This is a genomic window from Streptosporangium fragile (genome assembly GCF_039534445.1).
GTDB lineage: Bacteria > Actinomycetota > Actinomycetes > Streptosporangiales > Streptosporangiaceae > Streptosporangium > Streptosporangium fragile.
This window is the reverse complement of sequence record NZ_BAAAVI010000022.1, coordinates 57,672-101,993: the sequence shown is the minus strand read 5'-3', so window position 1 is coordinate 101,993 and position 44,322 is coordinate 57,672. Positions and strand designations below refer to the sequence as shown.

Sequence of the window (44,322 nt, the reverse complement as noted above, 5' to 3'; positions counted from 1 at the left end):
CGGTGTCGGACGCGCCCGGGTCCGGCGCGGTGTCGGACGCGCCCGGGTCCGGCGCGGTGTCGGACGCGCCCGGGTCCGGCGCGATGTCCACGCCCGACATGCGGGTCTGCGCGGTGAACGGTACCCACGCCGCGTGCGCCAGTTCACCCGGCGGGCGCTCGCGGAGGCCGTACGCCGTCTTGGCGTGGACCACGATCGAGCGGCCCTCGGGGGTCTCGTCGGCGAGGCTGGACAGCTGCGCCGCCTCGGCGAGCTCCGCCTCGGTGACGCCCGCCACCGGGACGAACTCCGAGGCCTGCCGGTTGCCCAGGGTGATGGTGCCGGTCTTGTCCAGCAGCAGGGTGCTGACGTCACCCGCCGCCTCGACCGCGCGGCCGCTCATCGCCAGCACGTTGCGCTGGACCAGGCGGTCCATGCCGGCGATACCGATCGCCGACAGCAGCGCGCCGATCGTGGTGGGGACAAGGCAGACGATCAGGGAGACCAGGACGACGCCGGTGACGCCGTCGGCATCCAGGGCGACGGAGTCGGGGATGCCGGGGTTGGTGGCCTTGGCGTAGATCGCCATCGGCTGCATGGTCACGGTCGCGACCAGGAAGACGATCGTCAGCGCGGCCAGCAGGATGTTCAGCGCGATCTCGTTGGGGGTCTTCTGCCGGTTCGCGCCCTCGACCAGGGCGATCATCCGGTCGACGAAACTCTCCCCGGGCCGCTGGGTGATCCGCACGATGATCCGGTCCGACAGCACCCTGGTACCGCCGGTCACCGCGGACCGGTCGCCACCGGACTCGCGGATCACCGGGGCGGATTCGCCGGTGATGGCCGACTCGTCCACGCTGGCGATGCCCTCGACCACGTCACCGTCGCCGGGGATGATCTCCCCGGCGGCGACGACGACGAGGTCTCCCGGCCGGAGTTCGGCGGCGCCGACGACCTCCCACCGGGTGGGATCACCGGGACCGGTGAGCCGGTGGGCCGTGGTGTCGCGCTTGGCGGCGCGCAGCGTGGCGGCCTGGGCCTTGCCGCGGCCCTCGGCGACGGCCTCGGCCAGGTTCGCGAAGATCACGGTCAGCCAGAGCCAGAGCACGATGGCCCCGGCGAAGAACGACGGATCGAGGACGGCGAGCACGGTGGTGAACACCGCGCCGATCTCCACCAGGAACATCACCGGGTTGCGCCACATGTGCGCCGGATTCAGCTTGCGCAGCGCCTCCGGCAACGATCCGACCATCTGCCCGGGATCGAGCAGCCCGCCACCTGATTTCCCGTTCCTCTCCCGGGGGACGGGGCCCCGGCCCGGTGCGTGAAGTGTCTGGGGGGACATGTCTAACGGATTCCTTCCGCGAGGGGCCCCAGCGCCAGGGCGGGGAGGAAGGTCAGCGCGACGAGGACCACCGCCACGCCGGCGACCATGCCGACGAACTGCGGCCGGTGTGTGGGCAGCGTGCCCGCCGAGGCGGGCACCGGCGCCTGCCGGGCCAGCGAGCCGGCCAGGGCCAGCACCAGGACGATCGGCAGAAACCGGCCGAAGGCCATGCACAGGCCGAGCGTGGTGTTGTGGAACGGGGTGTTCACACCGGCCCCGGCGAACGCCGAGCCGTTGTTGTTCGACGCCGAGGTGTAGGCGTACAGGATCTCGGAGAAGCCGTGCGGCCCGGAGTTCAGCATGGCCGACCGGCCGGTCTCGGTGGCCATGGCGACGGCCGTGCCCACGAGCACGAGGACCGGGGTGACGAGGAAGTACAGCGAGGCCAGCTTGATCTCCCGGGCACCGATCTTCTTGCCCAGGTACTCCGGGGTGCGGCCGACCATCAGCCCGGCCACGAACACGGTGATCACCGCGAGGACGAGCATGCCGTACAGGCCGGCGCCCGCACCGCCGGGCGCCACCTCGCCGAGCAGCATGTTGAAGATCAGCATGCCGCCGCCCAGCGCGGTGTAGGAGTCGTGGAAGGAGTTCACCGAGCCGGTGCTGGTGAGCGTGGTGGCGGAGGCGAACATCGCGGAGTTGGACACGCCGAAGCGGGTCTCGCGGCCCTCCATCGAGGCGCCGATCGCCTGCGGGACGGTGCCGCCGGCGCTGAGCTCGGCCCAGTTGGTCAGCGCCACGCTGAGGACGAAGACGCCCGCCATCACCGCGACGATCGCGAACCCCTGCCGGTTGTCGCCCACCATGCGGCCGAAGGCGCGGGGCAGGGAGAAGGCGACGACCAGCAGCAGGAAGATCTCGAACCAGTTGGTCCACGCGGCCGGGTTCTCGAACGGGTGGGCCGAGTTGACGTTGAAGACGCCGCCGCCGTTGGTCCCCAGGTCCTTGATGGCCTCCTGGGACGCCGCGGCCGCCGGGGTGAAGGTCTGCTCACCGCCGGTCAGCGTGGTCCACGCCGAGTGGCCGGCGAACGTCTGGATCACGCCCCCGGCGACCAGCACCAGGGCCGCGACGAACGCGATCGGCAGCAGGATACGGACCGTGCCGCGGACGAGATCGACCCAGAAGTTGCCCAGCGTGCCGCTCTGCCCGCGGGCGAGACCACGTACCAGGGCGATCGCCACCGCCATGCCGGTCGCCGCGGAGACGAAGTTCTGCACGGCCAGGCCGCCGGTCTGCACCAGGTGGCCCATCGTGGACTCGCCCGAGTACGCCTGCCAGTTGGTGTTGGTGACGAAGCTGACCGCGGTGTTCCAGGCCGGCGCCGGCTCGACCGGTTCCATGCCCAGGCTCAACGGCAGGTGGTTCTGCAGGCGCTGCAGGCCGTACAGCGTCAGGACCGAGGCCGCGGAGAAGGCGAGCACGCTGCGCGCGTAGGTGCCCCACCGTTGCTCGCCGTCGGCGTCGACCCCGATCAGCCGGTAGGCGATCCGCTCCACGGCCAGGTGCCGGGTACCGGTGTAGGCCCGGTACATGTAGTCGCCCAGCGGCCGGTAGCAGGCGGCCACGGCCAGGACGAGGGACGCGATGAATACGATCCCGGCCGCCGTGGAGGTCATCGGAAACGCTCCGGGAACAGCAGGGCGGCGACCATGAGGATCACCAGGCCGGCGGCCACCGCCAGGCCGGCGGCGTTGACGGCGCTCACAGCCGCTCCACCGCCTTCACGGCGAGTCCTGAGAGCGCGAACACTGCGATCGTCAGGGCGACGAAGACGACGTCGGCCATCCCTGCTCCTCCGGGTTCCGGGTATGGGATGAACCGCCCGAACCGGCGGCTCAATGGCCAGGAAACACCCGGAATTGCGACATATTTCGGTTCTTGACGGGTTTCCTACGCCCGGCAGACGAACGTTGACGCCTTTCCTACGCGGGGAGCGGGGAGCGGGGAGCCGCGGCGCCCCGTGTGAACGTCCGGGGCGGGGCGCGGCCCGGCGGCCGTCCCCGAGCTCGCGCCCTCCGCGCGAACCCCGGGACGCCGGGCTCGGCGCGTCTCCGCCGGGCCCGGCGCGGGGACTACTCGATCACCAGGTTGACCGGGATGTTCCCGCGGGTGGCGTTGGAGTAGGGGCAGATCTGGTGGGCCGCCTCCACGATGGCGGTGCCGCTCTCGCCGTGCAGCTCGTCCGGCAGCTCGACGCGCAGCGTCACCTCCAGGCCGAAGGCGCCGTCCTTCGAGGCCAGGCCCACCTCCGCGGTCACCGAGGCGTCCGAGACGTCGGCCTTGGCACGCTTGCCGGCCAGCTGGAGCGCGCTGGCGAAGCAGGCGGCGTAGCCGGCCGCGAAGAGCTGCTCGGGGTTGGTGCCCTCACCGGAGCCGCCGAGCTCCTTCGGCGGGGCGAGCGTCACGTCGAGGCGGTTGTCGGAGGTGACGGCCCGCCCCTCGCGACCGGACGCGGTGGCGATGGCCGTGTAGATCGTGCTCATGGCTCTCCCATTTCGATTGCAAGCAACTGAATTGTGCACAACTTAGTTGTGTAAGGTCAAGAGCGTATACTCCCGGGCATGGAGATGACGCTGGATCGGCTGGTCTGCTTCGACGTGCACGCCGCGTCGCGGGCCCTGGACGCCGTCTACCGCAGGGTGCTGGCCGAGCTGGGCCTGACCTACCCGCAGTATCTGGTGATGACGGTCCTGTGGGAGCGCGCGCCGGTGACGGTCAAGGAGCTCGGCGCCGCGCTCAGGCTCGACTCGGGCACCCTGTCGCCGCTGCTGAAGAGGCTGGAGGCGGCCGGCCTGGTGCGCCGCGAGCGCAGCGCCGCCGACGAGCGCTCGGTGCTGGTGTACCTGACGCCCGAAGGGCTCACGATGCGGCAGCGGGCGTGCGACGTCCCCGCCCGGATCTTCACGGCGGCCGGTCTCGGCGTCGAGGAGGCCCTCGACCTGCAGCGCGTCCTGCGCCGCGTCATCGCCTCCCTCGACGAGGCCTCCTGATGGTCACGGCGGACGACGTGCGCCGCGTCGCCGTGACGCTGCCCCGAACCGAGGAGCGGATCGTCAGGGACCGGGTGACGTTCCGCGTCGGCAGGATCGTCTACGTCGCGATCTCGCCGGACGAGACCTCGATGGGTTTCGCCTTCCCGAAGGAGGAGCGGGCCGCTCTGGTCGCGTCCGAGCCGGAGAGGTTCCATCTGCCCCGCCCCTCAGACGAGCGTTACAACTGGGTGCGGGTGTGGCTCGGCGCGATCGGCGCGGACGAGATGCGCGAGCTCATGGAGGACGCCTGGCGGATGGTCGTGCCCGGGAGGGTCGCCGCGGCCCACTTCGGTGAGGCGCCGATCAGGAGGTCCCGCTGAGATAGACCTCCCGGGCCAGCCTCGTCATCTGCGCGGTGGAGCGCTGCCAGCTCGTCCCGGCGGGGTACGCGGTCAGCAGGACCATGATCCGGCGCTCCCCGGGGCCGACGAGCCCGGTGGTGTGCAGCACCGGACGTCCCAGGTCGGGCACCGGCCCCGCCCCGGCCGACACGGGCGCGGCGCCTGCGGCGGTGGGGGACGTGGTCCGGCCGCCGGCCGCGGCGGCCTCGGAGCCGTCCGGCCGCGCGGCTCCCACGGCTCCCGCGGCCGCCGCGGCTTTCCCGGCTCCCGTGGCGGGGGCCGCGCCGGGGGAGGAGGCCGCCGTCCCCCGGGGATCGGGCGCCGCCGCGGCCGGGGAGGCCGCCGGACGGCAGCGGACCGGAGGTGTGGAGCCGTAGCCGGACCAGCCCTGCTTGACCGCCCACGGCCCGCGCACCGCGCGGGGGATGCCGAAGTACTGGTCGAAGCCGTCGGAGCCGCACTGCCCGGCCTTGCGCAGGTGACCCAGGACGAGGGTGGCGACCCGGGGCTCGGCGCGGTCGAGCAGGTAGCGGTAGGTCTTGACGACGTCCAGCGCGCTGAGCGAGGTGTAGCCCCAGAAGCCCGGCTTGTCGGCGGGTGGGGGAGCGGTGTCGGTCAGCTGCAGCCTGCGCGCCATCCGCTGGATGATCCTGCCCTGGCCGCCCCGGTTCCAGAAGGAGGTCGCCGCGTCGTCGTCGCTGACCCGCAGCATGACCTTGAGCAGCGCGAGGTCGCTCTCGGGGACGGCGCGGTGCGACTCCAGGTGGTCGATCGCGATGAGGATCTTCACCACGGACGCCGAGCGGAACCTCCGGCGCGCGTCGTGATGCGCGGTGACCTTCCCCGTCTGGCGGTCGAAGACCACGTACCCGGCGGTTACCCCGGCCGGGACGCGCGGCCCGGCCGGGGCGGCGGCGGAGGCCGGCGCGGGCACCGCCAGCAGGGAGAGGACCGTCCCGAGGACTGTCAGCAAACGCGTCACGAGACACATGGGTATCAGATCTCGGCGCTTCCGGCAGGGAGTCAGGCGGGTATCGGTGCCCCGGGCCGGCCGGCCGCCGCGGCGCCGGACCGGCGGCGGACCGGATCGGCGACGGATGGATCGACGACGGGCGGACCGGCCGTCCGGCCGGTCGCCGACCAGAATAACCAACTAAACATGTAGAAATTTTGGGTTTTAACGTATCGTCGGTCCATGTCGGCTGTTCCTCTCCACCTCGCCGTCGCGCTCGACGGCGCCGGATGGCATCCCGCGGCCTGGCGCGACCCCGCCGCCTCCCCGAAAGACCTGTTCACCGCCGCCTACTGGGCCGGCCTCGCGGCCGAGGCCGAGCGCGGCCTGCTCGACTTCGTCACCATCGAGGACTCCTTCGCCCTGCAGACCACGAGACTGGACGGCCACGACGGCCGCACCGACCAGGTCCGCGGGCGGTTCGACGCGGTCCTGACCGCCTCCAGGATCGCCCCGCTGACCAGCCGGATCGGGCTGGTGCCCACGGCCACGACGACCCACACCGAGCCCTTCCACGTCGCCGCCTCCATCGCCACCCTCGACTACGTCAGCACCGGCCGGGCCGGCTGGCGCCCCCAGGTCTCCGGCCGCCGCACCGAGGCCGGCCACTTCGGCCGCCGGGAGGTCCCCGAGCTCTCGCCCGAGGTCGCCGCCGCCCTCGACGACAACCCCCACGTCCAGGACCTGTTCGGCGAGGCAGGCGACGCCATCGAGGCCGTGCGCCGCCTCTGGGACAGCTGGGAGGACGACGCGATCATCCGCGACGTGGCCACCGGCCGCTTCGTCGACCGCGGCAAACTCCACTACATCGACTTCGAGGGGAAGCACTTCAGCGTCCGGGGCCCCTCCATCGTGCCCCGCCCGCCCCAGGGACAGCCGCCGGTCACCGCGCTGGCCCACTCCCGGGTGCCGTACGAGCTCGCCGCACGCGGCGCCGACATCGCGTACGTCACCCCGCACGACGACGACCAGGCCGAGGCCGTCGCGCGGCAGGTCCGCGAGATCGCGGCCGAGGCGCGCGCCCCCGAGGCCGGCCCGCTGAAGATCTTCGCCGACCTCGTCGTCTTCCTCGGCGAGACCGGCGAGGAGGCGCGCGGGCGGAAGGCGCGGCTCGACGAGATCGACGGGGCCGCCTACGCCCCGGACGCCGTGATCTTCACCGGCACCCCCGGCGAGCTCGCCGGGAAGCTGCTGCGCTGGCGCGGGCTCGGCCTGGAAGGCTTCCGGCTCCGCCCCGGCGTGCTCCCGGCCGACCTGGTCGCGATCACCCGGGGGCTGGTGCCGGAACTGCAGGCGCGCGACGCCTTCCGCCGCGAGTACACGGCGACCACGCTCCGGGGCCACCTCGGACTGTCCCGGCCCGCCAGCCGCTACGCAGGGAGCAGCCGATGAAGCAGGTCATCCTCGCCGCCCACTTCCCGGGCGTCAACAACCACACGGTCTGGAGCGATCCCGCCTCGGGCAGCCAGATCGACTTCTCCTCCTTCGTCCACCTGGCGCGGACCGCCGAGCGCGGCAGGTTCGACTTCTTCTTCCTCGCCGACGGGCAGCGCCTGCGCGAGCAGCGCGGGAAGATCCACGACCTGGACGTGGTCGGCCGCCCCGACTCCCTCACCGTCCTGTCCGGCCTCGCCGCCGTCACCGACCACCTCGGGCTGGCCGCGACGATCAACGCCACCTTCAACGAGCCGTACGAGATCGCCCGCAAGCTCGCCACCCTCGACCACCTGTCCGGTGGCCGGGCCGCGTGGAACGTCGTCACCTCCTCCGACGCGTTCACCGGGGAGAACTTCCGGCGCGGCGGCTTCCTGGACCACTCCCGGCGCTACGGGCGCGCCGAGGAGTTCGTGCGGACCGTCCGCGAGCTGTGGGACTCCTGGGCCGAGGACGACCTCGTCGCCGACCCCGCCACCGGCACCTTCGCCGCGCCGCGCGCCGGGGAGTTCGCCCACCGGGGCACCCACTTCGACATCGCCGGTCACTTCACCGTGCCGCGCAGCCCGCAGCGCCACCCGGTGACCATCCAGGCCGGCGACTCCGACCAGGGCCGGGCGTTCGCCGCGGGCACCGCAGACGCCATCTTCTCCCGGCACAGCCGGCTCCGGGAGGGGCAGGCCTTCTACCGCGACATCACGTCCAGGCTCGTCGCGAACGGCCGCTCGCCCGGCTCGCTGAAGATCCTGCCCGGGGCCACGTTCGCGCTCGGCGACACCGACGCCGAGGCCCAGGAGCGCGCCGACCACATCCGCCGCCAGCAGGTCAGCCCGCAGACCGCGATCCTGCTGCTGGAACAGGTCTGGAACCGTGACCTGTCGGCGTACGACCCCGACGGCCCGCTGCCGGAGATCGATCCGGACGTCTCCGAGGACTCGATCGCCAAGGGCCGCACCCGGCTGACCAGGGATCCGTCGGCGACGGCGGCCGAGTGGCGGGCCCTGGCCGAGGCCAAGCGGCTCAGCATCCGCGAGCTCGCCATCGAGGTGACCGGCAGGCAGTCCTTCATCGGCTCGCCCTCGCGGGTCGCGGCGGAGATCAACGAGTTCGTGCAGAGCGACGCCGCGGACGGCTTCATCCTGGTGCCGCACCTCACCCCCACCGGCCTGGACGAGTTCGTGGACAAGGTCGTCCCGCTGCTGCAGGAGCGCGGCGTCCTGCGCGCCGAGTACGAGACGACCACGCTCCGCGGCCACCTGGGCCTGGAGAGCCCCCGATGAGGTTCCTGGCCATCACCCTGATCGTCCACGGTCCCCATCCGATCACCGGCGAGCTGAAGCCGACCGGCGCCCGGCTGCGCGAGGTCGTCGAGAACGCGATCCTGGCCGAGGAGATCGGCTTCGACGGGTTCGGCGTCGGCGAGCGGCACGAGCGCCCGTTCATCTCCTCCTCCCCGCCGGTCGTGCTGAGCCACATCGCCGCGCGAACCTCCACGATCAGGCTGTTCACCGCGGTCACCACGCTGAGCCTGCTCGACCCGGTCCGGGCCTTCGAGGACTACTCCACCCTCGACCACCTCTCCGGCGGCCGGCTGGAGCTGATCATCGGCAAGGGGAACGGCGCCGCCCAGGCGCAGCTCTTCCACGTCACCGCCGAGGACCAGTGGGATCGCAACCGGGAGGGCTACGAGCTGTTCCGCCGCCTGTGGCGGGAGGACAGGGTCACCTGGTCCGGCCGGTTCCGGCCGCCCCTCACCGACGCCGAGGTCCTGCCGCGCCCGCTGCGGGGGCCGGTCCGGATCTGGCACGGCAGCGCCACGAGCAAGGAGTCGGTGGACCTCGCCGCGCGGTACGGGGACCCGCTCTTCTCCGCCAACGTCACCAACCCGGTCGAGCCGTACGCCGAGCTCGTCCGCCACTACCGTGAGCGCTGGGAGCACTACGGCCACGACCCCGCCGGCGCCCTGGTCGGCGCGGGCAGCGCCGGGTTCTACGCGGCGAAGAACTCCCAGGACGCGGTCGAGACCTACCGCCCGATCTTCGACGCCCGGCTGGCGCTGTTCGAGAAGGCGGGGGTGAAGCCGGTCTTCCCCACCCTGGAGGACGCGATCGAGCGCGGCTCGATCCTGGTCGGCAGCCCGCAGCAGATCATCGACAAGGTCCACCGGTACCACGAGCGGCTCGGGCACGAGGTCATGCACGTGCAGGCCGACGCGGACGGTCTGACCGACGGGCAGCACCGGGCCTCCCTGGAACTCCTCCAGAGCGACATCGCCCCCGTGCTGCGCCGGGAGATCCCCAGCAGGCCGTTCCCCCGGTACGAGAACCCGGACGAGAACCCGGCGCGGGACCCGCGCCGTGCGGGTTCGCACCGTGAGGGGGCGCGCGGTGACGGCCCGCGCCCCGAGGACCCACGTGCCGAGGGCACGCGGCATGAAAGGCAGTCATGACCACCCCCCTGTCGATCCTCGACCTGTCTCCCATCCCCTCCGGCGGCACCGCGGGCGACGCGCTGCGCAACACCCTGGACCTGGCCAGGCGGGCCGAGGAGTTCGGCTACCACCGCTACTGGCTGGCCGAGCACCACCTGGCGCCCGGCGTCGCCGGCGCGGCGCCCGCCGTGCTCATCGCCCTGGTGGCCGCCGCGACCAGCACGATCAGGGTCGGTTCGGGCGCCGTGCAGGTCGGCCACCAGACCGCGCTGTCCGTGGTCGAGCAGTTCGGCCTCATCGACGCGCTGTACCCGGGCCGCATCGACCTCGGCCTCGGCCGGTCCGGCCAGCGCAGGGCCGAGCTCGCGGAGTCGGCCAGGAAGGCCCCGCCGCCGCCCAGGCCCGCCCGGATCGTCGACGGGCTGCTCATCCCGGAGGAGTTCTCCTTCGCCTCGATCGCCTCCTCGCCGCTCTTCGCGCTGTACGGCGCGCTGCTGCAGCAGCCCGGCGCGGAGAGCCCCGACTTCGCCGACCAGGTCGACGACATCGCGGCGCTGCTCGCCGGCACCTACCGGTCACCGGAGGGGCTGGCCGCGCACGCGACACCGGGGGAGGGCGCGGACGTGGAGCTGTGGATCCTGGGCAGCAGCGGCGGGCAGAGCGCCCAGGTGGCGGGGGAGCGCGGGCTGCCGTTCGCGGCGAACTACCACGTGAGCCCGTCCAACGTGCTGGAGGCGGCGGAGGCCTACCGGGCGGCGTTCAAGCCCTCCGGCGCCCTGGCCGAGCCCCGCCTGATCGTCTCCGCCGACGTGGTCGTGGCCGAGGACGACGAGACCGCCCGTCGGCGCGCCTCCCCGTACGGGCTCTGGGTGCGCAGCATCCGCTCCGGGGCCGGCGCGATGCCGTTCCCGACGCCGGAGGAGGCCGCCGCCCACGAGTGGACCGAGGAGGACCGCGCCCTGGTCGCCGACCGGCTGGTCACCCAGTTCGTCGGCTCCCCGCGGACCGTCGCGGAGAGGCTGCGCGTCCTGCGCGACGTCACCGGCGCCGACGAACTGCTCGTCACCACCATCACCCACGACCACGCCGACCGCGTCCGCTCCTACGAACTGCTCGCGGCCGAGTGGGCGGAGTCCGCCGCGCGGCCCTGACCGGGATCCCGCCGCCCGGCGGAGCGGTCCGCGGCGGCGTCCAGGACGGCGCGTACGGCGGCGCGCACCGCCGGTGTCCGGGCCGCCTCGCGGTGGTGGGTCACCTGGATCGTCCTGGGCCGCAGGCCGGGCACGTCGCGGACCGCGACGCGGGGGTCGCGGAAGGCGTCGAGCGCGAGCCGGGGCAGCAGGCCGACGCCGAGCCCGTGGGCGATCAGCGACTGGACGACCACGTAGTCGTCGCTGCCGTGCCGGACGTCCGGCGCGAACCCCGCGGTCCCGCAGACCTCCTCCAGGTACGCGGTGCACCGCGCGCAGCCGGCGATCCACCTCTCGGCGGCCAGGCTCCGCAGGTCCACGTCGCCGGCCCGCGCCCCGGCGTGCCCACGGGGCAGGACCAGGCGCACCGGGTCCGTCCCGACCGGGACGCTCACCAGCCCGGAGGGTTCGGCGGGGCGCTGCCCGGCGTGGGCGAAGGTGACGGCGAGGTCCGCCTCGCCGGCCACGACCAGTTCCAGCGCCTCGGGCGGCTCGGCCTGCAGCAGCCGCACGTCCAGCGCCGGGTGACGCGTCGCCAGCAGGCTCATCGCCGCGGGGACGAGGGTGGCGCCGGCCGAGGGGAAGGTGGCCAGCCTGACGGTGCCCCCTTCCAGTTGGGCCAGCGCGCTCATCTCGTCGGCGGCGGCCTGCAGGCGCGCCGCGACGGCGTCGGCGTGCCGCAGCAGCGCCTGACCGGCCTCGGTCAGGCGTACCCCCCGGGGACGCCGCAGCACGAGCGGCAGCCCGGCCTGCCGCTCCAGGAGGCGCAGGTGCTGGCTGACGGCCGGCTGGGTCCAGCCCAGCGCGCGGGCGGCACCCGCGATCGACCCGGTGCGCGCGATCTGGCGGAAGACGAGCAGGCGGTGCGAGTCCACGCCCCCAGTATTCCGCGAGCCATAAGCGTTTCTTGGGTCCGGGCGAAGAAGTTCACGTCTACCTATGGGCGGGGGCGTGCGTGAGGCTGGTGCCCATGACACGAACCATAGGTCTCATCGGCGGGATGAGCTGGGAGTCCTCCGCCGAGTACTACCGTCTGCTGAACGAGGAGACCCGTCGCCGCCTCGGCGGTCACCACTGCGCCCGGAGCCTCCTGCTGACCGTCGACTTCGCCGAGATCGAGGCCATGCAACGGGCCGGTGACTGGACCGGGGCCGGCCGGGCGCTCGCGGAGGCGGCCCGCACCCTGGAGCGGGCCGGCGCCGACATGGTGCTGCTGTGCACCAACACCATGCACCGGGTGGCCGACGTCGTCGAGGCGGAGATCGGCGTGCCGTTCGTCCACATCATCGACGCCACGGCGGACCGGATCGTCGCCGCCGGGATCACCACCGTGGGGCTGCTGGCCACCCGCTACACCATGGAGATGGACTTCTACCGGGAACGCATGCGCGCCCGCGGCGTGGAGGTGATCGTCCCCGGGGCCGACGACCGGACGCTGGTCCACGACATCATCTACCGGGAACTCACCCTGAACCGGATCGAGGACGTCTCACGCAGGACCTACCGGCGGATCATCTCCGACCTGGCCGACCGGGGCGCCCAGGCGGTGATCCTCGGCTGCACCGAGATCACGCTGCTCGTCGGCCCCGGTGACAGCCCGGTCCCCGTCTTCGACTCCACGAGGATCCACGTCGAGCACGCGGTGGACCTGGCCCTGTCGCCCGCCTCGGCCGCCCGGCCGGTGCCGGGCGGCCCCGCGTCGTGACCCGCCCGGCGGCGGGTCAGGCGCGCTTGGCGATGGCGGTGATGAAGGGCTGGACGAGCCGCGCGGCCAGGGGACCGAACGCGGCGAGGATGAGCACGTAGGCGGCGGCCAGCGGGCCCAGGTCCGGGTGGGCGCCGGCGGCGACCGCGAGCCCGGCGATCACGATGTTGAACTCGCCGCGGGGGATGAGCGCGATTCCCGCCCGCGCCTGCCCGGCCTTGGCGATGCCCGCCCTGCGGGCGGCGTAGGCACCGGTGAGCAGTTTGGTGATCATGCTGACCAGGGCGAGCAGCGCGGCCAGCCCGGCCACCGGAACGATCTTGGCGGGGTCGGTCTGCAGACCGAAGAAGACGAAGAACACCGCGGCGAACAGGTCGCGGATCGGGGTGAGCAGCGCCTGGGCGTCCTCGGCCAGCTCGCCGGAGAGCGCGATGCCGACCAGGAAGGCGCCGACCGCGGCCGAGACCTGCAGCTGCTGGGCCACCCCGGCGACCAGCAGCGCAAGCCCGACGACCTTCAGCAGCAGCACCTCGGAGTTGGGGCTGGAGACGAAGGCCTCGATGAACCTGCCGTAGCGGAGCGCGACCAGCAGCACGACGCTGACCGTGGCCAGCGCGATCGCCACGGTGACCGCGCCACCGGCGAAGCTCACCCCGGCCAGCACCGCCGTCAGGATCGGCAGGTAGACCGCCATGGTCAGGTCCTCGAAGACCAGCAGCGACAGCACCACCGGGGTCTCGCGGTTGCCGATCCACCCCAGGTCGGACAGGACCTTGGCGGTGATGCCGGAGGAGGTCGCGTAGGTGACCCCGGCCATGGCGACGGCCGCGACCGGACCCCAGCCCAGCAGCAGCGCCGCGACGGCGCCCGGCGCCGCGTTGAGCACCAGGTCGACGACGCCCGCGCGGGCGTTGCCCTTCAGGCTCGTCACGAGTTCGTCGGCGTTGTACTCCAGGCCGAGGGTGAGCAGCAGCAGGATGACGCCCAGCTCGGCGCCGACCGAGATGAACTCCTCGCTGGTGGCCAGGGGAAGGATGCCGCCGGTGCCGAACGCCAGCCCGGCGATGAGATAGAGGGGGATGGGGGAGATGCCGACCCGGAGGGCGAGCGCGCCCAGGATGCCGAGGCCGAGAAGGACCGCGCCGAACTCCAGGAACAGAATTGCCGTGTGGTGCACCCGCGGCCCTACCCGTGGGCCAGGATGTCGGTGACCGCCGAGGTGCTCTCCGGGCTGCCCACCACGACCACCACGTCACCGGCGTTGAGCACGAAGTCGGGGGCGGGGCTGGCGAACACCTGCCCGTCGCGGACCACCGCGACGATGGAGGCCCCGGTGCGGGTGCGGACCCGCGCGTCGCCCATCGGCCGCCCGGCGTAGGGCGTGCCGGGCGCGATCGGCAGCTGCAGGCTGACCAGGCCCTCGACCTCCCGGTGCAGGTCGTTCAGGCGCTGGACGATGCGCGGGGCGCCGAGGAGCTCGGCGAGCGCGTCGGCCTCCTCGTCGTTCAGCTTGACGGTCTCGCACGCGCGGTCGGGATCGTCCGGGTCGTAGATCACCAGGTCGCGCCGGCCCGTGCGGTGTGAGACGACCCCTATCCGCCTGCCCGACCGGGTGGTGAACTCGTGCCTGAGCCCTATCCCCGGCAGTGCCGTCTGCTCGACCTCCACGGTGCCGATCCTCCATGCCCGCATACTTGTGCTTTCTCCCAAGAACCTACCAATCAATCGCTTCCGCGGGCCCGCCACCGATGATCGGCATCGCTGGTCAGCCCCGTGGGGCGTCCGACCGACGCGGGACGGGCCCGGTCCCCGCCCGTGGGCGGGGCCCTTCACACTCCCGCTCCCGCCGTCGACGCCGGGGTGCCGCCCCGGGCCGTGGGCGTCGCCGCCGGGGTGATCGGAATCACCCCGCATCACCCCGCATCACCCCGCCGGGGAGCCCCGGCTGCGCCGTGCCCGGCCGTGGCGGCTTGCGCACGGCGCCGCGAGGGGGGAGTCTCGGCCCATGCCTCACAACCGTGACGACCGTCCGTACGACATCGTGCTGTTCGGGGCCACCGGCTTCACCGGCGGGCTGACCGCGGAGTATCTCGCGCGCGCCGCCGGCCCGGACCTGCGCTGGGCCCTGGCCAGCCGCAACCGCGCCAAGCTGGAGGCGGTCAGGGACCGGATCGGCCTGCCCGGCCTGCCGCTGCTCCACGCCGACGCCGCCGACCCCGCCTCCCTGGCCGGAATCGCCCGGCAGGCCAGGGTCGTCGCGACCACCGTGGGTCCCTTCGTCTCCCACGGCGAGCCGCTCGTGGCCGCCTGCGCCGACGCCGGCACGCACTACGCCGACATCACCGGCGAGCCGGAGTTCGTCGACCGCATGTTCGTCAAGTACCACGACCGGGCGAGGCGGACCGGGGCCAAGCTCGTGCACTCCTGCGGGTTCGACTCCGTCCCGCACGACCTGGGGGCCTACTTCACCGTCAAGCACCTGCCCGAGGGGGTGCCCCTGGAGGTGAGCGGGTTCGTCCGGGGGTCCGGTGCCCCTTCCGGCGGCACCGTGCACTCCGCCGTCCTGGCCGTCTCGCGGTTCCGCCAGACGGCCGAGGCCGCGCGGGTCCGGCGTGGCATCGAGGGGCGGCCCAAGGGCAGGAGGGTGCGCGGGGTGCCCGGGTCGGTCCGCTACGTCGGCGGCTGGGCCCTGCCGCTGCCCACGCTCGACCCCCAGGTCGTCGCCCGCTCGGCCCGTGCCCTGGAGCGCTACGGCCCCGACTTCACCTACCGCCACCATGTGGCGGTCAGGCATCTGCCGACGGCGCTGGGGCTGGCCGCCGGCGCGGGCGCGCTCGCCGTGCTCGCCCGGATCCCCCCGGCCCGCTCCCTGCTGCTGCGCCGCTTCGCGCCGGGTGAGGGGCCCGGCGTCGAACAGCGGGCCAGGAGCTGGTTCAAGGTCACCTTCCTCGGCGTGGGCGGCGGGGAACGTGTCGTCACCGAGGTCGCCGGGGGCGACCCGGGCTACGGGGAGACGGCCACGATGCTCGGCGAGTCGGCGCTCAGCCTGGCCCTCGACGACCTGCCCGACGTCTCGGGCCAGGTCACCACGGCCGTGGCGATGGGCGACGCGCTCATCGAGCGCCTCCGGCGCGCGGGCATCACCTTCACCGTGCTGAGCGGCTCCCGGGCGTAGGCTCCCGGGCGTAGGCGCCCGCGCCGGTCGTCCACGCGCCGGTGACGCGCGGACGACCGGCCGGTGGACGGTCCGGCGGCCCGGCGTGCGGGCGGGCGGCCGGGACGGTCCGGCGGGCGGGGCGATCGGCCCTCGGGTCAGCGGCGGGTGCCGGTCCGGCGGGCGGTACGACGGGAGGCCCGGCGGGCGGCGGTCACGTCGGCGAGGGCCACGGTCAGCGCGGCCAGCACGAAGGCGATCGTGACCAGGAGCGCGTGGCGGAAGGCGGCCGCGTGGTCGCCGTGCGAGGAGGCGACCCCGGCGAAGAACACCGCGCCGATCACCGCGATGCCGAGGGCGGCGCCCATCCGCTGCCCCGTCTGAAGCACGCCGCCGGCGCTGCCCGCCCTGGCCACCGGGACCTCCGACAGGGTCAGCGTCTGGTTCGGGGAGATCACCAGGCCGCTGCCCAGGCCCGCGAGGAGCAGCGGCACCGCGGTCGCCCAGGCCACGTGCTCCCCGGGGACCAGTCGCACGGCGAGCACCGTGACGGCCAGCGCGACCGCCACCAGCAGCAGCCCCGCCACCACCAGCGGGCGGCCGAGCCGGGTGACGATCCGGCCGCCCAGCATGGAGGTCACGGCCGATCCCGCCGCGAACGGGGTGGTCGCCAGACCCGCCTCCAGGGGCGAGTAGCCCAGACCGTTCTGCAGGTACAGGGTGAGGACGAAGAAGATCGCGGTGAAGCCCGCGAAGTAGAGCGCGGCGAGCAGGGCACCGAGGGCGTACGAGCGCCTGCGGAACAGCGACAGGTCGACGACCGGTTCGCGCCGCCGGCCGTACCGGCGCTCCCAGCCGGCGAAGACGGCGATCACGGCGAGTCCGGCGGGCACGAGCAGCCACCGGCCCGGCCCCTGCCATTCCTGCCCCTCGACGAGCGGCAGCAGCACCAGCACGACGCCCGCGGCGAGCAGCAGCACGCCCACCGGGTCCATGCTCGCCCGCGACCGCCCCCGCGGCGCCCGTCCCCCGATATAGCGGTACGCCAGAACGACGGCGAGGATCCCGATGGGCACGTTCACGTAGAAGACGAGGCGCCAGCCGTCGTGCCCGCCGCCCAGGTGGATGAGCAGCCCGCCGAGCAACGGGCCGATCGCGGTCGAGACGCCGATGGTGGCGCCCAGCATCCCGAACGCCCGGCCCCGTTCCGCGCCCCGGAACAACTGCTGGATCAGGCCACTGACCTGAGGGTTGATCACCCCGCCCGCCACGCCCTGGACGAGCCGCGCGACGACCAGCCAGGTGGAGTTCGCGGCGATCCCGGCGGCCGCGCTGGCCAGGGTGAACAGGGCGACGCCGAAGACGAACGCGTTGCGCCGTCCGTGCATGTCGCCGAACCGGCCGGCGGGCACCAGCACCAGCCCGAAGGTGAGCGCGTACCCGGACACCACCCATTGCAGGTCGCTCTGCGGGGCGTCCAGCCCGGCGCGGATCGAGGGCAGCGCCACGTTGACGATGCTCACGTCCAGCAGCGTCATGAAGCCGGCCACCAGGCAGACGGTCAGCGCCTTCCACCGGCGCGGATCGGCTTCCTGCTGCTCCCGCGGCGACACGGGCGACCGACTGGGGATCATGATGACCGCCTTGCTCTTCATCCCTGACGCACTTTTCAGTGCTTTAGCAGCGCATACCTACCCTTTTCCGACATTGCATTCATGGTGGTGTTCTCATGGCGAACGGCAGGCAGGCGGGCGGGTACGGGCCCGGTCGTGCTCCACGTCCGGCCGTGCGCGGTGTCCGGCCCCGGGTCCGCGTGGTCGGGAAGCGGCCGGGAAGACGCCCGGCTCCCGGGTTCGCGCGGCCCCGCAGGTGGCGGGTCTTGTACTCGCCTGCCGTCCGGGCGGGCCTCCGGTGCGCCTCGGTGCGGACGGCCGTCCGGTTCGGACTCGCAACGGAAGGCGAGCGATCCCTATAATGGGTAACCGAATCTCGTTCAGTAGGGCGATCTCGCCGCCTCCCACCGCACCGCGGCGGTAACGTGTCCGAAACTTCTCCTTTTCGGTCCCTGGCGGTGATGGAAAGCCGCCATCTTTTTCTCCCATGCCGACGCCGGGACACGATCGCCCCGCAGAAGCGGTCGCGCGGCTCTGGCGAGGCTTGGAACGAGAGGTAGTGCACCCCCTTGATGCCTGACGCGTGGACCGCGCCCACCCCCGACGCGCTGTCGTCCATGTCCGCAGAACCGCTGCTCACCAGGGAGTACGACGCCGACCCGGCCCTCGTCTACGAACGCCTGCGTAGCAGGTACGGGCCGGTCGCGCCGGTGGACCTCCTCGGGGTGCCGGTCTGGCTGGTTCTCGGATACAGCGAGGTGCTGCAGGTCCTGCAGGACAAGAGCGGTGCCTGGACCAAACACCTGGACAACTGGCGGGCGAAGACGGAGGGCCGAATCCCTCCGGACTGGCCGGTGCTTCCCGCCTTCGAGGTGGACAGCTCGGTGTTCCGGGACGGGGAGGCGCTGCGGCGGCTGCGCAACGCGTGGACGGCGGCGCTCGCCCCGTTCCAGGAGCGCACGCACCCGCAGGCCCAGATGCTGGAGAACGCCGTCAGGAAATACGCCGACGATCTCATCAGCGTGATGGCGGAAGGCGGCTCCGGCGCCGGCTGGGCGGATCTCTCCGCGCAGTACGCGCGGCCGCTCCCGCTGATGGTCGCCAACCGTCTCCTCGGCTTCGAGTCCGCGCGGGGCGACGACGTGCTGATGGACGCCTGGCGGATGCTGGACGCCGGCCCCGACGCGGCCGCCGCGTCGGACCGGCTGTTCGCCGCCATGACCGACCTGGCGATGGCCAAGATGAGCAACCCCGGAGACGACATCCCGTCCTACATGCTGGCGGCCGTCTCCGACCTCACTCTGGACGAGCTGACCCGCGAGATCCTGATGGTGCCGGGACTCGTCGCCGACTTCACCGGGACCCTGATCTGCAACACCATCGTCGAGGTGATCACCAATCCCGACGTGCGGGCGAGCCTGTCCCAGGGGATCATCGAGGAGACGGTGAACCGCGTCGCGCTGATCAACCCGCCGATGGCCAACCTCACCTTCCGCTTCCCGACGGTCGACGTGCGGATGGGACGCTTCACCATCGCCGCCGGCGATCCGGTCATGGTCTCCGTCGCCGCCGCCCACGGTGATCCGCTGTTCGGCGGCGCGATGAACCGCAACGCCCTCCGGAGCACCCGCGCCCACCTGGCATGGGGTGCGGGACCGCACCACTGTCTGGGCCAGCGGCTGGCCACCCGCATCACCGCCATCGCCGTGAGCCGGCTGTTCGAGCGGCTGGGCAGGATGCGGCTCGCCCTCCCGGTCGACCAGCTGCCGTGGCGGCCGTCTCCCCTCATGCGTTCACTGCGGTCGCTGCCGGTCCAGTACGAGGTCGTCCAGGCCTACACACCGCCCGCCGACACGCAGGCCAGGCCCGCGGCGGAACCCGAACCGAGCGCGCCCCCGGCACCCACCGCCGCGGGGGAGGCCCCGATCTCCGCGCTCTGGCGTTTCCTGCGGGGACTGCGCCGCGGTTAGGGGGCGCGCCGGACCCGTCGCCGGCCCGGCGACGGCCCGGGCATCGCGACGGTACGGGGCCGGAGGCGGCGTCCGGGCTGCGGGCGGCGTGAGGGCGCCCGGGGTGCCCTCACGCGCTACGCGGTCTCGATTCGCCACAACCGGATCGTGCCGTCTCCGCCGCCGCTGGCGAGGGTTTCGCCGTCCGGGCTGAACGCCACCGAGTAGACGGCGTCGGTGTGCTCGGTGAGGGTGGCGGTGGTCGTCCTGCGGGCGATGTCCCACAGCCGTACCGTTCCGTCCTCGCCGGCGCTGGCGAGGGTGTGCCCGTCCGGGCTGAACGCCACCGACCGGACGGCTCCTTCGGTGTGCTCGGCGAGGGTGGCGGTGGTCGTCCTGCGGGCGATGTCCCACAGCCGTACCGTTCCGTCCTCGCCGGCGCTGGCGAGGGTGTGCCCGTCCGGGCTGAACGTCACCGAATGCACGGGGCCGGTGTGCTCGGTGAGGGTGGCGGTGGTCGTTCTGCGGGTGATGTCCCACAGCCGTACTGTTCCGTCCTCGCCGCCGCTGGCGAGGACGTGCCCGTCCGGGCTGAACGCCAGTGTCCGGAGCGCGTGATCCCAGAGCGCGTCTTCCCAGAGCGCGTGTTTCCCGGTCCCGTGGTCGACGAGGAACGCGGTGGTCTTCTCGCCGGCCACATCCCACAGCCGTATCGCCATCTCGCCCTTGGTGTTGCGGGCGTCCGACGCTTCGTTCTCGGCCTTGAAGCTGACGCTGGCCAGGATGCGCCCGTCCGGGCTGAACGCCACCGACGAGGGGGGTACGAAAGGGTCGACGAGAGCGGCGGCATCCTCCCAGTGCTCCGTCTCCCACAGCCGCACTGTGTCGTCCAGGGCCGAGCTGGCCAGGATTCGCCCGTCCGGGCTGAAGGCCAGCGAGAAGATCTCGGCGTTGAGGTGGGTGAGGATCTTGACGGTGTATCCGTAGGACACGTCCCATACGCGTAGTGTCTTGTCCAAGCTGCCGCTGGCCAGAGTCTTCCCGTTCGGGCTGAACGCCAGCGAGAAGATGGCGCCGGAGTGGCCGGTGAGGGCGACGGAGTCGGGAAGGAAGGCGATCGTGGTCGGCACGGCGATCGCGGCCAGGGCGCCGAGGCCGCCCAGGATCAGGATACGGCGGGGCACCGAACGCAGCAGGGCCGCAGACCGCGAGGCCGCGGCGGCGAGGAGCCCGGCCTTCAGGCCGGCGGCCGCGTTCCCGCCCGGCGTGGGACGCCGAGCGGGTGACAGCTGGTCGATGATGTCGCGCAGGGCTCGGGCGGCCTCGCCGGCGGTGAGGCGCTGGGCGGGGTCCTCGCGCATCAGCCCGGTCAGCACCGGGGCCAGCGGACCGGCGGGCATGGCGAGGCCGCGCCCGAGCATGTCCCTCAACTCCGCCAGGTCGGACGCGGTGTACCGGGGGGTGGCCCTCGACCGCGGTGTACAGGGTGGCCCCCAGCGACCACAGGTCGGTCGCGGCGGTGGCCGGCCGCCCGCGGGCCTGCTCAGGAGCCATGAACGCCGTACCGGCCGGCGCCTCCGGGACGTCCCGGGTGGCGTCCCCGACCAGGCCGGCGATCGCGAAATCGGTGATCACCACCCGCTCGCCGGCCAGCAGCACGTTGGCCGGTCTGAGGTCGCGGTGCACGATCCCGGCCTCGTGCGCCCGCGCCAGGGCCTCCAGCGCCTGCAGGCCGATCCGCGCGACCCGGGCCGTGTCCAGCCGTCCTTCCCGCCCGATCACCCGGGCCAGGGAGGGGCCGTCGACGAGCTCCATCACGATGGCCGGGGCCCGTCCGGTGGTGATCACCGTAAAGACGGTGACGATCCCGGGGTGGTTCAGCCAGGCCGTCGCCTGAACCTCCCGGGCTATCCGGTCTCCCAGTTCCTTGCCCCGGGCGGGGTCCAGGTGGTCCGGGAACACGATCTCCTTGACCGCGATGGCACGTTCCATCACCGCGTCGTGGCCCCGCCACACCCGGCCCAGGCTGCCCGTGCCGATCAGCTCGACAAGCCGGTACCGCCCATCGAGGACGTCTTTGCCCGCCTCTTCCATAGCTCCGCACGATACCGACAAGATCACGAAAAAGCGCTATATCTATTCTTTTGATGCTGATTTCCGCTGCTGGACGCCGGCGGTCGGCGGGGCGACAGCCGGTGGGGCGCCTGCTCCTCATTCCAGGTGATTTCCGGCATTCCCCGTCCCGTCGTCCGCGGTCGCCGGCCCTGTGTCACAGCCCGGAGCCGCCCGCCGGATCGCCACCTGCCACCCGCGGCCGCCGGCCCCGGGCCCTGGAGGTGACGGACCGAAGACCCGGGGCATCGGCGCCGAGGACCCCGGACATTAGCATTGCGTTGAAGATCGATCCGGGGAGGCTGTCATGGCGACCGAGGCCGAGCTGCGGCACCTGCGCCGCTGTGTGGAGCTGGCGACCGAGGCCCTGGAGGAGGGCGACGAGCCGTTCGGCTCCGTGCTCGTCGCCGCGGACGGGACCGTCCTCGCCGAGGACCACAACCGCGTCGCCTCCGGCGACCGGACCCGCCACCCCGAGTTCGAGCTGGCGCGCTGGGCCGCGGCGAACATGACCCCCGAGGAGCGGGCGGCGGCGACCGTCTACACCTCGGGCGAGCACTGCCCGATGTGCGCCGCCGCGCACGGCTGGGTCGGCCTGGGCCGCATCGTGTATGTGAGCTCCTCCGAGCAGCTGGCGGCCTGGCTGGCCGAGCTGGGCGTCCCCGCGCCCCCCGTGCGGACCCTGCCGATCCGGGAGGTCGTCCCCGGCGCCGTGGTGGAGGGGCCGTTCCCCGAGCTCGCGGAGCAGGTACGCGACCTGCACCGCCGCTTCCACGGCTCCCCCTGAGATCCCACAGCCCGTCCTGGGAGGAGCCCGCCCCGGGAACGGCTCCTCGCGAGGCGACGACGCGGGGCCTGTCCGCCGGAGGCGGCCGGGGCTCCGGCGGGCAGAGGCTCCTCGGGCGCCGGCAGGCGGAACCCTCAGAACTCCAGCCGGTAGAAGACCGACATCCTCCGCATCACCGGCAGGAGCCTGGCCACCCCGACCAGCGCCCGGTAGCCCAGCCCCAGCTTCTCGTAGCCCTCGATGGAGAAGGCGCTCAGGGCCGTCACGCACCGCAGCCCGGGCGCGATCGCCTCAAGCTCCGCGCCGTCGTCGACCCCCCAGTGGAGCGTCGCGCCCGCGACCTGGACGACCTTGTTGATCCTCTGCATCCGGATGCCGCGCCGGCTGAAGGCGTCGAAGACGAACTGCCCGGCGGGGAAGCGGTCCACGATCCGCCGGACGAGCGCCCGGCCCTCGTCCTCCCGGAGGTACATGGTCAGGCCCTCGGCGACCACCAGCACCGGCCGATCGGCGGGCACCCGCGTCAGCCAGGCGGGATCCGTCACGGACGAGGCGATCGTCTCGTAGCCGTCGCGCGGCGGGTACAGCCGCCGCCGGAGTTCGATCACGTCGGGATAGTCCACGTCGAACCAGCGCACACCCGGACCCGGATCGACGCGGTAGACCCTGCTGTCCAGGCCGCAGCCCAGGTGCAGCACGGTCGCCTCCGGGTGGGTGGCGAGGAACTCCCGGGTCCACGCGTCCAGGTGCCCGGCCCGGAGCGCGACGGTGATCCGATCGCTCCGGTGCAGCCCGGTCGCGCCGAAATCCGCGTCGATCTTCCGGACGGCGTCCAGCGCCATCGTGTCGTTGAGCAGCGGGTGGGACGACTCCGCGTCCAGCGCCCTGCCGTACAGCGTGGCCAGCATCGTGGCCTGCGCGCCGGTGAGATGCACCTTTGCCATGAACGCCACGCTACGCCCGAGCGGTGGCGGGGCGACATTCCCGATCAACGGCGGCCCTGGCTTTGTGGCTGCCACCCGCACGGGGACGGCACCGAACGTCTCACCCGCACACCTGCCGGGCGGGTCGCGCCTCAGCTCTCGCGCAGCAGGTTCGCGACGGTCCAGTCGGCCAGCGCGCGGGCGCAGTCCGCCACGGACTCGCGCCAGCTCCTGGCGGCACCCTCGCCCGCGTCGTCGCTGACGTGTTTGACCAGGCGGACGGGAACCCCCGCCTGCCGCGCGACGGAGGCCAGGGCGTACCCCTCCATGTCGACGAGATCCGCACGGGCGGCGAGCCGGTCCCGCGCGGCCTCCTCCGAGACGAAGACGTCACCGGTGGCGAGGACGGGGCCGCCGGTGGTCAGGGTCAACGGCGCTCCGTAAGTCTCGCCCGTGAGGCCGCGCAGCATCTCCGTGTCCAGGTCGTGCTGGAGCACGGTGCCCACCTCGTGGGTGCCCGACCAGCCCGGTCGCAGCGCCCCCGCCGTGCCGAGGTTGACGACGGAGGAGGGCAGGGGGCCCCGGCCGAGGACGGTCGCCAGCGAGGACGCCGCGTTGACCTTGCCCATGCCCGTCAGCAGCACCGGCAGGCTTCCGTCCAGGAACTGCGCTTCCTGCCTGACGGCGAGGACGAGCAGGGGCCGGTCGGGGGTGACTGTTCCGCTTAGCTCCATGGACGCAAACCTTAGATCCATCCGCGTAGGGGTCGTGCGGCCGCCCCACGCGGGGAATCCAGGCCGGTGTCACCAGCCGGCGGTGACCCGGACGTCGTCGAAGGAGGCGGTGGCGTTGTAGGTGGCCAGTGCGATCTTTCCGCCGGTGTGGCTGCCGTCGACGGCGGTCAGTTCCTGGACGCCGTCGACCGCGAACGCGAGGGCGTCGCCGTTGAGGGTGGCGGTGAAGGTGTACGTGGTTCCGGCGTTCAGCGTGTACGGCTTGGTGGCCAGTACGGTGGCGACTCCACCGACCCTTTTCATGATGTGCAGGGCACCGTTGGAGTAGTTGAACCCGTAGCGGTTGCCGGCGTCGGTGTAGCGGGCGCTGATGCCCAACGCCGGGCCGGTGCCGTAGCTCAGCGGTTTGACCGAGGCATGGACGGTGTAGTCGGTCCAGGTGCTCTGGCCCGCCGCGGAGATGTTGTTGCCCCCGAGGGTCGCCTGCCGGTATCGCGCGGTGCCGTCGGTGACCGGCGACCAGGATCGAGCCGATTTCGCCCCGGCCGCGCGGAACGCCCGCGGCCGGGCACCCGCCGTCCCGCAGCTCGTCGAGGAGTGAGCCCCATGCACACCGACCGCGAGGCGGCCGTCGAGGCCGCCCTGGCCGCGCTCGACCTCGAGACCAAGGTCGCGATCCTCTCCGGGCGGGACATGTGGTCGCTGCCCGCGGTCCCGGAGATCGGCCTGCGGCCGATCGTGATGAGCGACGGGCCGGTCGGCGTACGCGGGACGAGCTGGGGCGCCGCCGACCCGGCGATCACCCTGCCCAGCCCGACCGCGCTCGCCGCGACCTGGGACCCCCACCTCGCCCGCCGCGCCGGCCGCCTGCTCGGCCAGGAGGCACGCCGCAAGGGTGTGGACGTCCTGCTCGCGCCGACCGTCAACCTGCACCGCAGCCCGCTCGGCGGCCGGCACTTCGAGGCCTACTCCGAGGACCCGCTGCTGACCGGCGCGATCGCGGCGCAGTACGTCACGGGCGTGCAGGAGCACGGCGTCGCCGCCGTGGTGAAGCACTTCGTCGCCAACGACGCCGAAACCGACCGCCTCACCGTCGACAACCGGGTCTCCGAACGCGCCCTGCGGGAGCTTTACCTCGCCCCCTTCGAGATCGCCGTGGCCGCCGGCGTATGGGGCGTCATGGCCGCGTACAACCAGGTCAACGGCGTGACCATGACCGAGCACGCGGCGTTGCAGCGCGGCGTGCTGAAGGGCGAGTGGGGCTTCGACGGGGTCGTCGTCTCCGACTGGTTCGCCGCCCGCGACACCGAGGCCGCCGCCCGGGGCGGGCTGGACGTCGTGATGCCCGCGGCGGGCGGCTGCCCACTACCTGGCCGGTGCGGGCCGAGGACTGCCCGGTCCTCTCCACCACCCCGGTCGACGGCAGACTCGCCTACGCCGAAGGCGTCTTCGTCGGCTACCGCGCCTGGGAGCGCGCCGGGACGCGGCCCCGTTACCCGTTCGGGCACGGGCTGGGATACACCACATGGGCGTACGAGTCGATGTCCGTCAGGGGATGCGAGGCGACGATCACCGTGCGCAACACGGGGAAGCACGCCGGCCGTGAGATCGTCCAGGTCTACCTCGCCCCGATGGGCGACGACCCGCGGCGGCCCCGGCGCCGGCTGGCCGGTTTCGCGGCCGTCACCGCCGAACCCGGCCGGGCCGCGACCGTCACGGTTGAACTGCCCGAACGCGCCTTCCAGATCTGGGACGGCGGCTGGCGCACGATCACCGGCGGCTACCTGGTCGAGGCCGGCCGCAGCGTCGCGGACCGCCCGCTCTCTGCGGAGCTCACCCTTCCCTGACCGGCGGGCACGCCCGCACGGCCCTTCAGATCAGGGCGTAGGTGAAACTGGGCCGAGACGTTCGGCGAGGACGCGCACCTCGTCGTGGAGGGCGCGCAGCTCGTCGGCCGTGGGATCGAGCTCGTAGCCGTGGTAGTGGCAGGCGGTGCTGAGCGCGGCCCACGCTCCGGCGGCGCGCCGGGCGGTGCTCTCGTCGGCGTAGCCCGTCAGGCAGAGCACCTGCGTCCGCATGCCGCACCGCTCCACACCCGGCCGGATACGGCGCCAGAAGTCACGCATGCACGACTCCAGGGCCTTGCGGAGCAGGAACGCGGTCATCCGCGGCCACGGCCCCAGGCCACCGGTGCGCAGGACCGTGTCGGCGTCGTCGAGCAGGCGTGCGGAGGTCGTCATCTCAGTTCACCTCGCGCAGGCGCCGGACCAGCTTGGTCACGTACTCGATGGGATCCTTCCCGGTGCCGCGGAAGACGGCCTCGAAGCCTCCCTGATCGTGGGCACCCCTGTTGCACGCGTGGAACACGCTCCCGGCCCACGGGCCGATGGTGCGGTTGAGCCAGCCGACGACCTCGCCGGGCTCGACGCCGAGGGCCACGGCGGCGATCTCCGACGACCTGCGCGCCTCGGCGATGCGCCGCTCGACCGCGTCGTGGTCGGCGTCCGCGGTCAGCAGCCGCCGCCGGGCGACCTCGACGAAGGCACCCTCCAGCGCCACCCGGCACAGGCCGGGCAGGACATCGGGTGCCACGCCCGCGGGAAGCCGGGGGTCGCCGACGACGGACCGGGCGTCTTTCAGCGCCCGCTCCACCGGATCGTCGGAGACCCTGACCTCGACCTCAGAGCGTTCCCTGCGCGTGACCTCCAGGATCGTCGCCCGGATGCGCAGGCGGCGGATCGCCTCCGTCAGCCTGGTGTCGTGGGTGAACACCACCACCTGCCGGAACTCCGCCACCGTCTCCAGGACCTGGGCCAGGCCGTCGACCTTGCCCGGGTCCATCGACTGCACCGGGTCGTCGATGACCAGGAACCGGAAAGGGCTCTCGTCCGCCAGCGCCCGGGGCAGGAACAGCGAGAGCGCCAGGGCGTGCAGCTCTCCCTGGCTCATCACGCCGAGCGCCGCCCCGGGCACCTCGTCCACCGTCACGTCGAGCTCGACCTTGCGCTGGGTCCGGGTGCCCGCCAGCCGGATCTCTCCCAGGCTGACGTTGCTCTGCCGCCGCATGATCGCCCAGTACATCCGGGCGTCCTGCCCCTGCGCGGCCATCCGGGCCGCCCGGAGGTCGGCGTGGACCTCGTGCAGCCACGCGTCGGCGGCCCTGACCAACGGCAGCCGGCCCCTGGCCGCCGCGGCCTCGCGGGCGTCCCGGCACCACGCCGCCACCGCCCCGGCGAGCTCGGTCCACCGGCCGTCCTGGTCGGCGAGGCGCTTGACGGCCTCGTCCCGGCTCACCCGGCACTCCTCCGCCAAACGCAGGCCCGCCTCCGTGAACCGCCGGACGTCCGCGCTCTCCCGGCAGGCCAGCCACTCCCGCCACGACGCCGCCAGCGGTTCCGGCAGCCCGGTGGGCGGGTCGCCGATCAACCGGCGCGCCGCCGCCCAAGCGGCCCGTGCCTCGGCGCGGGCGGCGTCGGCGTCGGCGGCCTTCCGTCGCAGCCGGGTCACCTCCGCCCGCGCGCGTGCGGCCCAGGCGTCGTCGAGCCGGTCCGGCGTCTCGCAGACCGGGCAGGCCGGGTCGTCCCGGTGCCGCAGGTGATGGGCGAGCGCCCGGTCGAGCAGCTCGGCGCGCTCGCGGGCGTCCTCCGCGGAGCCGCGCCGGACCTCTTCCAGGGCGTGCGAGGCCGCGCGCATCCGCTCCGCCGCCTCCCGTACGGCCTGCGCGTCCGGGCCCGTGATCTCCGCCACCCGGCGCAGGTCGCGCAGCTCCGCCTGCGCCCCGTCGCCGACGGTGAGCGCCTCCACCGCGGAGAGGTCGGGGTCGCGTCCGCTCAGCTCGGCGTGGGCGGCGCGGGCCCGGGGGTCGTCGACGGTGGCCAGCGCGCCGAGCAGGGGAGCGAGAGCCTGGCGGGACGACGTCACCTTCTTGCCGAGGGCGTTCTTCTGGTCGCGGAGCGCCGCGCACGCCTCTGCGAGGGGGCCCAGCCCGAGGATCCCGGAGACCTTGTCGTACAGGTCGGACGGCTTGTCCAGGGCGCTGCCCAGCTCCGCGTAGGGCAGGAAGGGGCGGTAGGCCGCCAGTGCGTGGTCCAGGTTCAGCGTGTCCAGCGGCGCGGGCTCCCGCCCGGGACGCCGGACGGTCGCCGCGGAATCTTCCACCCGGGTGCCGGTCCACTCCCGGCGGACCACGGTGGGCCCGGACTCGCCGGAGACGAGCAGTTCCACCTCGATCTCGGGACGCGTGCCGCTGTGGAGGTTGCGGAAGCTGCTCGTCCAGACCTGAGACCTGGCGTTCCACCGTGAGTTCCGACCGGTCAGCGCCATCTCGACGGCCTCGGCGAAGCTGGACTTGCCCGAGCCGTTGCGCCCGGTGACGACGACGAGCCCGTTGCCCTGGGGCAGTTGGAGCCGGGCCGGCCGGCCGATGCCGCGGAAGCCCGCGACGGTGACCGCCCGGAGGTAGATCCCGGTGGGGGAGCCGGACGCCGCCGGGGGCGGCTCGCCGAGCGCCGCGAGCACCAGGTCCCGGGCCTCGGCCGGGAGGCCGGAGCCGGCCAGCCGGGCCTTGACGGCGTCGTGGAGCGTTACGTGTGCCGGGGAAGAGGACACAGTGATCTCCTGATGGGGTGGGGGAGGATCGGTCGGATCGCCGACCGACGACCATCAGTGAAGCACCTGTGACCAGAGTTCACAACTCAATTGGTTCGTTTCCTGTTTCCAATCGTGGATATCGGGCTTCATGGGCCATTCGTTCGTACGGTCGAGACGCGGTGGCGATCGGCGAGATCGAGCGCCGGGTGTGACCGGGCACGTTCAACCCTCCATACCCCGATCCCGCCGTTCCGCCGGCGGATCGCACGCGCTCCACCGCCGGAGCCGGGCCAGGCCGGGGCGGAGGTCGGGGAGGGGAGGGAAGGTCGGGCGGCTGCCCGAGCGGGTGGGCAGGGCGAAGGTGACGGCCTTGCCCGGGGCGCCGGTGGTGAACACCGTGGTGGGGCAGACGTGGCAGTGGCCACGCGAGAGCCGGTGGACCAGGAGCAGGCCGCGGCCGTTCTCGGCGAGCAGGGGCAGGCCGATCTCCGCCACCGAGCGGAGGAGGGCGAAGATGATCCGGACCTCGTGGAAGTCGGGGTCGCCGTCGACGACCTCGCACCAGGTGGGCACCCCGTCCAGACTGAAGATCCGCAGCTCGTACGGCGGACGGGCGTGCTTCTCGGCGTTCGCGGCCAGCTCCGCCACGACGAGCTCCGCGTCGGCGATATCGCCGTCGTCCAGGCCGGCCCGCCGGAGCGTCTCGCGGACGACGGCGCGGGCACGGCGCGCGGCCGAGCCGGGCCGGAGGGGCCTGACCAGCGCGCGAACGCCGTCCGTTTCCCGGTCGTGGTCCGGCTGGGGGGTCATGTCGTCGGCGGGGCGGTGATCGTCCTGGGGGAGGCCGCCGGCTGGCCGCATGGGCACGCTCCGTTCGCTGTCGGTGACTGTGGACAGCAGGAAACGCGGAGCGGCCGGACGGGTGAACGCCGTCGCCTGCTCGTTCGGCGGGCCCTGGAGAAAGACACGGCCGGGGTGGTCGCTCCTTGGTCGTTTCCTCGCGTGGAAGCCCTCCGGGAGGCCGGGCGTACATGATGGCGGCCATGCCAAGCGGCGTGCCTGAGGAGACGCGGTCACCATGCCACGTCATGGTGGGACCGGCGAGTTGACGGCCGAGGGCCTCCCCGGGAAGGGGCCGGCGCTGCTCGCCGGAGCTCCGCGAGACGAGAACCGCGACGACGAAGGGGAGGATGGAAGTGAACGAGTCCAGGGTCACGGCCGAGCGGTCCGGCGGCTGGTGGGCGCTGAAGGTCGAAGGGCCGGGGCTGCGGCGCCCCGCGCACACCCAGGTGCGGAGGCTCGACCAGGTCGAGGAGACGGTACGCGACCTGCTGGCACTCCGCTTCGACCTCGACGCGGACAGCCCGCTCGCGACCGCCTGGCGGATCACGGTGGTCCCCGTGCTGGGGGACGAGCTCGCCACGGAGGTCGCACGGACCAGGGAACTCCGGCGAGAGGCGGACAGGTTGCGTGACGACGCGGTCAGCCGTTCACGCCAGGCGGCGCGGCGCCTTCACGAGCAGGGGCTTCCGCATCGTGACATCGGCCTGCTCCTCGGGGTCTCCCATCAGGCGGTTGGCAAGCTCCTGGCCGGTTAGCCTGATCTCCCCGAATGTGGTCAGTCCTGACCTGGCAGGGCGCGGGATCCCCGCACCAGCCGGCGTTCGGGCTCACGGTCACCTCGGACCGCCGGTACGTCGGGCTGGGCGACCCCGGCGGGCCGAGCTGGGACCTCCCCGCGTAGGGAACCCGGCCGGGCCGGGGTGGTCGATCCCTGGTCGTTTCCCGGGAGGGGCGGTGAGCGAATGCCTTCACTCGTGACAATGAGTAGTCATTCGACTACGAGGAAGGCGTGGGTGTGGGCGAGCCGCGGTGGGGTGGAGGACGGCCGGAGCTGGTCCGGGCGCGGGTGCAGCGGGGACTGAGCCAGGAGACGGCGGCCGAGGCGATCGGGGTCACCCCGACGACCTGGGCCCGCTGGGAGCGCGGCGAACAGGGGGTCCGGGCCTGCTACCGGCCGAGGATCGCCGCCCTGTTCGGGGTCTCGGCGGTGGAGGTCGAGCGGTGGATAGAGGGCTGGAGCTACGGAGAGACACCATCGTGGCCGGTCAAGGACTTCGGCGACGCCTCCCCGGCGGCTACCGTCAAGGCGGCCGCACTGTTGTGGAGGTATGAGATGGACCCGTCACGGCGCCACCTGCTCGCCTCGCTGCCGTTCATCCCCACGGCGCTGGGCGAGTGGCTGACCTCCTGGAACTACGGCACCCCCGTCGCCTCGGCGGCGCAGGAGGGGGCGGGACGCGCGGTGGGGCTCGCCGACGTGGCCCGGATCGACGAGGCGCAGCGGGCGTTCGTCCAGATGGACCAGCGGTTCGGGGCCGGGGTGGTGCGGCCGGTGGTGGTGGAGTACCTCAACGGCACCGTGGCGCCGCTGCTGCGGGGCCGCTACGACGAGCGGGTGGGGGCGGAGCTGATGACGGCCGCCGCCGGGATGACCTGGCTGGCGGGCTGGACGGCCTTCGACCTGAACCGCCAAGGCCAGGCTCAGCAGCACTTCGGCCAGGCACTCCGGCTGGCCAAGACGGGCAACGATCCGCTGACCGGTGTCTGGGTGCTGGCGACGTTGACTCGGCAAGCAACGCATCTGGAGCAGGGCACCTGGGCGGTCTGGCTGGCGCGGGCCGCCACCGACACCGCCCGCCGCGCTGAGGCGCCCCCACGTGTCATGGCGCTGGTCCTGGCCGGGGAGGCCAGGGCGATGGCCGTGGAAGCCAACCCGGCCGAAACCGGTGATCGGCACAGTGCCCGGCAGGTCGAGCACCTGCTCGCCGAGGCCGAGCGCGCCTATGCCCGGGGAGCCACCGACCGTGATCCAGCATGGGTCGGCAGGTTCGAGGCAGTGGAGCTGGATGCCCAGGCGGGTCGTTGCTGGAGTTTGCTCGGTGACCATCGGCGGGCGGCGGCTTGTGCGGAAACAGTGGTGACCGCGTTCAGCGAACGACTCCCTCGATCCGCTCAGCTCAACCGGGTGCATGCCGCCGAGGCGTACCTGGACATGGGCGAGCTTGAGCAGGCCATCGACTCCGCGAGGGCCGCCATCCCGATGACGAAGGCGCTGACCTCCGCCCGTTCGACCGACCTCCTCCGGCGGTTCGCGGATCGGCTTGAGCCGTACGGTGACAGCGTCATGGTCCGCGAGTTCCGCGACCGGTTGAACAGCGAGCTCGCCGCCTGATCGGGGCGTCGGGCCGGTCACGACCGGCGGGCCGTTCGGTGGACCGGCGCATCAAGGATGGCGGGCGACATCGGGACGGCTCGTGAAGAGCGAGGCTGGGGAAGGCTCTGCGACAGCGATTGAATTGTGACTCCGATTCACAGGAATATTGGTGTGGTCAACTGGTGCTGATCGCTGTAGGGTGGCGGTCGGTCGGCGAAACCCGCCCCTCGGGTGTCCGGCCGGCCGGGCTTTGAGTCCTTTGGGCCCCCGCGAGAAAGGTCGCCAGTGGCGAAGCTGACGCTGCCAGGGCCGTGCACCGGATCGCGGCCGAGACCATCCACCGCACCGACTTCTGGAGCGCGGGAAACAGGTCGACCAGGAGGATTTCCGGCGGCGCATCTTCCACGTCCTGGACGACGCGAGCGTCGGCGAGTTCGACCGGCTGCCGAAGCCGGCGAGCGACCTCTTCGACGTGGTCAAGAACGACCGGCAGTACATCCGCAGGATCTGAGCCTGGCATCCTGATGACCGTGAACGACTTTCCGGGTGTCCTAAATGTCGGTGATCTGGACGTCGCCGTGTCGGTGAGTCCACGCCGCCGGAGCGTGCGGCTCACCGTGGAACGGGACGCCTCCGTCACCGCGGTCGCCCCGCCCCAGGTGACCCGCGCCGAGCCGGCCAGGATGGTCGAGGCGAAGCGGTCCTGGCTGTACGGCAAGCTCGTCGAGCGGCGGGAGCCGGGGGAGTCCCGGCCGCCCCGGGAGTACGTCTCCGGCGAGAGATTCCTCTACCTCGGCAGGTCGTACCGGCTGCGGATCGTCGGCTCCGCGGCCGAGGACCGCCGCGAGCGCCTGCGCCGTCTCGGTCCCGACCTGTGGCTTCCGGTGGAGGGGCGATGATGCGAGAAGACGTCACGGTCAGCGCCGCCGACGTCGCCCGGCTCGCCGACGTCGGCCGGGCGGCGGTGAGCAACTGGCGCAAGCGTTTCGACGACTTCCCGCAACCGGTGGGCGGAACGGCCACCAGCCCGGCGTTCTCCCTGGTGCAGGTCGAGCAGTGGTTGCGACGGCACGGAAGATACGTCGAGGTGTCACCCCTGGAGCGGGTCTGGCAGTGGCTCCGGGCCGTGGGGGAGGACCTCCGCCTGGGGGACGCCGTCGGTTACACGGGCGCTTTCCTGCTCTACCTGCGGCGGGAACCGGCGGACTGGCGGAAGCTGTCCCGGCTCGGCGACGACGAGATGCTCGGGCGGCTCCCGGCCGCCGTCTCCCGGGCGGTGCCGGACCTGCCCGGCGAACTGCCGCCCGAGCTGTCGGTCGATCCCGCGCTGATCCGCGCCATCGCGGACGTCGGGACGGAGCAGGGGCCCGCCGAGACCTTCGACGGGATCTGCGCCCGCTACGCCGACGCGCACTCGCGACGGCTGCTCGCCACCCCGCAGAAGGTGGCCGAGCTGATGGTCAGGCTGGCCGGAACGTCCGGCGCGACCGTCATGGACCCGTCGTGTGGCATCGGCACGCTGCTGCTGGCCGCGCGAGCCACCCGCGTGCTCGGCCAGGACGTCAACGAGGCGGCGGCCCGGCTGGCGGCGGCCCGGCTGCTGCTCCACGGCACCGAGGCCGTCGTCCGGTCGGGTGACTCGCTGAGGGCCGACGCCTTCCCGGGGGAGCGGGTGGACGCGGTCGTCTGCAACCCGCCGTTCAACGACCGGAGCTGGGGCTACGAGGAGCTGAGCAGCGATCCGCGATGGGAGTACGGGCTGCCGCCGCGGGGTGAGTCCGAGCTGGCCTGGCTCCAGCACTGCCTCGCCCACGTCCGGCCCGGCGGGCTCGTCGTCATCATGATGCCGGGTGTCGCGGCCGGACGCCGCTCCGGCCGGCGGGTCCGCGGCAACCTGCTCCGCGCCGGAGCGCTGCGCGCGATCATCACGCTCTCCACCGGTGCCGCGCCCGCGTCCAGCGGGGCGCCCGACCTGTGGGTGCTCCGCCGGCCCGATCCCGACGCCGACCGGCAGCCCCCGTCCGACGTGCTCATGGTCAACGCGGGTGAGGATCTCGCGGTCGCGGAGACCGCGTGGCGGGCCTACGACGACGGCGCGGAGCTGCCCGACGTCGCCCGTACCGTGCGGATCATCGACCTGCTCGACGAGGAGGTCGCCCTCACTCCCGTGCACCGGGTGGGCAGCCAGAGCCAGTCGGGGCCGTCGGCGTTCGCCGAGGCCCGGAAACGCGTGGTGACGGCTCTCGGCGGACTGGACATCCCCGCGCTGACCCCTCCGTCGCGGCGGCGGGACCTGCCGATGACGAGCGTCGGGGAACTGGCCAGGGCCGGAGTGGTGACCGTCTACCAGGGACCGCTCAAGATGACCGTCGACGAAGGCGATCTTCCCGTCCTGACGGCAAAGGATCTGCTGCTCGGCCGCGGCCCGAGCGGGCGCACCGAGGACGAACCGGGGCTGGTCGTCGTCGAACCCGGAGACGTCGTCGCCCCGCTCGTTCCCCGCGGTGACACGGTCGTCCGGGTGGCGAGAGAAGGCGGGGCCGCGCTCGGCCCCCAGCTTCTGCTGTTCCGGACGGATCCCGGACGGCTCGATCCGCACTTCCTCGCCGGCTGCCTCAGAGTCACCGGCGAGGCCAGCACGCGCCTCGGCTCCTCCGCCCGGATGGATCCCCGGCGGGCTCAGCTGCCGCGGCTGCCCATCGACGAGCAACGGGCGTACGGCGACGCCTTCCGGAGGCTCCTGGCCTTCGAGGACTCCGTCCACGAGATCAGAAAGATCGGTGACGATCTGGTCCGGTCCGGTCTCGACGGTCTCCTCGATGGAACCCTCCAACCCGAGTAGATTCTCCCTGTCGATCTTCCCCTGTGACGCCCGGAGGCGTGGTGGCCGAGCGCACGGTCATCCTCGAACGGTACGAGCTGGACGAGGTGCCCCTCGGCAGGGGAGCCATGGGGGAGGTCTGGGGAGGCTACGACAAGCGCCTGGACCGGCGCGTCGCCGTGAAGTTCATCCTGTCTCCGGGACGCGCCCCGGAGCCGGAGCTGGAACGGAGATTCATCCACGAGGCGATGGTCATGGCGCAGTTGGACCATCCGGGGGCCCCCGCCGTTCACGACGCGGGGACGTTCGACGACCCCCGGCACGGGCGGCGCCTGTTCATGGTGATGCAGTTCGTCGAGGGCGTCACGCTCGACCACGTCGTCAACGAGCAGGAGCCCCTCTCCGTCGGCTGGGCCGCCGCGATCGGAGCCCAGGCCGCCCGAGGTGCTCGCCGCCGTCGCCGAGCCCGCGAGCCGGGTCCTCGGCGCGGACGACCCCGAGGTGCTCAACCTGCGGGGACAGCTCGCCAACGTGCTCTTCGAGGCCGGAGACCACCGCCGTGCCGCCCCGCCTTCTACCGGCTCGCCGTGGACCTGGCGAAGCGATACCACGCCGACGACGAGCGGGTCTTCCAGTGCCGCATGCAGGAGGCCACCTGCCACGTACTTCTCGGCGACAGCGGCCTGGCACTCCGTCTGATGCGGGACCTGCTCGCCGACGAGCAGCGCGCCTACCCCGTGGACGACCCGCGAGTTCTGGAACTGCGGAGGCAGATCGGCGAGCTGCAAAAGAGCGCGGGCGACGTCGAAGCCGCCCGGGACACGCTCACCGGCCTGCTCGACGACCTCGGCCGCCTGTACGGGCCGGACCATCCGGCGACGGCCCGGGTCCGTGACAGTTTCACCCGCCTGGAGCCCTGACCGGCGGGACGGTCTCCCGTGGTGCGGCGGCGACGGCCGGTGAGGAGATACGGGGACGCCATGCGGTTCGCTACGGGGGTGAGGAACGGTGCACCCTCGTTCAGCCGTCGCGCCTTGGCTCCTCTGACAGCTGAAGATCGGTCACTCCGTGTCGATATCGGCTTCCCCCAGGAGTTCGTCCGCGTGCTTGACCCCCAACTCGGCCATGAACTCGCGCTCTCTGGCGGCCAGATCAGCCGTGCGGACTTCGATGAACCCCGCGTCGTCCCCCTCGCGGAGTCTGCGCAGAGCCTCGCGCGGGATCCCGTGGGTGCGTAACACGTCCTCCTCCCTTGCCGGATCCAGGTCGATCAATGCCTGCCGGACGGAGACTCGAGAGGGCGTCGTCATCATCAATCGATTGGCCGGGCTGGACGTGCCTTCGATACCACGCCTGTTGACCACATGCCTGTAAGCCTCGGCATGGGACTTGGCCAGGAGATCCTTGGGATCGAGAAGGGACCCGTCGAGGTTGACGCGGTGGGGGAACTCTTTGAGCTCCCACAGGATGAAAGCCCGCACTCGCGCACTGCGCAGATCGAAACGCTGCGGGAACGGCCGGGCGCGTTGGTCGCCGAGGCGGAGAGTACCGTGCCCGGCGGCGAAGTCCTTGATCTCCTGGAGTGACTGCCTGACCTGGGTCGTGTTGGCGCCGGCGAAGTGCCCGGACCACGAGGTCGTCCAGAACCATCGCCGCAGCAGGGTGAGCTGCCGTACGTCAGGTGCCGGGCAGAAATGGAAGAAGGCGGTCAGCAGCATGATCTGCAGGTTGTAGGGAACCAGACGCGCCAGCGGAACACCGGCATGGAACCGGAGGAAGCCAACCGCCTGCTCCAAGGCGACGTCGGTGGCTTCCACCGCGGCGAGCAGGCCGCCCTCCACACGCTTGGCCAGGGCTTCCCAGCGGGTGTCCTGCACATCCTCTTCTCCGGAGATGGCGAGGATGGCGCGGAAGATCGTGAGTGAGGGTATCTCGCCGAAGCCCGAGGCCGCGATGCGTTCCTGGATGGCCTCCATCCGGTCGGCGAGGCTGTCCGGACCGGTTGTGGCGTAGGTCAGCGCGGTCACCATCTGATCCGGCGTCATCGACTGGCCGCTGCTGTTGACCCGTGAGAACACCTCCACGGCATGGGTCAGCGAACCGCCGACCAGGCGGACCGCCGCCATCTTGTACTGCTTGATCCGCTGGGCGACCTGTTCGGCCTCGTCGATGAGCGGAGTGATGTCACCACCCGGAACCTGGGCCCGCGACAGTTCGCGCGCGTAGGCGAGGAAGTCCATCGTCCGGAGAATAGAGCCCATCGGCAGGTAGGTGTGGGGAGCCCGCCCCTCGTATTTCCAGTGCCGGTAACGGGTGGATCTGTCGTCGCCATCACCCAGAACTCGATAGATCCACCACATCCAGTCTTGCTGCTCGGTGGAGCGTGGAGCGTCCGAGGGGCGTTTGAGCCCCCCGAAGAGAGTGGACAGGCGCTGGTGACCGTCAAGGATGTAGGCCACCTGGCTGCCCGGCCGATGCGGGGGGATCTTCAGTCCGCCGATCTCATCGAGACTGGCGAGCGGCTGTTTGGTCTGCCAGATCAGCAGGCTTCCGATGGGATAGCCACGTTCGATGCTGTCGAAGAGGTTGAGCATCTGCTCGGGCCGCCAGACGAAGGGCCGTTGGAACTTCGGTACCCGGAGCTCACCGGCGGCGATCATGTTGAGGATCTGCTCCAGGAGGTAGATCTCCGGCAGTACGGTGATCTCTTCGTTGTCGTCGGGCATTGCCACCCCTAGATGATCTTCCTGAGCATGGTGAGAATCGCGCACAGCTCCTCGACGACCCCCTTGCCGAGGTCCTCGAAATGCCTGGCCGTGAGCTTCCCGCTCGCGGCTTCGCGTTCGAGGAGCTCGGTCAACCTGGTCCCGAAGCCTGCCCGTAGCTTATCGATCACCTTGTCCGGCACCCCGTCGTACAGGTTCTGGTGTCCTGGGGGAATTCGGGGTGCGCCTTCCTTGAGTTTGGGAAATCCGTGCTTCATGTCGAAGTGGCCACGCTGCTCGGGAGTGAGCCGGGTCAGCTGATCCAGTAGCTGTGAGGCTTCGCGAGGCCGCAGCGCCCCGCGCAGGACCTCGTTGGGGACATAGTTCTCCGCCTCCCGTAAATCCAGGATGTGAACCGCGATTCCCAGAGGTTCCAGCTGTTCCGCCAGCTTGTGGCATTTGGTCGTCTCGCCGGGAGTCAGGCGATCGCTGTCAAGGAAGAGAGCGACACGAGGAGTGCGTTTGAAGCGTTCCCGCGCGGCGGGTGCCTGCGCGCAGGCGCGGTCTTTTCCTCCACCGTGCAGGAGTTCCAATCTGCGTTCCGTGATGGCATCCACGATGTCGCCACCGTCGAATACGTGCGCGACTCCCCGGAGAAAGCACCTGTCCGAGACGGCGTCCTCGACGATCAGGACGGCGGACTGGCGGAGGTCATGCAGGTCGTCCTCGATCGTGACGCGGGAGACGAAAACCGTCGGCTGGTCGGTGACGCTCCAAGCCTGACTGACCACACTGGCCTTGGTCGCGAACTCGGCATAGGCGTGTGCCAGAGTCGGCGCGTGTTCGCGGAGGTAGTCGGTGACCTTTTCGACCTCTTCCGGATCGATGACCCAATCGTGGACTCCCCTGGTGAAGAGCCTTATGAACTCCAGGATGTCCGCGGAAAGGTCGTCGGCCCCGAGGACTTCGCCGTCCAGTTCAACGCGCATCGGGCGTGAAACGCCCTTTCTGCGCGGCGGCCAGCTTGCGAGTCTCCTCGAAGTCCTCGGAGAAAACGCCGCGCGGCCAGTAATCGAGATTGCCGAGCGAGTCGATGCCGATCCGTCGGGCCTGGGCCGCGCCTCCGCTGTGCTCCACGAAGTAGATCGCTATCGCTTCGGGGGAAGTCGTCCCTTCCGCCACTCGGCGGCGGAGCCGGAGGAGGAAGGTCTCACTGTGTGTCTCGACGAGGAATCTGACCTTCGACCCCCGGGCTGAGGCGAGCAGAAGGTCCGCGACCAGCGCGTGCGCGGACGGATGGAGGTGAAGCTCCGGCTCTTCGATGATCTCCAGGACGGAGTGGGCGGGGGGAGCCACCGCGTCCATAGCGCGTTGCACCAGTATCGGCAGGAGTTGCGCCACTCCGGTGCCCGCGTCACCGAGGTTGATCTGAAGGGTGTCGTCGATGGTGGAGCGGAAGACCACGGAGTGCATTCCCCCGCCCTGGTCGCTCACATCGAGTGTCCAGCCCGGCAGGTTGTCGGGCAGGTATTCGTTGATCTTTTTGATCAGTGAGCCCTGTTGCCGTACGACGTCGTGCGCGAGGATGCCGAGAGTCGCCTCGCCGCTTCCCCCTACCTCGGCCGCGACTCTGGACGGAATCCGATACAGCCGATCCGGTCGTTGTCTGTATGGGCCGAGGTATCGGATGCGGTCGAACTCGGCCCGAATCCGATCGACGGCCTTGGAGAGGTCGCCACCCCATCTTTTCGATGAAATAGGGACAGATGTCGGGAGAAGGCCTTGAAAGCGGAATCTGTGCCGCAGATCGTCGTGGCCGTCCATTCGGAACACGTAAGGCCGTTCCTCGGCCCAGGGAACCTCGTCGTGCAACCATTCGTACCGGACGGTTTCGGGGCCGGCGCGCAAGGCAAGCTCGCTGACCACCTGAGTCTGCCATTCGCTGATGTTCTGGACGGTGGCGTCCAGTCCGTAGGATCCCGTTTCTCCGCTCTCGAAGTCCATTCGCACCCGCACTGCGCCGTGCGGGCGTGTGCCATAGATCAGATCGGGGAACGCGGGAACGGTATCACCGAGCTGGTCGAGATCAAAGGGGAGCGGCGAATCTGTGCGGATGCCGGTGGACAGCACCAGAGGGGCTCGCACGAGCGCACTCTTGCCGGAGTTGTTCTTTCCCAGCACCACTGTGATCGGACGGAGTTCCACCTCCTGCGGCTTGGGGAAACATCGGTAGTTCTCCACGGAGAAGCGCGCGATCGGCATGCGGGACACAGTAGTTCGAGCCGTGGATCAACGAAGGGTTAAAGAAAAATCCGGTGACGGTTTCGTTGGTGTGACTCTTCTGAGATGGCGAATCGGTTCGTTCGGACGGCGTCGGTCGTTGCCCGATGCAGGTCACTCTGCGAACAGGCCGCTCGGCCGACACTTGGCCGGGCGGGCTGTCACGCCGCCGGCGCGGGCGGCCTCCCGGGGCCCGGCGGCGGCCGGGAGAACAGAGGTCCGCCCGGAGGAGGCCGGTCAGTTCCGTACGTGCTCCCAGTAGGGGTCGCGGTAGAGCATGACGGTGGTGCCGCGCAGGAGCTGCTCCGGGGCGGAGATCAGCACCAGTTCGCCCATCGCCTCCAGTTGGCGCAGGACGTCGCGCACGCGCGGGCCGACCGGGAGGCGGCCGACCGGGAGCCGCAGGGTGTCACGGACCAGGTCGGCCACCTGGGAGAGGCGGAAGGGCTCGGTGAAGCCGGAGATCAGGTCGCGCACGATCTCGACGGTGATCACCATCTCGGCCTCGGCGTGGGCGAGCTCCCAGGTCAGTTGGGCCTTGCGCCGGCCGGTCCCGGCGCAGGCCGTGCACTTCTGGGAGTAGCCGGGCACGATGTCCTCGGTGGTGGTGCCCAGGCACGTGGTGCACTGGTCGGTCTCCATGGCGTGCAGCTCGGCGGCCGTACGGTCGGGCAGCGACTTCCCGCAGAGGCAGAGGTAGACCCGGAACCCGCCGTTGACCAGGGCGAGGTCGTCCGCGTCGTCGGGTATCTCTTCCCACATTGCGGCGATCGTGTGCTTTCTCATCGTCGTGTGACTCTACCCATCCCCGTCCGGCCTGCGCAGCGTTACGGGGACCAGCCTCATCGGAGCGCTCCACAGCCACTCTTCCGTGATGTAGGTGGAGGTCAGGAGCGTCATCAGGGCCAGAGCCCGCTCCGTCGCGGTGGAGGGGTGGGCGCCGCAGTCGCCGAAACGGCACATCCACAGCTCGACCATGCTGCCGTCGGTGAGCTGCTCGTGCACCGAGGGCCGGGCGATGGCGACGCCGTCCCGCCAGATGTCCACCGACGGGCTGGCGAACGGGAACGCCCCGGCCAGCACCCCGCCGCCGGAGGTGACCATCCGGCCGACGCCGTCGTGCACCGGCAGGATGCCGTCCGTCTGGAAGAGCACGACCCCGCCGCCCGGCGGGGTGCCCACGCGCAGGACCTCCATACGGGCGTCCCGCTCCGCCTCCCACAGCTCGACCGCCTCCAGCGGCGGGCACAGTTCGGGCGCCGCGCCCAGGCGGCGGACGACCTCCTCCTCGGGAACCCCGCCGACGAAGGCGACGCACAACCCCTCGTTGTAGTCCTCGTACGAGAACATCATCGCGTCGATCGTGTCCTGGAGTTCGCGGAGCCGGGGGCTGATGCGGGGAGCACCCGGCAGATCCACGAACAGGTCCGCCATGTCGGTGAAGAGCGCCTGGACGCCGGGGGAGCGGCCGGCGATGCACGGCCGCCAGGGGTCGGCGCCGGCGGCCAGCAGAAGCTTGACGGCCTCGTCGCGTCCGTGGCGCACGGCCTCCCACAGCGGGGTGGCGCCGTCGGCGTCGACGGCGTCCACCTCCGCGCCGGCCGCCAGCAGCAGCTTGATCACCTGCACGGCGCCCTCCTGCGCGGCCTGGTGTAAGGGCGTCGAACGTAACCAGGGGAGCATCCGGCCCGGGTCGAACCCGCCCGCCAGGAGCTCGCGGATCTCCGTCAGGTTGCTGTCGCGCCAGGCGTCGACATCCTCGACCCACTCGTTGTCGCCCACGGTCATCCCATCTCGTCGTGCCGTGCGGATCTCATCAGGTCCGGGCGACAGTTCTCGGTCAGCGCCCTCCGCGAGAGCCGGTCGGCGGCCCGGGTGGTCTCCGGGAGGCGGTAGCGGGGGGTCAGGTTCAGTACGTTCCGGCAGGCCGTGTCGAGGTCGACGCGGTGGCCGGTGGAGACGAAGACGGGCTTGACCCCGTCCCGGGTGCGCAGCACGCGGCCGACGACGTCGCCGTCCAGGAGCAGGTCGGTCCGGGAGCCCCGCGCGGGTCCCGGCTCGTCGTAGGTGCCGACGAAGGCGGTCTTGCCGACGCCGATGGTCGGCAGCCCGGTCAGCACGCCGAGGTGGCAGGCCAGGCCGAAGCGGCGGGGGTGGGCCAGCCCGTACCCGTCGCACACGACCAGGTCGGGGGCGACGGCCAGCCGGTCGAGGGCGTCGAGCAGGGCCGGGAGCTCACGGAAGGCCAGCAGGCCCGGAACGTAGTCGAAGGCCACCCGCCCGCCGACGGCGACCTCCTCGATCACTTCCAGCGTCGTCCCGTCCAGCACGACCACCGCCGCCGCCAGCCGGTCCCCGTCGTAGGCGACGTCCACCCCGGCGACCCGGGCGGGATCGCGGGGGCCGGGACCGGTCAGGTCGAGCAGCGGCCTAAGCTCGTCCTGGATGGCCTCCGCCTCCAGGGCGGTATGGGGCATTCTTACGGTCACCTATCCATGATCGCTATTTTTAGAGTATGAAGTCATATTTTGGGAATGTTGAGCGGATTATCCGCTGGCCGGTGAAGTCGCTGCGCGGTGAGGAGCTCCGGGAGGGGCGGTTCGACGAGCGGGGACTGGCCGGCGACCGGGCCTACTCGCTCGTCGACGAGCGCGAGAACCACGCGGGCAGGGTGCTGACCGTGCGGCAGCGGCCGGAGATGCTCCACTGGAGCAGCGCGTACGGCGACGGCGGCACCCCGACGTTGACCGCGCCGGACGGCACCGCCTGGGAGTGGGACGACCCCGCCCTGGCGGACGCGCTGGCCGGGTCGCTCGGTACCCCGCTGAGCCTGCGCGCCGCCGACGGTCAGCAGGACCGGGGTCCGACGGTGCTCGTCACCGTCGCCGCCTCGCTCGCCGCGCTGGGCGAGGAACTGGGCGCCCCGGTCGACCTGCTCAGGTTCCGGCCCAACCTCCACCTCGACCTCGACGCGCCCGCCTTCGACGAGGAGGACTGGGAGCCCGGCACCACGATCACCGTCGGCGAGGCCGAGCTCGCGGTGACCGGCGACCGCACGGGCCCCTGCATCCGCTGCGCCGTGCCCAGCTGGGACCCGCGCGGGCAGGAGCGCTGGCCCGAGCTGCAGAAGTGGTTGATCGGCGAGCACGAGAACAAGTTCGGCGTGATCATGCGGGTCACCCGCCCCGGGACCGTGCGCCATGGCGATCGCGCGACCGTCGCCTGGAACCCCGACCTGTCCCGCCGTTCCTGAACGGCCGCCCGGGCCGGCCGCCCGGCGTGACCGCCCACGAGCGGTCGCCCCGGACGACCGGCTGCCTCGGCATGGCCGTCCTCGGCCGGCCATCCCGGCGCGGACTGACCCCGCCGCCGTGACCGGACGGTTTCAGGGAGTGACGGCGTACTCCGTGAACCGGCCGCAAGCGGCGAACCCCAGGCGGCGGTAGACGGGTTCGCCGTCCGAGGAGGCTTGCAGGACCGCGGTCCGATAGCCCTCGTCGCGTGCCACGTGCAGGGCGGCCAGGGTGATGGCGCCGCCGTAGCCGCGCCGGCGGTCGGTGGCGAGCGTCGCGATGTTGTAGAGGCCCGCGACGCCCGCGTGGAGAAAGACCTCGGCCGAGCAGACCGGGCGGCCGTCCACGTGGCCAACGAGGTAACGGGCGGGGCAGTCGGCGGTGAGAGCCCATTCGGCGGCGTCGGCGAAGAAGCGGCGCACGGTGGCGGCCGGCGGGTCCCAGTTCGCCGCCAGGACCGTGGCGTAGTCGGCAAGCTGCCCGGGGGTGGTCACCACGTGGATGTCCAGTCCGTCGACGTGCGGCTTCGGCGGCGCTCCGCTCAGGTCCATCCACATGCCCGTCTCGGTCTCGGACGCCTTGAGCCCGGCACCGGTCAGGAGCGAGGCAAGGTCCGGCGGTGTGGAGGCGGGGCCCACCCACCAGGAGAAGGAACGACCGGCGGCGGCCACCCTCCGGACGGTCTCCGCGATCCGCTCCGGGGCGGTGTCCGGGGTGAAGCGCGCCGCTGCGACGATGTTGAAGGTGTCGTCGTCCAGACCGCTGTCGGCGACCAGGAGGTCGTCCGTCTCCGTGACGGCGGTTCCCGCCATGCGCCGGTGCAGGTGACAGGCGTGCTCGGCCAGGTTCCGCTCCATCCTGGCCGGCAGGTCGGGTTCAACGGTGACGTTTCTCATCATGTTCACGACGGATCATTCCACCATTCCTGTTCAGGCATCGCCGCGGGATTTCCGGCGGTCTCCGGCTGCCGCACCTCCGGTGAGACGACCTACCCGCCGCCGAACCCCGTCTCGCCCAGGATTGCCCGGTGAGCCGGGCGGAAACTAGGGTGCGGCAGGAGACCTTGAGGGGAAGGGGCCGGAAGATGTCGGTGCTCGTGGCGTTCAGCGTGACCCCCGTCGGCGCGGGGGAGGACGTCGGCGAACTGGTCGCCGAGGCCGTCCGCGTGGTCCGCGCCTCGGGCCTGCCGAACCGGACGGACGCCATGTTCACCACGATCGAGGGAGAGGACTGGGATCAGGTGATGGGCGTCGTCAAGGACGCCGTCGCGGCCGTCGAGGCTCGCGCCGGGCGGGTCAGCCTGGTGCTCAAGGCCGACATCCGCGAAGGCGCGGGCGGCCGGATGGAGTCCAAGGTCGCCACCGTCGAGCGTCACCTGTCCTAGTCGGTGGTGTGTCAGGGCGGGGTGGAGAGGTCGAGGGGTCGTCCCGCGGTGACGGCTGTGACCAGGGCTTGGAATTCAGCGGGCGGGGGTCTGCCCGACCAGCTGCGCCACACCGGAATCCGCATCGAAGAGCTGCTCGAACTGACTCATCTCGCCCTGGTGACCTATCGACTGCCTGACACCGGCGAGGTCGTTCCGCTGCTCCGGATCGTCCCGTCCAAGCAGGACAGCGAGCGCATACGG

At 71.9% G+C, this 44,322-nt stretch carries 41 protein-coding genes and 2 pseudogenes; 20 read left to right on the top strand and 23 right to left on the bottom strand.

The window, feature by feature from the left end; translation table 11 throughout:
- The 4 genes from ABD841_RS16980 to ABD841_RS16965 form a co-directional block, all read right to left on the bottom strand.
- Positions 1 to 1,231 (bottom strand): P-type ATPase actuator domain-containing protein (locus ABD841_RS16980; protein WP_486389206.1); only part of this gene is annotated, 1,231 nt, incomplete at its 3' end.
- Positions 1,232 to 1,326: 95 nt separating this feature from the next.
- The gene (gene kdpA / locus ABD841_RS16975; RefSeq protein WP_344972479.1) at positions 1,327 to 2,988 is read right to left on the bottom strand and encodes a potassium-transporting ATPase subunit KdpA; all 1,662 of its coding nucleotides are present in this window, start codon (positions 2,986 to 2,988) and stop codon (positions 1,327 to 1,329) included.
- Positions 2,985 to 3,077 carry a potassium-transporting ATPase subunit F gene (locus ABD841_RS16970; protein ID WP_344972477.1) on the bottom strand — a complete coding sequence of 31 codons (93 nt, stop codon included), beginning with the start codon at positions 3,075 to 3,077 and terminating at the stop codon, positions 2,985 to 2,987. The genes kdpA and ABD841_RS16970 overlap by 4 nt, the downstream gene beginning before the upstream one ends.
- A gap of 367 nt (positions 3,078 to 3,444) precedes the next feature.
- Positions 3,445 to 3,855 carry an organic hydroperoxide resistance protein gene (locus ABD841_RS16965; RefSeq protein ID WP_344972475.1) on the bottom strand — a complete coding sequence of 137 codons (411 nt, stop codon included), beginning with the start codon at positions 3,853 to 3,855 and terminating at the stop codon, positions 3,445 to 3,447.
- 78 nt (positions 3,856 to 3,933) lie between these two features.
- On the opposite strand from ABD841_RS16965, the gene ABD841_RS16960 reads away from it, so the two are divergent.
- Both ABD841_RS16960 and ABD841_RS16955 read left to right on the top strand, forming a co-directional pair.
- The gene (locus ABD841_RS16960) at positions 3,934 to 4,362 is read left to right on the top strand and encodes a MarR family winged helix-turn-helix transcriptional regulator (RefSeq protein ID WP_344972473.1); all 429 of its coding nucleotides are present in this window, start codon (positions 3,934 to 3,936) and stop codon (positions 4,360 to 4,362) included.
- Positions 4,362 to 4,724, top strand: a complete 363-nt coding sequence (locus tag ABD841_RS16955) for an MmcQ/YjbR family DNA-binding protein (protein WP_344972471.1) — start codon at positions 4,362 to 4,364, stop codon at positions 4,722 to 4,724. Before ABD841_RS16960 ends, ABD841_RS16955 begins: the two co-directional genes overlap by 1 nt.
- On the opposite strand, the gene ABD841_RS16950 is transcribed toward ABD841_RS16955, so the two are convergent.
- On the bottom strand, positions 4,708 to 5,727 hold the full coding sequence (locus tag ABD841_RS16950; RefSeq protein ID WP_344972469.1) for a D-alanyl-D-alanine carboxypeptidase family protein: 1,020 nt from the start codon (positions 5,725 to 5,727) through the stop codon (positions 4,708 to 4,710). The two genes, ABD841_RS16955 and ABD841_RS16950, sit on opposite strands and share 17 nt — an antisense overlap.
- 213 nt (positions 5,728 to 5,940) lie before the next feature.
- Between ABD841_RS16950 and ABD841_RS16945 the strand changes: the two genes are divergently transcribed.
- Genes ABD841_RS16945 through ABD841_RS16930 form a run of 4 tightly spaced genes read left to right on the top strand, consistent with a single transcriptional unit; the run spans position 5,941 to position 10,773 of the window.
- Positions 5,941 to 7,149, top strand: a complete 1,209-nt coding sequence (locus tag ABD841_RS16945) for an LLM class flavin-dependent oxidoreductase (RefSeq protein ID WP_344972467.1) — start codon at positions 5,941 to 5,943, stop codon at positions 7,147 to 7,149.
- On the top strand, positions 7,146 to 8,471 hold the full coding sequence (locus ABD841_RS16940) for an NtaA/DmoA family FMN-dependent monooxygenase (RefSeq protein ID WP_344972465.1): 1,326 nt from the start codon (positions 7,146 to 7,148) through the stop codon (positions 8,469 to 8,471). Before ABD841_RS16945 ends, ABD841_RS16940 begins: the two co-directional genes overlap by 4 nt.
- Positions 8,468 to 9,640: an LLM class flavin-dependent oxidoreductase gene (locus ABD841_RS16935; protein WP_344972463.1), complete on the top strand. Its 1,173-nt coding sequence runs from the start codon at positions 8,468 to 8,470 to the stop codon at positions 9,638 to 9,640. Before ABD841_RS16940 ends, ABD841_RS16935 begins: the two co-directional genes overlap by 4 nt.
- Positions 9,637 to 10,773: an MsnO8 family LLM class oxidoreductase gene (locus ABD841_RS16930; RefSeq protein ID WP_344972461.1), complete on the top strand. Its 1,137-nt coding sequence runs from the start codon at positions 9,637 to 9,639 to the stop codon at positions 10,771 to 10,773. Before ABD841_RS16935 ends, ABD841_RS16930 begins: the two co-directional genes overlap by 4 nt.
- On the opposite strand, the gene ABD841_RS16925 is transcribed toward ABD841_RS16930, so the two are convergent.
- Positions 10,725 to 11,687 (bottom strand): LysR family transcriptional regulator, encoded by a 963-nt coding sequence (locus tag ABD841_RS16925; RefSeq protein WP_344972459.1) that lies wholly within the window; start codon positions 11,685 to 11,687, stop codon positions 10,725 to 10,727. The genes ABD841_RS16930 and ABD841_RS16925 overlap by 49 nt on opposite strands.
- A gap of 95 nt (positions 11,688 to 11,782) precedes the next feature.
- Between ABD841_RS16925 and ABD841_RS16920 the strand changes: the two genes are divergently transcribed.
- Complete coding sequence (locus ABD841_RS16920; RefSeq protein ID WP_344972457.1) at positions 11,783 to 12,517, top strand: aspartate/glutamate racemase family protein; 735 nt, start codon at positions 11,783 to 11,785, stop codon at positions 12,515 to 12,517.
- Positions 12,518 to 12,533: 16 nt separating this feature from the next.
- Here ABD841_RS16920 and ABD841_RS16915 read toward each other — a convergent pair whose 3' ends face one another.
- Positions 12,534 to 13,694 (bottom strand): cation:proton antiporter, encoded by a 1,161-nt coding sequence (locus ABD841_RS16915; RefSeq protein WP_344972455.1) that lies wholly within the window; start codon positions 13,692 to 13,694, stop codon positions 12,534 to 12,536.
- A gap of 8 nt (positions 13,695 to 13,702) precedes the next feature.
- On the bottom strand, positions 13,703 to 14,185 hold the full coding sequence (locus ABD841_RS16910; protein WP_344972542.1) for a cation:proton antiporter regulatory subunit: 483 nt from the start codon (positions 14,183 to 14,185) through the stop codon (positions 13,703 to 13,705).
- A 337-nt stretch (positions 14,186 to 14,522) separates the two neighbouring features.
- On the opposite strand from ABD841_RS16910, the gene ABD841_RS16905 reads away from it, so the two are divergent.
- Positions 14,523 to 15,692 (top strand): saccharopine dehydrogenase family protein, encoded by a 1,170-nt coding sequence (locus ABD841_RS16905; protein WP_344972454.1) that lies wholly within the window; start codon positions 14,523 to 14,525, stop codon positions 15,690 to 15,692.
- A 137-nt stretch (positions 15,693 to 15,829) separates the two neighbouring features.
- Here the strand turns inward: ABD841_RS16905 and ABD841_RS16900 are convergent, their stop codons facing one another.
- A complete protein-coding gene (locus tag ABD841_RS16900) occupies positions 15,830 to 17,305 on the bottom strand; it encodes an MFS transporter (RefSeq protein ID WP_344972452.1) in 1,476 nt (491 codons plus the stop codon).
- Positions 17,306 to 17,856: 551 nt separating this feature from the next.
- Here ABD841_RS16900 and ABD841_RS16895 point away from each other — a divergent pair.
- A complete protein-coding gene (locus ABD841_RS16895) occupies positions 17,857 to 19,254 on the top strand; it encodes a cytochrome P450 family protein (protein ID WP_344972450.1) in 1,398 nt (465 codons plus the stop codon).
- Between the two features lie 116 nt (positions 19,255 to 19,370).
- Here the strand turns inward: ABD841_RS16895 and ABD841_RS16890 are convergent, their stop codons facing one another.
- Positions 19,371 to 20,654, bottom strand: a complete 1,284-nt coding sequence (locus tag ABD841_RS16890; RefSeq protein WP_344972448.1) for a WD40 repeat domain-containing protein — start codon at positions 20,652 to 20,654, stop codon at positions 19,371 to 19,373.
- Positions 20,655 to 20,697: 43 nt separating this feature from the next.
- Positions 20,698 to 21,327 (bottom strand): annotated as a pseudogene (locus ABD841_RS40850) (serine/threonine-protein kinase); the annotation flags it as partial.
- Between the two features lie 325 nt (positions 21,328 to 21,652).
- Between ABD841_RS40850 and ABD841_RS16880 the strand changes: the two are divergent.
- Positions 21,653 to 22,132 (top strand): nucleoside deaminase, encoded by a 480-nt coding sequence (locus tag ABD841_RS16880; RefSeq protein WP_344972445.1) that lies wholly within the window; start codon positions 21,653 to 21,655, stop codon positions 22,130 to 22,132.
- A 134-nt stretch (positions 22,133 to 22,266) separates the two neighbouring features.
- Here ABD841_RS16880 and ABD841_RS16875 read toward each other — a convergent pair whose 3' ends face one another.
- Both ABD841_RS16875 and ABD841_RS16870 read right to left on the bottom strand, forming a co-directional pair.
- Positions 22,267 to 23,076 (bottom strand): class I SAM-dependent methyltransferase, encoded by an 810-nt coding sequence (locus ABD841_RS16875; protein WP_344972444.1) that lies wholly within the window; start codon positions 23,074 to 23,076, stop codon positions 22,267 to 22,269.
- 131 nt (positions 23,077 to 23,207) lie between these two features.
- The gene (locus tag ABD841_RS16870) at positions 23,208 to 23,789 is read right to left on the bottom strand and encodes a nucleosidase (protein ID WP_344972442.1); all 582 of its coding nucleotides are present in this window, start codon (positions 23,787 to 23,789) and stop codon (positions 23,208 to 23,210) included.
- Positions 23,790 to 24,206: 417 nt separating this feature from the next.
- On the opposite strand from ABD841_RS16870, the pseudogene ABD841_RS16865 reads away from it, so the two are divergent.
- Positions 24,207 to 25,043, top strand: a pseudogene (locus ABD841_RS16865) (glycoside hydrolase family 3 protein); the annotation flags it as partial.
- Between the two features lie 122 nt (positions 25,044 to 25,165).
- Positions 25,166 to 25,636: a fibronectin type III-like domain-contianing protein gene (locus tag ABD841_RS16860; protein WP_344972440.1), complete on the top strand. Its 471-nt coding sequence runs from the start codon at positions 25,166 to 25,168 to the stop codon at positions 25,634 to 25,636.
- A 30-nt stretch (positions 25,637 to 25,666) separates the two neighbouring features.
- Here ABD841_RS16860 and ABD841_RS16855 read toward each other — a convergent pair whose 3' ends face one another.
- The 3 genes from ABD841_RS16855 to ABD841_RS16845 all read right to left on the bottom strand — a co-directional run bounded on the left by ABD841_RS16855 (position 25,667) and on the right by ABD841_RS16845 (position 29,240).
- Complete coding sequence (locus ABD841_RS16855; RefSeq protein WP_344972439.1) at positions 25,667 to 26,029, bottom strand: hypothetical protein; 363 nt, start codon at positions 26,027 to 26,029, stop codon at positions 25,667 to 25,669.
- Position 26,030: 1 nt separating this feature from the next.
- Positions 26,031 to 28,397, bottom strand: coding sequence for an ATP-binding protein (locus ABD841_RS16850; RefSeq protein WP_344972438.1), 2,367 nt, complete (start codon positions 28,395 to 28,397; stop codon positions 26,031 to 26,033).
- 204 nt (positions 28,398 to 28,601) lie between these two features.
- Positions 28,602 to 29,240, bottom strand: a complete 639-nt coding sequence (locus ABD841_RS16845) for an ATP-binding protein (RefSeq protein WP_344972436.1) — start codon at positions 29,238 to 29,240, stop codon at positions 28,602 to 28,604.
- A 335-nt stretch (positions 29,241 to 29,575) separates the two neighbouring features.
- On the opposite strand from ABD841_RS16845, the gene ABD841_RS16840 reads away from it, so the two are divergent.
- From ABD841_RS16840 to ABD841_RS16815, 6 genes are all read left to right on the top strand, one after another.
- Positions 29,576 to 29,977 carry a hypothetical protein gene (locus ABD841_RS16840; RefSeq protein ID WP_344972435.1) on the top strand — a complete coding sequence of 134 codons (402 nt, stop codon included), beginning with the start codon at positions 29,576 to 29,578 and terminating at the stop codon, positions 29,975 to 29,977.
- A gap of 14 nt (positions 29,978 to 29,991) precedes the next feature.
- Positions 29,992 to 30,123, top strand: a complete 132-nt coding sequence (locus ABD841_RS16835) for a hypothetical protein (RefSeq protein WP_344972433.1) — start codon at positions 29,992 to 29,994, stop codon at positions 30,121 to 30,123.
- Between the two features lie 114 nt (positions 30,124 to 30,237).
- On the top strand, positions 30,238 to 31,614 hold the full coding sequence (locus tag ABD841_RS16830; protein WP_344972431.1) for an NsdA family TPR-like regulatory protein: 1,377 nt from the start codon (positions 30,238 to 30,240) through the stop codon (positions 31,612 to 31,614).
- A gap of 512 nt (positions 31,615 to 32,126) precedes the next feature.
- The gene (locus tag ABD841_RS16825; RefSeq protein ID WP_344972429.1) at positions 32,127 to 32,495 is read left to right on the top strand and encodes a YgjP-like metallopeptidase domain-containing protein; all 369 of its coding nucleotides are present in this window, start codon (positions 32,127 to 32,129) and stop codon (positions 32,493 to 32,495) included.
- Positions 32,492 to 34,438, top strand: coding sequence for an HsdM family class I SAM-dependent methyltransferase (locus ABD841_RS16820; protein ID WP_344972427.1), 1,947 nt, complete (start codon positions 32,492 to 32,494; stop codon positions 34,436 to 34,438). The genes ABD841_RS16825 and ABD841_RS16820 overlap by 4 nt, the downstream gene beginning before the upstream one ends.
- Positions 34,439 to 34,479: 41 nt before the next feature.
- Positions 34,480 to 35,337, top strand: a complete 858-nt coding sequence (locus ABD841_RS16815) for a protein kinase (RefSeq protein WP_344972425.1) — start codon at positions 34,480 to 34,482, stop codon at positions 35,335 to 35,337.
- A gap of 141 nt (positions 35,338 to 35,478) precedes the next feature.
- On the opposite strand, the gene ABD841_RS16810 is transcribed toward ABD841_RS16815, so the two are convergent.
- The 6 genes from ABD841_RS16810 to ABD841_RS16785 all read right to left on the bottom strand — a co-directional run bounded on the left by ABD841_RS16810 (position 35,479) and on the right by ABD841_RS16785 (position 41,879).
- Positions 35,479 to 37,143, bottom strand: coding sequence for a DUF262 domain-containing protein (locus tag ABD841_RS16810; RefSeq protein WP_344972540.1), 1,665 nt, complete (start codon positions 37,141 to 37,143; stop codon positions 35,479 to 35,481).
- Between the two features lie 8 nt (positions 37,144 to 37,151).
- The gene (locus ABD841_RS16805; protein ID WP_344972423.1) at positions 37,152 to 38,111 is read right to left on the bottom strand and encodes a hypothetical protein; all 960 of its coding nucleotides are present in this window, start codon (positions 38,109 to 38,111) and stop codon (positions 37,152 to 37,154) included.
- On the bottom strand, positions 38,101 to 39,384 hold the full coding sequence (locus ABD841_RS16800) for an AAA family ATPase (protein WP_344972421.1): 1,284 nt from the start codon (positions 39,382 to 39,384) through the stop codon (positions 38,101 to 38,103). The genes ABD841_RS16805 and ABD841_RS16800 overlap by 11 nt, the downstream gene beginning before the upstream one ends.
- 255 nt (positions 39,385 to 39,639) lie before the next feature.
- The gene (locus ABD841_RS16795; RefSeq protein WP_344972419.1) at positions 39,640 to 40,164 is read right to left on the bottom strand and encodes a hypothetical protein; all 525 of its coding nucleotides are present in this window, start codon (positions 40,162 to 40,164) and stop codon (positions 39,640 to 39,642) included.
- Positions 40,165 to 40,200: 36 nt separating this feature from the next.
- Positions 40,201 to 41,190, bottom strand: coding sequence for an ankyrin repeat domain-containing protein (locus ABD841_RS16790; RefSeq protein ID WP_344972417.1), 990 nt, complete (start codon positions 41,188 to 41,190; stop codon positions 40,201 to 40,203).
- Positions 41,187 to 41,879 carry an endonuclease V gene (locus ABD841_RS16785; RefSeq protein WP_344972539.1) on the bottom strand — a complete coding sequence of 231 codons (693 nt, stop codon included), beginning with the start codon at positions 41,877 to 41,879 and terminating at the stop codon, positions 41,187 to 41,189. The genes ABD841_RS16790 and ABD841_RS16785 overlap by 4 nt, the downstream gene beginning before the upstream one ends.
- Before the next feature lie 38 nt (positions 41,880 to 41,917).
- On the opposite strand from ABD841_RS16785, the gene ABD841_RS16780 reads away from it, so the two are divergent.
- On the top strand, positions 41,918 to 42,655 hold the full coding sequence (locus tag ABD841_RS16780; protein WP_344972415.1) for an MOSC domain-containing protein: 738 nt from the start codon (positions 41,918 to 41,920) through the stop codon (positions 42,653 to 42,655).
- Positions 42,656 to 42,787: 132 nt separating this feature from the next.
- Here ABD841_RS16780 and ABD841_RS16775 read toward each other — a convergent pair whose 3' ends face one another.
- Positions 42,788 to 43,594 carry a GNAT family N-acetyltransferase gene (locus ABD841_RS16775; protein ID WP_344972537.1) on the bottom strand — a complete coding sequence of 269 codons (807 nt, stop codon included), beginning with the start codon at positions 43,592 to 43,594 and terminating at the stop codon, positions 42,788 to 42,790.
- 185 nt (positions 43,595 to 43,779) lie between these two features.
- Here ABD841_RS16775 and ABD841_RS16770 point away from each other — a divergent pair, with 185 nt between their 5' ends.
- Positions 43,780 to 44,079 carry an MTH1187 family thiamine-binding protein gene (locus tag ABD841_RS16770; RefSeq protein WP_425581993.1) on the top strand — a complete coding sequence of 100 codons (300 nt, stop codon included), beginning with the start codon at positions 43,780 to 43,782 and terminating at the stop codon, positions 44,077 to 44,079.
- The last annotated feature ends 243 nt before the right edge of the window (positions 44,080 to 44,322 follow it).

Bases quoted from the DNA above. Each gene is read 5' to 3' on its own strand.
- ABD841_RS16775 (WP_344972537.1), bottom strand. From the start codon at position 43,594: ATGATGAGAAACGTCACCGTTGAACCCGACCTGCCGGCCAGGATGGAG.
- ABD841_RS16900 (WP_344972452.1), bottom strand. From the start codon at position 17,305: ATGATCCCCAGTCGGTCGCCCGTGTCGCCGCGGGAGCAGCAGGAAGCC.
- ABD841_RS16965 (WP_344972475.1), bottom strand. From the start codon at position 3,855: ATGAGCACGATCTACACGGCCATCGCCACCGCGTCCGGTCGCGAGGGG.
- kdpA (WP_344972479.1), bottom strand. From the start codon at position 2,988: ATGACCTCCACGGCGGCCGGGATCGTATTCATCGCGTCCCTCGTCCTG.
- ABD841_RS16785 (WP_344972539.1), bottom strand. From the start codon at position 41,879: ATGCCCCATACCGCCCTGGAGGCGGAGGCCATCCAGGACGAGCTTAGG.
- ABD841_RS16835 (WP_344972433.1), top strand. From the start codon at position 29,992: ATGTGGTCAGTCCTGACCTGGCAGGGCGCGGGATCCCCGCACCAGCCG.
- ABD841_RS16890 (WP_344972448.1), bottom strand. From the start codon at position 20,654: ATGCTCGGGCGCGGCCTCGCCATGCCCGCCGGTCCGCTGGCCCCGGTG.
- ABD841_RS16955 (WP_344972471.1), top strand. From the start codon at position 4,362: ATGGTCACGGCGGACGACGTGCGCCGCGTCGCCGTGACGCTGCCCCGA.
- ABD841_RS16770 (WP_425581993.1), top strand. From the start codon at position 43,780: ATGTCGGTGCTCGTGGCGTTCAGCGTGACCCCCGTCGGCGCGGGGGAG.
- ABD841_RS16780 (WP_344972415.1), top strand. From the start codon at position 41,918: ATGAAGTCATATTTTGGGAATGTTGAGCGGATTATCCGCTGGCCGGTG.
- ABD841_RS16905 (WP_344972454.1), top strand. From the start codon at position 14,523: ATGCCTCACAACCGTGACGACCGTCCGTACGACATCGTGCTGTTCGGG.
- ABD841_RS16855 (WP_344972439.1), bottom strand. From the start codon at position 26,029: ATGACGACCTCCGCACGCCTGCTCGACGACGCCGACACGGTCCTGCGC.
- ABD841_RS16810 (WP_344972540.1), bottom strand. From the start codon at position 37,143: ATGCCCGACGACAACGAAGAGATCACCGTACTGCCGGAGATCTACCTC.
- ABD841_RS16870 (WP_344972442.1), bottom strand. From the start codon at position 23,789: ATGGAGCTAAGCGGAACAGTCACCCCCGACCGGCCCCTGCTCGTCCTC.
- ABD841_RS16920 (WP_344972457.1), top strand. From the start codon at position 11,783: ATGACACGAACCATAGGTCTCATCGGCGGGATGAGCTGGGAGTCCTCC.
- ABD841_RS16880 (WP_344972445.1), top strand. From the start codon at position 21,653: ATGGCGACCGAGGCCGAGCTGCGGCACCTGCGCCGCTGTGTGGAGCTG.
- ABD841_RS16940 (WP_344972465.1), top strand. From the start codon at position 7,146: ATGAAGCAGGTCATCCTCGCCGCCCACTTCCCGGGCGTCAACAACCAC.
- ABD841_RS16960 (WP_344972473.1), top strand. From the start codon at position 3,934: ATGGAGATGACGCTGGATCGGCTGGTCTGCTTCGACGTGCACGCCGCG.
- ABD841_RS16820 (WP_344972427.1), top strand. From the start codon at position 32,492: ATGATGCGAGAAGACGTCACGGTCAGCGCCGCCGACGTCGCCCGGCTC.
- ABD841_RS16945 (WP_344972467.1), top strand. From the start codon at position 5,941: ATGTCGGCTGTTCCTCTCCACCTCGCCGTCGCGCTCGACGGCGCCGGA.
- ABD841_RS16790 (WP_344972417.1), bottom strand. From the start codon at position 41,190: ATGACCGTGGGCGACAACGAGTGGGTCGAGGATGTCGACGCCTGGCGC.
- ABD841_RS16800 (WP_344972421.1), bottom strand. From the start codon at position 39,384: ATGCCGATCGCGCGCTTCTCCGTGGAGAACTACCGATGTTTCCCCAAG.
- ABD841_RS16875 (WP_344972444.1), bottom strand. From the start codon at position 23,076: ATGGCAAAGGTGCATCTCACCGGCGCGCAGGCCACGATGCTGGCCACG.
- ABD841_RS16845 (WP_344972436.1), bottom strand. From the start codon at position 29,240: ATGCGGCCAGCCGGCGGCCTCCCCCAGGACGATCACCGCCCCGCCGAC.
- ABD841_RS16805 (WP_344972423.1), bottom strand. From the start codon at position 38,111: ATGCGCGTTGAACTGGACGGCGAAGTCCTCGGGGCCGACGACCTTTCC.
- ABD841_RS16935 (WP_344972463.1), top strand. From the start codon at position 8,468: ATGAGGTTCCTGGCCATCACCCTGATCGTCCACGGTCCCCATCCGATC.
- ABD841_RS16795 (WP_344972419.1), bottom strand. From the start codon at position 40,164: ATGTGGGAAGAGATACCCGACGACGCGGACGACCTCGCCCTGGTCAAC.
- ABD841_RS16895 (WP_344972450.1), top strand. From the start codon at position 17,857: ATGCCTGACGCGTGGACCGCGCCCACCCCCGACGCGCTGTCGTCCATG.
- ABD841_RS16930 (WP_344972461.1), top strand. From the start codon at position 9,637: ATGACCACCCCCCTGTCGATCCTCGACCTGTCTCCCATCCCCTCCGGC.